Source organism: Chryseobacterium balustinum (assembly GCF_900168205.1).
Classification (GTDB): Bacteria; Bacteroidota; Bacteroidia; order Flavobacteriales; family Weeksellaceae; genus Chryseobacterium; species Chryseobacterium balustinum.
This window is the reverse complement of record NZ_FUZE01000008.1, coordinates 115,343-173,013: the sequence shown is the minus strand read 5'-3', so window position 1 is coordinate 173,013 and position 57,671 is coordinate 115,343. Positions and strand designations below refer to the sequence as shown.

48 protein-coding genes and 1 pseudogene (2 of these 49 running past the window's edge) are annotated in these 57,671 nt (G+C 33.3%); 23 read left to right on the top strand and 26 right to left on the bottom strand.

What is annotated here, in order from left to right:
• The 11 genes from B5X64_RS11825 to B5X64_RS11800 all read left to right on the top strand — a co-directional run.
• Positions 1-1,434, top strand: the end of a protein-coding gene (locus B5X64_RS11825) for a DUF7379 domain-containing protein (RefSeq protein WP_079465442.1). 3,831 nt of this gene lie to the left of the window's left edge; 1,434 of the gene's 5,265 nt are visible here — the last part of the coding sequence; its start codon lies off the left edge, out of view; its stop codon occupies positions 1,432-1,434.
• Between the two features lie 423 nt (positions 1,435-1,857).
• Complete coding sequence (locus B5X64_RS11820; RefSeq protein ID WP_079465441.1) at positions 1,858-3,381, top strand: vitamin K epoxide reductase family protein; 1,524 nt, start codon at positions 1,858-1,860, stop codon at positions 3,379-3,381.
• 81 nt (positions 3,382-3,462) lie between these two features.
• Complete coding sequence (locus B5X64_RS22810) at positions 3,463-3,606, top strand: bacteriocin-like protein (RefSeq protein ID WP_164463403.1); 144 nt, start codon at positions 3,463-3,465, stop codon at positions 3,604-3,606.
• Positions 3,578-3,784 carry a bacteriocin-like protein gene (locus B5X64_RS23325; protein WP_079465440.1) on the top strand — a complete coding sequence of 69 codons (207 nt, stop codon included), beginning with the start codon at positions 3,578-3,580 and terminating at the stop codon, positions 3,782-3,784. The genes B5X64_RS22810 and B5X64_RS23325 overlap by 29 nt, the downstream gene beginning before the upstream one ends.
• Positions 3,785-3,794: 10 nt before the next feature.
• Entirely contained in the window at positions 3,795-3,953 is a 159-nt protein-coding gene (locus B5X64_RS22805) for a bacteriocin-like protein (RefSeq protein WP_164463402.1), read from the top strand.
• Between the two features lie 476 nt (positions 3,954-4,429).
• The gene (locus B5X64_RS22580; RefSeq protein WP_123920737.1) at positions 4,430-4,627 is read left to right on the top strand and encodes a bacteriocin-like protein; all 198 of its coding nucleotides are present in this window, start codon (positions 4,430-4,432) and stop codon (positions 4,625-4,627) included.
• A gap of 197 nt (positions 4,628-4,824) precedes the next feature.
• Positions 4,825-5,016 (top strand): hypothetical protein, encoded by a 192-nt coding sequence (locus B5X64_RS22575; RefSeq protein WP_123920736.1) that lies wholly within the window; start codon positions 4,825-4,827, stop codon positions 5,014-5,016.
• Positions 5,017-5,078: 62 nt separating this feature from the next.
• Complete coding sequence (locus B5X64_RS11810; RefSeq protein ID WP_079465439.1) at positions 5,079-7,274, top strand: peptidase domain-containing ABC transporter; 2,196 nt, start codon at positions 5,079-5,081, stop codon at positions 7,272-7,274.
• A gap of 113 nt (positions 7,275-7,387) precedes the next feature.
• Complete coding sequence (locus tag B5X64_RS11805; protein WP_079465438.1) at positions 7,388-7,600, top strand: bacteriocin-like protein; 213 nt, start codon at positions 7,388-7,390, stop codon at positions 7,598-7,600.
• A 77-nt stretch (positions 7,601-7,677) separates the two neighbouring features.
• On the top strand, positions 7,678-7,881 hold the full coding sequence (locus tag B5X64_RS22570; RefSeq protein WP_123920735.1) for a bacteriocin-like protein: 204 nt from the start codon (positions 7,678-7,680) through the stop codon (positions 7,879-7,881).
• A 424-nt stretch (positions 7,882-8,305) separates the two neighbouring features.
• On the top strand, positions 8,306-9,601 hold the full coding sequence (locus tag B5X64_RS11800; protein ID WP_079465437.1) for an HlyD family secretion protein: 1,296 nt from the start codon (positions 8,306-8,308) through the stop codon (positions 9,599-9,601).
• A gap of 353 nt (positions 9,602-9,954) precedes the next feature.
• On the opposite strand, the gene B5X64_RS11795 is transcribed toward B5X64_RS11800, so the two are convergent.
• The 4 genes from B5X64_RS11795 to B5X64_RS11780 form a co-directional block, all read right to left on the bottom strand.
• Positions 9,955-10,155, bottom strand: a complete 201-nt coding sequence (locus tag B5X64_RS11795) for a hypothetical protein (RefSeq protein ID WP_164463401.1) — start codon at positions 10,153-10,155, stop codon at positions 9,955-9,957.
• 290 nt (positions 10,156-10,445) lie between these two features.
• Positions 10,446-12,419, bottom strand: a complete 1,974-nt coding sequence (locus tag B5X64_RS11790) for an LTA synthase family protein (RefSeq protein WP_079465436.1) — start codon at positions 12,417-12,419, stop codon at positions 10,446-10,448.
• 265 nt (positions 12,420-12,684) lie between these two features.
• Entirely contained in the window at positions 12,685-13,968 is a 1,284-nt protein-coding gene (locus B5X64_RS11785) for a sensor histidine kinase (protein WP_079465435.1), read from the bottom strand.
• A 3-nt stretch (positions 13,969-13,971) separates the two neighbouring features.
• Positions 13,972-14,646, bottom strand: a complete 675-nt coding sequence (locus B5X64_RS11780) for a response regulator transcription factor (RefSeq protein ID WP_079465434.1) — start codon at positions 14,644-14,646, stop codon at positions 13,972-13,974.
• A gap of 273 nt (positions 14,647-14,919) precedes the next feature.
• Between B5X64_RS11780 and B5X64_RS11775 the strand changes: the two genes are divergently transcribed.
• From B5X64_RS11775 to B5X64_RS11765, 3 genes and pseudogenes are all read left to right on the top strand, one after another.
• Positions 14,920-15,252 carry a hypothetical protein gene (locus B5X64_RS11775; RefSeq protein ID WP_123920734.1) on the top strand — a complete coding sequence of 111 codons (333 nt, stop codon included), beginning with the start codon at positions 14,920-14,922 and terminating at the stop codon, positions 15,250-15,252.
• 82 nt (positions 15,253-15,334) lie between these two features.
• Positions 15,335-19,709 (top strand): annotated as a pseudogene (locus tag B5X64_RS11770) (CusA/CzcA family heavy metal efflux RND transporter).
• 7 nt (positions 19,710-19,716) lie between these two features.
• Positions 19,717-20,868, top strand: coding sequence for an efflux RND transporter periplasmic adaptor subunit (locus B5X64_RS11765; protein ID WP_123920733.1), 1,152 nt, complete (start codon positions 19,717-19,719; stop codon positions 20,866-20,868).
• Positions 20,869-21,006: 138 nt separating this feature from the next.
• Here B5X64_RS11765 and B5X64_RS11760 read toward each other — a convergent pair whose 3' ends face one another.
• The 15 genes from B5X64_RS11760 to B5X64_RS11690 form a co-directional block, all read right to left on the bottom strand.
• A complete protein-coding gene (locus tag B5X64_RS11760; RefSeq protein ID WP_079465451.1) occupies positions 21,007-22,455 on the bottom strand; it encodes a TolC family protein in 1,449 nt (482 codons plus the stop codon).
• Positions 22,442-25,558, bottom strand: a complete 3,117-nt coding sequence (locus B5X64_RS11755) for an efflux RND transporter permease subunit (RefSeq protein WP_079465431.1) — start codon at positions 25,556-25,558, stop codon at positions 22,442-22,444. The genes B5X64_RS11760 and B5X64_RS11755 overlap by 14 nt, the downstream gene beginning before the upstream one ends.
• Before the next feature lie 17 nt (positions 25,559-25,575).
• A complete protein-coding gene (locus B5X64_RS11750) occupies positions 25,576-26,664 on the bottom strand; it encodes an efflux RND transporter periplasmic adaptor subunit (protein ID WP_079465430.1) in 1,089 nt (362 codons plus the stop codon).
• Between the two features lie 56 nt (positions 26,665-26,720).
• Positions 26,721-27,056, bottom strand: a complete 336-nt coding sequence (locus B5X64_RS11745) for a hypothetical protein (protein WP_079465429.1) — start codon at positions 27,054-27,056, stop codon at positions 26,721-26,723.
• A gap of 277 nt (positions 27,057-27,333) precedes the next feature.
• Entirely contained in the window at positions 27,334-28,659 is a 1,326-nt protein-coding gene (locus B5X64_RS11740) for a metal-dependent hydrolase family protein (protein ID WP_079465428.1), read from the bottom strand.
• A gap of 270 nt (positions 28,660-28,929) precedes the next feature.
• Entirely contained in the window at positions 28,930-29,520 is a 591-nt protein-coding gene (locus B5X64_RS11735) for a hypothetical protein (protein WP_079465427.1), read from the bottom strand.
• Positions 29,521-29,575: 55 nt separating this feature from the next.
• Entirely contained in the window at positions 29,576-31,552 is a 1,977-nt protein-coding gene (locus tag B5X64_RS11730) for an RCC1 domain-containing protein (RefSeq protein ID WP_079465426.1), read from the bottom strand.
• Positions 31,553-31,558: 6 nt separating this feature from the next.
• A complete protein-coding gene (locus B5X64_RS11725) occupies positions 31,559-32,197 on the bottom strand; it encodes a hypothetical protein (protein ID WP_123920731.1) in 639 nt (212 codons plus the stop codon).
• A 157-nt stretch (positions 32,198-32,354) separates the two neighbouring features.
• Positions 32,355-32,900 (bottom strand): hypothetical protein, encoded by a 546-nt coding sequence (locus B5X64_RS11720; protein ID WP_123920730.1) that lies wholly within the window; start codon positions 32,898-32,900, stop codon positions 32,355-32,357.
• 385 nt (positions 32,901-33,285) lie between these two features.
• On the bottom strand, positions 33,286-33,546 hold the full coding sequence (locus B5X64_RS11715; RefSeq protein ID WP_079465423.1) for a hypothetical protein: 261 nt from the start codon (positions 33,544-33,546) through the stop codon (positions 33,286-33,288).
• Positions 33,547-34,204: 658 nt separating this feature from the next.
• On the bottom strand, positions 34,205-35,470 hold the full coding sequence (gene bioA / locus B5X64_RS11710) for an adenosylmethionine--8-amino-7-oxononanoate transaminase (RefSeq protein ID WP_079465422.1): 1,266 nt from the start codon (positions 35,468-35,470) through the stop codon (positions 34,205-34,207).
• A 26-nt stretch (positions 35,471-35,496) separates the two neighbouring features.
• Positions 35,497-36,513, bottom strand: a complete 1,017-nt coding sequence (gene bioB, locus B5X64_RS11705) for a biotin synthase BioB (RefSeq protein WP_079465421.1) — start codon at positions 36,511-36,513, stop codon at positions 35,497-35,499.
• A complete protein-coding gene (gene bioD / locus B5X64_RS11700) occupies positions 36,510-37,118 on the bottom strand; it encodes a dethiobiotin synthase (RefSeq protein WP_079465420.1) in 609 nt (202 codons plus the stop codon). Before bioD ends, bioB begins: the two co-directional genes overlap by 4 nt.
• Positions 37,119-38,228, bottom strand: a complete 1,110-nt coding sequence (locus tag B5X64_RS11695) for an aminotransferase class I/II-fold pyridoxal phosphate-dependent enzyme (RefSeq protein WP_079465419.1) — start codon at positions 38,226-38,228, stop codon at positions 37,119-37,121.
• On the bottom strand, positions 38,221-38,844 hold the full coding sequence (locus B5X64_RS11690) for a hypothetical protein (protein WP_079465418.1): 624 nt from the start codon (positions 38,842-38,844) through the stop codon (positions 38,221-38,223). The genes B5X64_RS11695 and B5X64_RS11690 overlap by 8 nt, the downstream gene beginning before the upstream one ends.
• A 65-nt stretch (positions 38,845-38,909) precedes the next feature.
• On the opposite strand from B5X64_RS11690, the gene B5X64_RS11685 reads away from it, so the two are divergent.
• The gene (locus tag B5X64_RS11685; protein ID WP_079465417.1) at positions 38,910-40,391 is read left to right on the top strand and encodes an aminotransferase-like domain-containing protein; all 1,482 of its coding nucleotides are present in this window, start codon (positions 38,910-38,912) and stop codon (positions 40,389-40,391) included.
• A gap of 7 nt (positions 40,392-40,398) precedes the next feature.
• On the opposite strand, the gene B5X64_RS11680 is transcribed toward B5X64_RS11685, so the two are convergent.
• From B5X64_RS11680 to B5X64_RS11660, 5 genes are all read right to left on the bottom strand, one after another.
• Complete coding sequence (locus B5X64_RS11680) at positions 40,399-41,697, bottom strand: TolC family protein (RefSeq protein WP_079465416.1); 1,299 nt, start codon at positions 41,695-41,697, stop codon at positions 40,399-40,401.
• 85 nt (positions 41,698-41,782) lie between these two features.
• The gene (locus tag B5X64_RS11675) at positions 41,783-44,197 is read right to left on the bottom strand and encodes an ABC transporter permease (RefSeq protein ID WP_079465450.1); all 2,415 of its coding nucleotides are present in this window, start codon (positions 44,195-44,197) and stop codon (positions 41,783-41,785) included.
• Positions 44,198-44,290: 93 nt separating this feature from the next.
• Complete coding sequence (locus B5X64_RS11670; RefSeq protein ID WP_079465415.1) at positions 44,291-45,013, bottom strand: ABC transporter ATP-binding protein; 723 nt, start codon at positions 45,011-45,013, stop codon at positions 44,291-44,293.
• Between the two features lie 22 nt (positions 45,014-45,035).
• Positions 45,036-46,427 carry a DUF4932 domain-containing protein gene (locus B5X64_RS11665; RefSeq protein ID WP_228418893.1) on the bottom strand — a complete coding sequence of 464 codons (1,392 nt, stop codon included), beginning with the start codon at positions 46,425-46,427 and terminating at the stop codon, positions 45,036-45,038.
• Between the two features lie 31 nt (positions 46,428-46,458).
• Positions 46,459-47,700, bottom strand: a complete 1,242-nt coding sequence (locus tag B5X64_RS11660; protein WP_079465413.1) for an efflux RND transporter periplasmic adaptor subunit — start codon at positions 47,698-47,700, stop codon at positions 46,459-46,461.
• Between the two features lie 176 nt (positions 47,701-47,876).
• On the opposite strand from B5X64_RS11660, the gene B5X64_RS11655 reads away from it, so the two are divergent.
• The 8 genes from B5X64_RS11655 (at position 47,877) to ade (ending at position 56,542) form a co-directional block, all read left to right on the top strand.
• Positions 47,877-48,917, top strand: coding sequence for a PDDEXK nuclease domain-containing protein (locus B5X64_RS11655; RefSeq protein WP_079465412.1), 1,041 nt, complete (start codon positions 47,877-47,879; stop codon positions 48,915-48,917).
• A gap of 16 nt (positions 48,918-48,933) precedes the next feature.
• Positions 48,934-50,277, top strand: coding sequence for a sigma-54-dependent transcriptional regulator (locus tag B5X64_RS11650; RefSeq protein ID WP_079465411.1), 1,344 nt, complete (start codon positions 48,934-48,936; stop codon positions 50,275-50,277).
• Positions 50,278-50,427: 150 nt separating this feature from the next.
• A complete protein-coding gene (locus B5X64_RS11645; protein ID WP_079465410.1) occupies positions 50,428-51,744 on the top strand; it encodes a sensor histidine kinase in 1,317 nt (438 codons plus the stop codon).
• A gap of 693 nt (positions 51,745-52,437) precedes the next feature.
• Positions 52,438-53,022: a hypothetical protein gene (locus tag B5X64_RS11640; protein ID WP_228418891.1), complete on the top strand. Its 585-nt coding sequence runs from the start codon at positions 52,438-52,440 to the stop codon at positions 53,020-53,022.
• Positions 53,023-53,106: 84 nt separating this feature from the next.
• Complete coding sequence (locus B5X64_RS11635) at positions 53,107-53,814, top strand: ABC transporter ATP-binding protein (RefSeq protein WP_079465409.1); 708 nt, start codon at positions 53,107-53,109, stop codon at positions 53,812-53,814.
• Positions 53,815-53,840: 26 nt separating this feature from the next.
• A complete protein-coding gene (locus B5X64_RS11630) occupies positions 53,841-54,347 on the top strand; it encodes a hypothetical protein (RefSeq protein WP_079465408.1) in 507 nt (168 codons plus the stop codon).
• A gap of 69 nt (positions 54,348-54,416) precedes the next feature.
• Positions 54,417-54,851, top strand: coding sequence for a hypothetical protein (locus tag B5X64_RS11625; RefSeq protein ID WP_079465407.1), 435 nt, complete (start codon positions 54,417-54,419; stop codon positions 54,849-54,851).
• Positions 54,852-54,916: 65 nt separating this feature from the next.
• Entirely contained in the window at positions 54,917-56,542 is a 1,626-nt protein-coding gene (gene ade / locus B5X64_RS11620) for an adenine deaminase (RefSeq protein WP_079465406.1), read from the top strand.
• 97 nt (positions 56,543-56,639) lie between these two features.
• Here ade and B5X64_RS11615 read toward each other — a convergent pair whose 3' ends face one another.
• A complete protein-coding gene (locus B5X64_RS11615) occupies positions 56,640-57,431 on the bottom strand; it encodes a patatin-like phospholipase family protein (RefSeq protein ID WP_079465448.1) in 792 nt (263 codons plus the stop codon).
• Between the two features lie 123 nt (positions 57,432-57,554).
• A protein-coding gene (locus B5X64_RS11610) for a PH domain-containing protein (protein WP_079465405.1) crosses the window boundary here: on the bottom strand, positions 57,555-57,671 show its final stretch. Its footprint extends 498 nt past the window's final position; only the last 117 of its 615 coding nucleotides appear in the window; its start codon lies beyond the right edge, outside the window; its stop codon occupies positions 57,555-57,557.

Below are 57,671 nucleotides of genomic sequence, written 5' to 3'. Positions count from 1 at the left end.
GTAATGCACCTTTGCGGACACGGACTTTACGATCCCGATAATCCTCAAAACTCCGGAATGGTAATCGGCAACAACATCTTCTTCACCCCGTTTCACATCAAACAAATGTCTACAGTTCCGGAACTTGTTTTCGTAAATTGCTGTCACCTGGGAAACATTGACGGAGTTGATGAGCGTTTTTATCAAAATAGATTCAAATTAGCTGCTAATATTGGAACGCAACTTATAGACAATGGTGTAAAAGCAGTTGTAGTTGCTGGATGGCAAGTAAACGATGATGATGCTGAAACTTTTTCAACAGAATTTTACAAAAAAATGCTGGAAGGAGAAAGTTTTGGTAAAGCCGTGAAATACGCTCGTGAAAAAATTTATACAAACAGCAAAGATAGCAACAATACTTGGGGTGCTTATCAATGTTATGGCGATCCATTTTATAAACTGACCAATCGCAGCAAATCAAAAATTGAAAAGAAAAATTACATTCTTGAGGAAGAAGTTTTAATAGATTTAAAAAACCTATTGAATAAATTGGATGTAAAAGAAATTAAAAGTGAAGATATTTTGCCACAGATAAACCTTATCAAAACAGGGTGTGAGAAAGCTGGAATTTCTAGCCCGAATATTTCAGAAGTTGAGGCCTATATTTATTATGAACTCGGTATGTATAAAGAAGCTCTCAAAATATTAGACGACCTGAGAACAAACCAAAGTACAGTCTTCACAGTTAGTGCTCTTGAAAAATACTGTAATACAACCTGTTACCTCTGCTATGAAGATTTTACAGCAAATCGAATTGATAAAAATGAAGCAATTGTTACAATTAATGAAGTAATAAGCTTTTTGAAACAACTTATCAGCATAAAACTAACCGCAGGCCGATTGGGGCTTTTGGCAAGTTCGTATAAAAGATTGGCTTTTGTAAATACGGGGGCTCAAAAGAGAAAAAAATTGGAGCTTACCTGTGAAAGTTATCTTGCAGCCTATGATATAAGCAAAAAAATGTATCCGCTGAATAACTATCTTACCTATCAAAGCATTTTAGATTTCGAACAGCCTAAAAAAGTAATTACCTCAAAAAAGAAAAACATATATCTGGATTTGTTGGAAAATCATAAAAAAACGCTTAAAAACACAAGTTTAAATATGGATTATTGGGACAGTTCAGATTATGCATTTAGTGATTTGTCTATTTTATTTTTAAATCACGAATTGGCTAAAAAAGATAGTAATTGGCAAAATCTATACCTCAATTACAAACAAACCAGAGAAAGATACGGCTCGATAGGAAAGAAAAAAGCAGAACTCTTCAATTTAGAACTCATTATTGATGCTTTTGATGTGCTTACAAAAGATGAATCAGGAAAAATAAAAAATTCAGATGCAGCTTTGTTGAAAACCAAAACTGAAGAATTGCTACGTAAGCTAAGACGATAAATTTTAATCATCAACTCATTGAGCCATGACATGATAATGAAATTTCCATAATTAGGAGAATTAAACATAATTCCGTCTTGGCCACACACAGCCAAATGGCTCCACTTTAATCTGAATGGAGCCATTTTTATTTATTTTGATCGCTGTATTTACCAAATTAACATTTTCAAATCAACATAATGTGATAAAACATGATATTTGGAAGTGCTTTTTTCTTTTAAAAAAGACTTTTTTAAAGGATTTCAATATTGTTGTTAGATTTGTTTTGTGAGTATAAAAGTGAATTGTACGCATTTAAAAGAATGTTTTAGTATTTTATTTCTAAACAAAAACAGAAAAATTTAAATTTTTAAAGGATTGAATTTGCTAGTGAAATAATTTTTATTATCTTGATCGCCTATTAACTATACACCAAATTACTCAATGAATTTCGACAAACTAATCGACCAATTCAAACTTGACAAACAAGAGTTTTATTTTCAATTTAACTCTCATCCCAACTATCCTTCCGCTTTAGCTTTTAGTGATACACTTAATTTTTTAGGGTTAAAAAATGATGCCTATGAGCTGGATAAAGAGTATTGGGAAGAACTGCCCGATGAGTTTATAGCTTTGGTCAATAATTCTTTTTCTTTAGTAAAAAAGAAAGATAATGTATTCACCATTTATTCTGATAAAGTAAGGAATATAGATAAAGAAGAACTCTACAAAAACTCAGATGATTTTGTCTTATTATTTGAGAAAACCGAAACGATAAAAAGCACTTCACTTTTCGATTTTAAACCTTTTATCTATGCTATTTTCGGGATTATCATTTTGTATTCTGTTTTCCGATTAGAATGGTCTCAGGCTGTTTTTAATATTTTGTCGTTGATAGGAGTTTATATTTCGCTGGAACTTTTCAATCAAAAATTCGGAAATGAGTCTGTTGTGGTTAATAATATTTGTGGAGGGATGGCCAATTCTCAATCCCAAGGCTCATGTTCGAAGATTTTTTCTTCTGATAAAACCAATATTTTAGGATTAAAATTATCAGATTTCAGCTTGATTTATTTTCTTGGAATCACTGTTTTAGGATTATTATTTCCGGAAGCTCAATTTATTCTTAAAGCTATTTCGTGGATTTCTGTTGGTGTTATTTTATACTCAATTTACGTGCAGGCTTTTGTTGAAAAATCTCTTTGCAGAGTTTGCCTTTTAATTATCACGGTTTTATTATCACAAATAGCGCTAAGCTCAGTATTTTTTTCGTGGAACTTATCAATAAATATTATTTTAATTTCTGCTGTTTTATTTACTGCCCTATTCCTATTGCTTGTTTTCATTAATAATTTAACCAATCAGAAGGAAGAACTTAAAAAATCGAATGCAAAAAACTTAAGGTTTAAAAGAAACTATGACCTTTTCAAAAGAGAACTTACGGATAAAGAAAAAATTGAGTTTACAGATAATCAAACATTTTTATTAGGTAATGAAGATGCAAAACTTCATATTGCTGTAGTTTCTAATCCATATTGTGGGTTTTGTAAAGATGCACATAAAATTCTTGAAGACTTATTAGCAAAATATCCAGACGAAATTTCTGTACAAATGAGATTTAATTATTCTGGTGAAACGGCTGGTGAAAAGTATACTCAGTTGATTTCAGATTTTTCTAATATTTATAAAAACCAGTCCCAGAAAGAATTTTTAAATATTGTAGATACATGGTTTAAAAACAGAGATGAAAGTGAAATTAGAAGAAAATCGGAATCAGAAAATCAGGAAAATCTTACAGATATCATTCAGATGACTTCGGAAAACGGTTCTGCAGGACTTAATTTCACGCCAGTTTTTATTATTAATGGTTATCAGTTTCCGGATAAATATGACCGCGATGATATTCATTATTTCATAGGTGAACTAATTGAAGATGAAGATTTTGTATCCGAAGTTGTTTCTGTTTAATGTAAAATGATTAATTTTAAATGACATAAAGCGTGATCCGAAAAGCTTAAAAAGAGTAGGAAATTACCAAATTCAATTTTTATGAAAAATTTAAAAAAAATCAACCGACAGGAAATGAAAACAATTCAGGGTGGTCTTGTCTGCACAGGCGGACAACTTTGCCTGATCGACGGAAAATGGAAATGCATGCCATACGATGGATGTGGTGGCGGAAACCAACCTTAATCAATCATCAAATCAACCAAACTATTGTATTATGAAAAATTTAAAAAAAGTCTCAAGAAGTCAGATGAAAGGCATTAATGGTGGAGCTTCGAGCTGTTCTCAAGAATGCTGTCCTCCTCCAGGAATAAAAAGATGCCCGAATATTTATTGTTTTGCACCATGTCCTGTAGAATCTTAAAAATAATCATATGAAAAATCTAAAAAAATTAGCAAGAAACGAAATGAAAGACATTTTTGGAGCAGGACCAATCATTATTGGTTGTTCTACAAGCTGCTGCCCTACAGATGGCAAGCCAAGATGTCCCAGAATTTACTGTCCGGCTGTGGTTTGTCCGCAGTATGTTTAGAATTTATTAGATAATAATTATTATCTAATAAACATAATATTTATTTAAAGAAAGAGGCTGTCTTATCTGCCTCTTTTATTATGTAATTATCTAAACTTTTGCTCTGAAATTTTACTTCTTCTTAAGTCAATTACATTTTTTCTGTGGAAAAGACACGTATTATATTGTTGGCAATAGATTAAAATAAGATGAGAAAAAATCCGTTTATTATTCGGATTACCTAAAGCAATTTCGCGGGATTTACTTTACTAGGATACTTAACGGTTCTATGTTGCAGATAAATTTATTTGTGAAGATATTCATTATTTTATTAGTGAATTGATTACAGATAGAAATATTGTTATCATATAATTATTGATTTTAACTTTTTTTAACAAAAACGATTGTGAAGATTAAAATATTTCATTTATATTTGAAATAAGTAAGCGGTATCCGAAAAGCTTCAACAGAGTAGGAAAAAACTAAAAAAATATATTATGAAAAATTTAAAAAAGTTATCAAGAGAAAATCTTAAAAATTTAAAAGGTAAAGGCGGAATAGGGTCATCATGGGATCTCTGTGATGACATTCGTGATGTGAGTAATTGTTATTCTTCTTACGATCATTGTAGGCTTTATTCAGGCAGTGGTTGTGCAACTACACAATTTTGTGGACAAACATTATATTGTGTATGATAGTTATTAAAAAAAATAAAAATACTTGATTATCTAACAGCTAAATATATATCATAATCACAGACAAATATTCAGAAAAAATCAAATATTTCTTTAATTAAATATAATATTTGATTTTAAAAAATTCCTAAATTGGGATAAAAATAAAGCGATATCCGAAAAGCTTCAATAGAGTAGGAAAACCAAACATTATATTTATGAAAAACTTAATAAGACTTTCAAGAGAAAATCTTAAAAATTTAAAAGGAGGAGGAAAACCGCATTTATGTCTAGATATACGTGATGTAAGCAGTTGTTTTTCTTCTTATGATGAATGTAGACTTCATTCTGGTAGCGGTTGCTTAAATACTATAGAATTTTGTGAGCAAACATTATATTGTATGTGGTAATTACATTTAAAAAATATCTTAAATTGAGGCTGTATTTTATACAGTCTTTTTAATATAAAGCATTGAAAAAAAAATTCCCAAATTACATACAGCCCGATTCCAAAGATTGTGGCCCTACTTGTCTCAGAATTGTCAGCAAACATTACGGAAAAAGTATTTCCCTGCAACAGATTCGTAACCTTTCAGAAACTACCCGTGAAGGAAGCAGCTTGCTTGGTTTAAGCGATGCTGCCGAAGATTTAGGTTTCCGTTCTCTGGGGGTTCAGGTCGATTTTAATACATTGGCTGAAGAAGTTCCTTTCCCATGTATTGTACACTGGAACAAAAATCACTTTGTAGTTGTCTACAAAATTGATAAAAATAATACAGTTTATATTTCCGATCCGAGTTATGGTTTGATTACTTACACAAGGGAAGAATTTATCAAACGATGGATCGGCGAAAATGCCAACGAAAATACAGAAGAAGGTATTGTTTTAATTCTTGAAACGACACCTGCATTTTTCCAGACCGAATTTGATGATCACGAAAGTAAAGCCAGCTTTTCTTTTTTATCTAAATATCTTCTAAAATATAAATCGTTAATCATCCAATTGGCGGTCGGTTTACTAGCAGGAAGTTTACTTTCGCTCATTATGCCTTTCCTTACACAAAGTATTGTGGATGTGGGGATTCAGAATCAAGATTTGAATTTTATTTATTTGGTTCTTCTCGCTCAGGTGATGCTTTTTCTTGGACGAATGGGAATTGAGGTCATCCGAAGCTGGATTTTACTTCACCTTTCAACCAGAATCAACATTTCGATTATCTCTGATTTCTTTATTAAATTAATGAAACTTCCGATCAGTTTCTTTGACACAAGAATGACGGGAGATATCATGCAAAGGATCAATGACCATCACAGAATCGAACAGCTTCTGACCAATTCATCTCTGAATACACTATTTTCATTGGTTAATTTAATCATTTTCAGTATTGTTTTATTGCTTTATGATTACAGATTGTTTGTTGTTTATCTGGTGGGAGCAGTTTTATATATCGGATGGATTACTTTTTTTCTAAAAAAAAGGAAAGAACTTGATTATAAAAGATTTTCGCAGGTTTCTCAGGAGCAAAGCAAAGTCATTGAGCTCATTAACGGAATGCAGGAAATCAAAATGCATAATGCAGAGAAGCAAAAACGCTGGGACTGGGAATTTTTGCAGGTAAAACTTTTTAAACTAAAAATAAAATCTCTCTCACTCGAACAATGGCAGTCTGTCGGGGGAAATTTCATTAATCAAATGAAAGATATTTTAGTAAGTTTCCTTTCTGCTAAATTGGTTTTGGAAGGAAACCTTACGCTGGGTATGATGCTTTCTGTTCAATATATTATCGGGCAATTAAATAGTCCTCTATTGCAATTGATTGATTTTATCAAGCAAACTCAGGATGCCAAAATTTCATTGGAAAGATTGGGCGAAATTCATGATAAAGAAGATGAAGAAAGTAAAGATGAACAATATGCTACTGAAGTTCCGGAAAAAGATATAGAAATCAGTAATATGGCTTTCAGATATATAGGTTCGGATGTTCCTGTTTTTGAAAATTTAAGTTTAAATATCCCTCACCAGAAAACTACGGCAATTGTGGGAGCGAGCGGAAGCGGTAAAACGACATTGTTGAAATTATTAATGAAGTTTTACGAACCCAATGAGGGCGAAATAAAAATAGGCAATACTCAAATGAAAAACATTTCGCCAAGATTCTGGAGAGACCAGTGTGGAGTTGTGATGCAGGAAGGGTATGTTTTTAATGATACGATTGCCAATAATATTGCAGTCGGTGAAGATTATGTGGATAAATTAAAGCTTAGAAAAGCGGTCGAAATTGCAAACATTAAAGATTTCATTGAAGGATTACCATTAAGTTACAACACAAAAATCGGAAACGAAGGATTGGGCGTAAGTGGTGGACAAAAACAAAGACTTTTTATTGCAAGAGCAGTTTACAAATCTCCCGAATATATCTTTTTCGATGAAGCAACGAGTGCTTTAGATGCAAATAATGAGAAAGTAATTATGGAAAATCTGGAACAGTTTTTCAAAGGAAAGACAGCTATTGTCATTGCTCACAGATTGTCGACCGTAAAGCATGCCGATAAAATTATTGTTTTAGATAAAGGCAAAGTTGTGGAAGAAGGAAATCATGCGGAATTGGTAGCTTTAAAAGGAGAATATTACAGACTCGTTAAAAATCAACTGGAATTAGGTAATTAAACACAAAAATAATTCATCTATGTCAGAATTATTTTATATATTTAAATCTCATTAAAAGCGTTATCCGAAAAGCTATAAGAGAGTAGGAAAAATCAAAAAACAAATTATTTATAATGAAAAATCTTAGAAAAATTTCAAGAAAAGATCTTAAAGACATCACAGGAGGAGGACGTGCTGATGATTGCTTTGCTCACTTTGTTCCTGGCGATCAAATACCTGAAGATGGAGGGTATGCTTGTCCTTGCAAATTAGTATGGTGCCCTCAAAGAGGATCATGCATACATCAAAATATGTATGACCCACAAGAGTGTCAGACTGGTCTTTAATGAGATGGAAATTAATTAAAGGCATTATCCGAAAAGCTATAAAAGAGAAGAAAATCAAAAAAAACTAAACTATTATTATGAAAAATTTAAAAAAGCTGAAAAGAGATGAATTAAGCAAAATTCTTGGTGCTGATCGAGGAGAACCAATTCTAGTTGATGATTGTGGCGGCCAACCAAATGGAATTCCAAGTAGCGGAACATGTCCTGCAGGATATATTTACTGCGCATTACCTAGTTGTTGTTTTAAATCTAATAGACTGTACGTTTGTTTAGATTATTAATTCCAATTAACTATTAACTTGTTTAAATCTTAACAGTTGTTAATCGCAAAGGCGTAATTTATATTATAAACTGTTTCAGGGCTCAAAGATTTTATCTACGATAAAATTTTAATTATTTTATTTTTAGATTTTTTTCGAAATTTTTTAGTCACACTGAGCGAAGCCGAAGTGTTTTGCGCCTTAAAAATTAAAAAAGATAAAAACTTGCGCCTTTGCGTTTTCTAACAAAATAGTATTTTATAAATCTTAAAAGCTGTAGAAGAGTAAGAAAGCGAAAATAACTGTATTTATTATGAAAAATTTTAAAAAAATTAACAGAAATAATTTAAATAAAATTTTAGGTTGTGATAAAGGATAAGCTTATAAATTAATTAGACACTAAATATAATTACTAAATCCTCGGTTGAGGATTTAGTTTTTAATTATGAAAGACATTTTAGATAACATAGAACTTCGCTCAGAAAGCGTTCAGGATATTCTTACGAATCCTCCACATTGGATGTTCCGATGGGGAAATACAATTATATTACTCATCTTATTGCTTATTCTTGCGATGAGTTACATTATCAAATACCCGGAATTTGTTCCGGCTCCTATTGTGGTGACATCGCAAAATCCGCCGGAAAAAATTGAAGCCAGAAGCAGCTCAAAAATTGAAAAAATATTTATCAAAGATCATCAAAAAGTAAAAAAAGGTGATGTAATGATGGTTTTGCAGTCTACAGCAAATTATCAGGATGTTTTAAAACTTAAAAAACTAGTAGATTCTATCGCCTCAGATCAGTTGCTTACTTTTCCTGTAAAAGAAGCTTCTCATTTTAAATTGGGAGAGCTCCAGAGTGATTATAATAGTTTTGCAAAAGCTTTTCAGGATGAGAATTTATTTACAAGATTACAACCTTATGCTCCTGAAAATATTGCTACCAATCTGAGTATCTCAGAATCTAAAAGCAGGATTGCTACTTTAAAACAACAAAAAAATCTTGAAGTCGCAAAAGCTGAACTTTCCCGTAAAAGTTATCAAAGATCACAGGAATTATTTAATCAGGGTGTAATTGCAGCGGTAGAACTGGAAAGTGAAAAAATAAAATATCTTCAGGCTCAGCAAAACTTAGAAAATTTAAACATTTCTCTCTCCCAATTACAGGAAAGTATTTCAAATTTCAATAAAACAAAAAGCGGAACAGCAATCAATATAGAAAAAGATAAAATTACCTATTCATCACAAACTCTTCAGCTATTTGAACAGCTACGTAAATCTTTAAAGCAGTGGGAACAGAGCTATCTTATTATTTCTTCTACGGACGGAATGGCAAGTTTTCAGCAGTTTTATGGTGAGAACCAGTTTGTAAAAGCAGGTGATCCTATATTATCTATTTTGCCAGACCGTACAGAGCAAATAGTTGGAAGGATGTCAGTTCCTACAGCCAATTCAGGGAAGATTATTCCGGGTGAAAAAGTATTGATTAAACTAGACAATTACCGCTTTCAGGAATACGGAATTATTGAAGGAAAAGTACAGAATATCTCACTTATTCCCGACGATAAAGGAAATTACTACGTAGATGTTGTACTTCCTAAAGGTTTAAAAACATCTTACAATAAAACTTTAAAATTCGATAAAGAACTTCGAGGAAATGCAGAAATCGTTACTCAGGATTTAAGGTTGATTGAAAGATTTTTCTATCAGATTAGAAAATTATTGGGATATCAATCCTAAAATAATGTCATTCTGTTGTAAGGCACTTTTAGATAGCTGAACTATATAAAAGTTTAGCTATCTAACAATTTTTTAAATAATTTATATCTCCCACTAAATATTTTGAATACTAGTGTGGCAGTTCAAGAGACAGAAAATCTATTTTAAATTAGAAAAATTCTTTATAGGTTTTCTATCAAATTTTGAATATAAACCTATCTTGGTCACAAAAAGAATTCGTCTCACAAATGAGGAGGATTCTTTTTGCTTTACGATAAAAAGACATTTTAAGTTTTTTTACCATGTACTAAAAAACTTCACTCAAAAACTCTTAACAAAGCCTATTCCCACACTTTTATTCTGATAAAAAGGCATTACCATTGCTGATGAATTCTTATTTTTCCCTCCCAGAAGATTATTAATTTTTGGAAATAACCAATACGACAATTCAGTTGAAAGAATTCCAAAACCTGCTCCGGCAACCACATCCCCAAACCAATGTTTGTCATTGAAAACCGTCCTTCTTCATTGGTAATTGTTCCGGCAACAGATGTTTTGTCGCTTGCTTTTTTCAATGCAATATTGGTATAATAAAACTACCCGAGACAAGAATCAGTAAAAGGAAAACAATCTTCTTTAGCATTTTTAATATCATTTAAGTTATTTTGATACAAATTTGCAATCTGAATTAGAAGAAATTTAAAATTTAGAGGTTTTAAAATTTAAAATTTCTGTTTTAATAAAGAATAATTTAATACTTATCAAAAATAATCCTCCCGCAAATTTTGCTGATAACGCTGACTTAAGCCTGCTGTATCTGCAAAACCTGCGGGAGGATTTTAATTATTTAAAAAATTAAAAAACCTTATTTCATTTTCATCTTTCCATTTTTGAATCTTTCGCTTGCAGTTTGATAATAAGAAATCGTTTCGGCAACCTGTTCATTATTTTTTGTTTTCACTTCAGATAAAGATTTATCAGCTCCCGAAACTATAAATTGTTTTACTCTTTTTCTATCATCAATCTGAGTGAAAATATTCCCTTTCAGCATTCCCAATGTTCTGTAATTTCCTATAAATGCTCGCTCATCACCGATTTTTGTTTGGTTAATGTCTTTCCCATACAAACTGGTGTTATAGTTCCATCCCAAATATCCGAATAGGGTCGGCATCACATCAATTTGAGAAGTTAATCTTTCAATTTTTTCAGGTTTTTGATTGAGATTGTAAATAATTGCCGGAATATGATGTTTTGCGATATTAATTTCCCATTTTCCTGCACTGCTTGCACAATGGTCTGCAACAATCACAAACACAGTATTTTTAAACCAAGGTTTTGATTTTGCATCGTTGATAAACTTTCCTAAAGCATAATCGGTATATTTCACTGCACCATTTCTTTCACCTTGCGGAAGGTTTATTTTACCTGCAGGAAAAGTGTAAGGCTTGTGATTGGAAGTCGTCATTACAAACTGAAAAAAAGGCTTGTTTGCTTTGGCGCTTTTATCGGCATATTTTATCGATTGTTTATACAAATCTTCATCACAGATTCCCCAAGCATTTTCAAAACTCACTTCATTATCTTCTATCTTGAATCTTTGAGTTTTAATGTTGTCAGATAATGGGTTTCCTCGGTCTCTGTCAACAATATCAAATCCCTGTCCGCCAAAGAAATTATTCATATTATCAAAATAGCCGTCTCCACCGTAAATGAAATAGGGTTGATAATTTTTAGATTTTACAATAGTTGAAACAGAGAATAAATTATCATTATTTGGTCTTCTCACAATACTGTTTCCGGGAGTTGGAGGAACCGATAAAGTTAATGCTTCCATACCACGAACAGTTCTGGTTCCGGTTGCATACAAATTGATAAAAAACATGCTTTCGTTGGCTAGTTTTTCATAATTCGGAGTCAGATTATCTTTATTTCCAAATGTACTTAAAAAGTCGGCACTAAAACTTTCGATGGCAATTAAGATAATATTCGGATTCTCCATTTGATTTCCTTTTGTTGCTCTCGAGATATCATCAAATTGAGACGAAACATAATTTTGATTTTCCTGTAAAATACTTTTTTTCAACACAGAATAAGCTTCCTTATCTGAAAGTTTAGGATAAAATGTTTCATAATCCAATTCATTTGATTTGAATGCTGACACAAATGAAAACGCTCCATTTTTCCCCAATTCATTTACCACCAAATTATTGCTAAAATCGGCTTGTTTGTTTTTCATTATCAATCCTAAAGCAACAGCGATGATTACAAAAGGAAGTATATATTGAATACGATTTGAAATCGGACTTTTATCTGAAAAAGTATTTTTAAAAATGTTACGCTTCTTAAAAAGAAAAATAGTTGAGACAATCAACCCTACTAAAATTAAAGCAATAACCGGCAAAGGATAAGATTGATTAATATTCTCAACAACCTCGTACGTGTAAATTAAATAATCTACCGCAATGAAATTAAATCTTACCCCAAACTCGTCCCAAAAAGGAATTTCCGCCAAAAGACTGAAATAAATAATAATGAAAATCAGGGTCAAATAAAAGTAAGTAAAACATCGGTCGAACACAGAACCGATCCATCTTTTTGGAAAGAACAAAAGATAAATTCCATATAAAAAAAGAAATAGAGAGCCTATCGCCAGATCGTACAAAAATCCCGTAAAAAATGCTCTAATGATATAAAACAGGCTAAAATCTACATCTTTTGAAGACCAAATTAGAAGAACTACTCTTATCAGAAATGAGAGTAAAAGATATAAACTCAATGTACTGAAAAGCGCTGAAAACCTTCCTATAAAAGGTTTATTTAGTGAATTCGATATTTTCATAGTTATTTAAGTTAAAAATACAATTCACAATGATAGTATTCAATTTTGAAGAAATTTTGAATTTTTTCTATTGGATCGTTTTTTTTAAATATAGGAATTTATTTTAATCTAAAAATTTAGTTGAATACCGAAGAAAAACTCCCGATTGATCCTAAATAATTCCTACATCCGTTCCCTAAGAATATTTAATATTTTAGCAATTTAAATCCCTTTAAAAAACATTGCGTTTACAAACAAACTTTAGAAGTTGAAAAAAAATAAAAGTTTAAAATTTCACAGAAAAACAATGAAAATTATTTTTAAACTCGTAGCTGATTTCCCAATTCTGAAATCGGCAAATTTCCTTTATAATGGCAAGGCCAAGTCCACTTCCACTATTATCGTTTGAAAACCTTTTAAATCTTGTGAATATTAATTCCGGATCAAGACTTTCCGTTCCGGAATTAGCTATAGTAAAACATCCAGTTGCTAATTCAATATCAATATTTCCACCTTGATTTGTATGTCTTATTGCATTGAGTAAAAGATTATTAATCAATATTTCCGTAAGAGAGATATTTCCTTTAGATTTAATATGTTTATCCATATCAGAAGAAAAAACAATGCTTTTTTGATTGATATGCTCTTCCAGATTTCCGAGAGAATGATTGATGAGTTCGTAAATATCCATTTCGTCGATATCAAATTGGCTGTTTTCAATTTTTGCCAGCAATAGAAGGTTTTTATTAATTCTTGAGCTTCTGCTTAATGCAATATTGATCTCTTCGATAATGGCATAATGCTCATCAGTTAAGTCTTTGCTTTGCAGCAAAATATCTAATTTATTTTTTATAATAGCAAGTGGAGTCTGTAACTCGTGGGAAGCATTTTCTGTAAATTCTTTTTGTCCTTTAAAAACAGAAACACTGTGGTCAATCAATTTACGCAATGATTCGTTCAACTCCTCAAATTCTATGGTATCTGTCTTATTAAAGTTGATTTGATTATTGGTATTCAGATTGAATTTTTTTAATTTTCCCAAAGTATCCCGGAAAGGCTCCCAAATGGTCTTAGATAATCTTCTGTTTAAAATAAAAAGACCGACAACGATCATAATAAAGAAAAAACCAGTGACAAGACCAATAATCATTACGGTATCTTCGGTTTCTTCAATATTGGTCTCTATCGTAAATAGATAGGGTACGTTTTTGATATAAATTACCTTTTTCAGACACCTGTACCGTTCTATCTTTTTATCCGCAGAAAAAGGTTTAAATTTTTCTTCCGTGAAAATCGTATCCGGCTTGATCTGGTTTGAATTTATTCTTTCAATATTGGTCCCCGGCTGAATTTTGTTCCATAAAGTAATATTTTGCTGGATCTCTTCTTGACTAATGTCTGACCTATTAAATTCATAAGAAGTTTTCTCAGCAACAATGGTATTGTGCTCGTCTAATTCTTCCTGCCAAATAAAATCAACCACAAAATAATAAACAGGGATGCTTATCGTCAATACAATTAATACATATATAATAAACGGTTTTGTGGTTTTACTTAATAGTGGTTTCATTTCTTAATTTATCCATTTATATCCGGTTCCGTAAACCGTTTTCAAGTAGTGGTCACAACCTGCATCATAAAGTTTTTTCTTTAAATTTTTCACATGGGCATAAACAAAATCATGATTATCAAGCATATCTGCAAAGTCTCCTGATAAATGCTCAGCCAAAGTACTTTTAGAAATCACCTTGTTTTTGTTTCCGACAAAATAAATTAATAAATCAAATTCTTTTTTGGTTAACACCACAACTTCCCGATTGACTGTAATTGTCTTTGATAAAAGGTCGATTTGTAATTCATTCTGCTGGATGATATTATAGTTTTCAAACTGCTTTCTTCGGATTATAGAAAACACCCTCGCCATGAGTTCAGATAAATGAAAAGGTTTGGTTAAATAATCGTCGGCACCCAGCTGCAAACCATTTACCCTATCATCTACCGCATTTTTCGCGGAAACAATAATCACTCCATCCTGTTTATTTTGCTTTTTCAGTTCCTTCAATATTTCGAGCCCATTTCCATCAGGGAGCATAATATCTAAAATAATACAGTCATATTCATGATTTTCAATTTTATCAATTGCCTCATGAAAATTAGTAGCAAAAGAGCACAAATAATTCTCTTCAGATAAATATTCTGCAATACTTTGAGCAAGCTCTTTTTCGTCTTCTATGATTAGTATTTTCATTTTGCTAATTTATATATTGAATTTAGAAGAAATTTAGAATAATAATTATTAAAAATAAATTTAACAAACAGGTGATTAATTAAAAATTTAGTAACGAAATTAATGATACTATTTTAATTAAATGAATAGTTAAGTTATCTCTTTCATTTAAAACAAAATAAGTTGATTCCCTTCTAAAAAAATTAAAAGCAATTTAATAATGGAATCATTTGATTAAAATTAAAAACATTTATCTTTGCACCCATGTTGAAATGGTTATCCATAATGTTTTCGATGATTTATGTACTTGCAACGACCAATGTAGCGGAAGTGTTGAAAGTACCTTTATTTATAGAACATTTAATGGAATATCCTGGAAGTGTTACTGAGTTTCTCGTTGAACATTATGATAATCATCAACCGGATGCAGACTGGGAAACAGACCAAGAGCTTCCCTTCTTTAATCCTCCTGTTGTGTTGACCGTTTACGCAAAACTTCCTGACACTACTTTTCATATCGAAAAATTCAAAGAAATTATTATTTCTCAAAAACCAACTGTTTATAAGGAAAAAGATTTTTCCAGCAGTTATCTTTCCCGTATTTTCCAGCCACCACGCTTTTGTTAATTGATCTTTAATTTAAATATCAATGTTTTAAGATTTTCCTTAAAGCAGTTGATTTCTTGTTAATTCAATTATTAATTTTTTCATGTTAAATAAAATTATTGAGTTTTCTGTAAAGAATAAACTCATTATCGCTCTTTTTACCATTGGGCTCATCCTTTTTGGGGTCTATGAAACCACAAAACTTCCCATCGATGCACAACCGGATATTACGAATAATCAGGTTCAGATAATCACAGTGGCATCGTCTTACGGCGCAGCAGATATTGAACGACTTGTAACTTTCCCTATAGAACAGGCAACGAGCAATATTAGCGGAATCACTGAGATCCGTAGTTTTTCTCGTTTCGGATTATCACTGGTTACGGTAGTTTTTGATGATGATACCGATGTTTACTGGGCTCGTCAACAGGTTCAGGAACGATTGCAATTGGTTCAACAAAATATACCTGAAGGTATTGGAAAACCTGAGCTAGGTCCTATTTCATCAGGTTTGGGAGAGATTTTCCAATATGTGGTGAGGGCAAAAAAAGGGTATGAACACATTTATGACGAAACAGAACTCAGAACAATTCAGGATTGGGTTATCCGCAGGCAATTATTAGGTACAAAAGGCGTTGCCGATGTCAGTAGTTTTGGAGGCAAATTAAAACAATATGAAATTGCCATTAATCCTAATCAGCTTCAGGCTTTTAATATCAATATCAATGATGTTTTTGATGCGCTTGAACAGAACAATCAAAACACAGGAGGTGCCTATATCGAAAAAAAGGAAACTGTTCTCTTCATCAGAAGTGAAGGACTTTTAGGAAGTTCGGAAGATATAGGAAACATTCAGGTTTCCACTACAAAAGAAGGAATTCCTGTTCATATTAAAGATGTTGCCGATGTGAAAATTGGCTTTGCAACACGTTACGGTGCAATGACCTTCAACGATACAGGCGAAGTTTCAGGAGCAATTGTTTTGATGCTGAAAGGCGAAAATGCCAATGAAGTTATCGGAAATATTAAACAAAGATTAGATAAAATTCAGGAATCTTTACCCGAAGGTGTTGTAGTTGAACCTTTTCTTGACCGGGCTAAGATGGTGAATAATACCATCAGTACCGTAAAAACCAATTTGATGGAAGGAGCATTGATCGTTGTATTCATTTTAGTTTTATTTCTTGGGAATTTCAGAGCAGGATTATTGGTCGCATCAGTAATTCCTTTGGCAATGCTTTTTGCCATTATTATGATGAATATTTTCGGAGTCGGAGGAAACTTAATGAGCCTTGGAGCTTTAGATTTTGGATTGATTGTCGACGGGGCCGTCATTATTGTAGAAGCTGTTCTGCATCAATTAGCCCACAAAAAGCATTTCGGAAAAGACAATATGCTTTCGAAAGAGGAAATGGATAATCAGGTTTCCAGTTCAGCCACGAAAATGGTGAACAGTGCCGTTTTCGGACAGGTCATTATCTTAATTGTTTACTTACCCATTTTTACACTTCAGGGAATTGAAGGAAAAATGTTTAAACCGATGGCTCAAACCGTCGCTTTTGCCTTGATCGGAGCGTTTATTCTGTCGTTAACTTATATTCCGATGATGAGTTCATTGGTTTTAAGTCGAAGAAAAAAAACAAAAGACAATGTTTCTGATAAAGTAATGACAAAACTCGAAATAGCTCATCAGAAATTATTGATAAAAGCTTTAAAATTTAGAAAAACGATCATACTTACCGTTGTGGTTCTATTTGCGGGAGCCGTTTTTGTACTTTCAAGAATGGGTGGAGAATTTATTCCTTCCTTGGAAGAAGGTGACTTTGCCGTTGAGATGAGAATTCTCCAGGGAAGCAATATTGAAGAAACTAAAAAAGCCACCACACAAGCTGCCAAGATCTTATTAAAACAGTTTCCGGAAGTTCAAAAGGTTGTGACCAAAATAGGAAGTGCTGAGATCCCAACTGAGCCAATGCCGATGGATGCAGGAGATATGATTATTGTTTTAAAACCTAAAAAAGAATGGACCTCCGCGCATTCATTTCCAGAACTTTCTGAGAAAATGAGCGAGGCACTGAAAGTAATTCCTGGTTTAACAACGGGTTTCCAGTTTCCTGTACAGATGCGTTTTAATGAATTAATGACGGGTGCAAGACAGGATGTTGTCTGCAAAATCTATGGTGAAGATTTAGACAGTTTAGCCACTTACGCCGAAAAGCTAGGTGGAATTATAACGACTGTAAGCGGTGCTCAGGATTTGTACTTAGAACCAGTTGTCGGTGCTCCGCAAGTAGTAATCGATTATGATCGGGCTGAATTGTCTCGCTATAAAATTTCGGTTGCCGAAATCAACAGGGTTATCAATATGGCGTTTGCAGGTCAAACTGCAGGCTCTTTATATGAAGGGGAAAGAAAATTTGATATCGTTGTAAGAATGGATCAGGAGCATAAAAAAGATATCACAAGCATTCAAAATCTATTGGTTCCGGCTCCAAATGGTGGACAAATCCCGTTATCTCAATTGGCAAAAGTAGAATTAAAAGAAAGCCCGAATCAGATTCAGCGAGAAGATACAAAACGTAGAATTGTAGTTGGCTTCAACGTTCGTGGAAGAGATGTTCAGACTATTGTAGAAGAGCTTCAGCAAAAGGTTAATAAAGACTTAAAGTTATCTGCAGGATATACGATTTCTTATGGCGGGGCTTTTGAAAATTTAAATGAAGCCAAATCAAGATTGGGAATTGCCGTTCCTATTTCTTTGGTCATGATTTTCTTATTGTTATTCTTCGCATTTGGTTCTGTAAAACATAGTTTATTGATTTACACCGCAATTCCGTTATCGGCAATTGGGGGAATCTACTTTTTAGCTTTGAGAGGAATGCCTTTCAGCATCAGCGCGGGAGTTGGCTTTATAGCCCTTTTCGGAGTCGCTGTTTTGAACGGAATTGTACTGATCTCAGAATTCAACAGACTTAAAAAAGATGGCGTCAATAATTTAAGCAGAATCGTTTTAATGGGAACTAGGATTCGTCTTCGTCCGGTTTTAATGACAGCTTTTGTAGCTTCATTAGGTTTTTTACCCATGGCAATCAGCAACGGTGCCGGAGCAGAAGTTCAACGGCCTTTAGCAACTGTTGTTATCGGAGGTTTGATGCTTGCAACACTTCTAACTTTATTCGTTTTGCCTATTCTTTATGTTTTATTTGAAAGAGCCAGCAAAAAGAAAAAGTATCAAAAACATCAATAATTCTATATTAAATTTAATCAAAATGAAATTTTCAAATAATTATAAAAAACTTACCGTATTATTATTTTTGATGTCCTTCGGAGTGGCCAATGCGCAGGAAAATATTACTTACGAACAGGCTTTAGAAAAAGCCTTTCAGCAGAATGGAACTTTAAAAAATTCAAAATTAATTTCTGAATATCAGGAAAAGCTAAAATCAACTTATCTCGATATTCCGCAAACAGACATTAGTGCACAAATTGGGCAGATAAACGGTGTGGAAACCGATAATTCTTTCTCAATTTCCCAGCGTTTCAGCTTTCCTACTGTTTATACCAAAAGAAAACAAATGCTTGATGCCGAATGGAATGCAAGTATCATCAATCAAAATCTTACGAAAGCGCAACTTACAAAGGAGATTACGGATATTTTTCACAGAATTCTCACACTTCAGGAAAAGAAAAAAGTAATTGAATATATCAGTCAGTTATACAATAGTTTTGCGGATAAAGCCAGCCTTAGATTAAAAAAAGGCGAAGCTAATATTTTGGAAGAAGCCACGGCAGAAATTCAACGTGAACAAGCAAAAACGCAATTGACCATACTGGAAAACGATTTGAATATCGCTCAACTCCAGCTTCAGTTATTGCTTCAGTCTGATTCTCCCTATCAACCGATTTCAGATAAACCAACGGTGAATATTGACCTTCAGGTTTCGGAAGAAGTGATCAAACAACATCCTGAGTTACAATATTTAGATCAACAAATAAAAGTCAATGAAGCAGAAGCTCAGCTTGAAAAGTCTAAACTGTTGCCTGATTTATTGGTAGGTTATACTAATCAAAGTATGAAAAATGTAAATCATAATCGTTTTAATACGGTTCAGGTAGGTGTTGGGATTCCTTTGTTTACGAAAGGGCAACGTGCATTGGCAAAAGCAACGAAAGCAAAAGTATTGATTTCTGAAAACGAATATCAGCGCAAACAAATTGAATTAAAAAACAGATTCGGCCAGCAGGTAAATAATTACACCAATCAATTGAAAATTGTTGAAAATTATGAACAAAAACAGCTTCCAAAGTCTGAAACCATTTTAAAAACTGCTCAAAAACAAATGGAAGTTGGTGAGATTGATTATCTAAACTGGGTAATTCTTACCAACCAGGCGGTGAAAACAAGAGTAGATTACATTGACAATCTCGAAAGACTCAACCAAATCGGAGCCGAAATTAATTTCTTATTATCAAAATAACAGCAAAATGTATCTTAAAAATATATCAATATTCAGTTTAAGTATAATCTTACTATTATCTTCCTGCTCAGGAAATAAGGAGGAAGAGAAAACAGTTTATGAAAACACAAAATTTAAAGAAAAAGACCAAAATACAGTTCAATTATCAGCTCAGCAAATGCAATCGGTTGGGTTAACAACGACAACGGTTCAGGAAAAAACAATGCAAAAATTGGTTCGTCTGAACGGTAAAGTAGAAATTTCGCCATCTCATATCAGTTCCATTTCCAGTATTATGGGTGGGCATATCAAATCGATTAATGTAATTAGCGGAAGTCATTTTAGCAAAGGACAGGTTTTGGCTGTAGTAGAAGACCCTCAGTTTATCCAGCTACAACAGGATTATTTAGTCACAAAAGCTCAGTTGGAATCAGCAAGGCTGAATCTAAGTCGTCAAAAAGATTTAAATACCAGCAAAGCAAGCAGTGATAAAACCTTGCAAACGGCTCAGGCAGATTATTCAACTTTAATTGCAACGTTGAAAGGTCTGGAAGAAAAATTGAGAATCATAGGAATCAATGCAAAAGGATTAAACTCTGGAAATATCAGAAGCCGAATTAATGTTTATGCACCTTTCAATGGTTTTGTGAGCAAAATATTGGTGAATAACGGGCAGTATATCAATCCTTCAGACAGCTTGTTTGAACTCATTAATCCTGCAGGTTTATTGCTTGAATTAAAAGTATTTGAAAAAGATGTTAACGACATCAAAATCGGACAGGAAATTTTAGTGTACAACAACCAAAGCCCCGAAAAAAAGTCAAATGCAAAAATTATAAGTGCTGTTCCAAGTATTGAAAATGGCGGTTCATCAATTGCAGTTGCAAAACTTTCAACTCCTAATCCTGATCTTATCAAAGGAATGTACATCAATGCAGAAGTTACCGTGAATAGTCGCTATACGATTGGTTTACCCAACGAGTCAGTGGTTTCTTTTGAAAATAAAAACTATATTTTTGAAGAACTGGGAAATAAAAAATTCAAGATGGTCCCTGTTAATACTGGAATTTCTGACGCCCAATTCACAGAAATTTTAAAAGTAGAAAATTTAAGGGATAAAAAGATCGTTCAGAAAGGTGCATATAGTCTTTTAATGTTGCTTAAAAATAAAGTGGAATAAATATAAAAAGTAAGAGTCCGCTTCACGATCAGTGAAACGGACTCTTCTTTTTGAAGAAATAAATTGGCATTTACTTGTAAACTTATCGCCAATTATCTCGTTCTTCTGTTGATGTAAAAATACTTATTTAAGACTTCATTAGTTCAATTTACCACCTAACGCTTTAAATAGCAACACATTATTCTTAGTATTTTCATGCTGAAATTTAAGTAGATCCAACTCGGCCTCAAGCTTACTTTTCTGAGCATTAATTAATTCAAAATAATTGGCATATCCCGTTATGTACAGATCATTGGACACTTCAATTCCTTTATCTAAAAAGCTCACCTCTTCTTCTTTCAAATCTAAAACACGATGAAATATTTTGGTCTGTTTTAAAACCGACTGTAGCTCATTGAAAGCTCCGGTAACACTTTTCTGATAGTTTAAGAAAGCGATCTCTTGCTCACCGTTAGCAATATTAAACTCATACTTCAACTGACCTTTATTGAAAACTGGCACCATCAAACCACCCAAAAGCTGTCCGGCCAACGAAGCAGGTTTAAACAATGTTTCAGCAGAAAAAGAATTTAACCCGAATGTAGCTCCTAAGTCGATCTTAGGATAAAATGCTGCTCTTGCCGCTTTGGCGTCTGCGTGTGAAGCCTGCAGCGAATAGTAATTTGAAACCACATCCGGTCGGGAATGAATCACGGCATCAACATCAATATTTTTGTTGAGCATTTCAAAATTTGTCTGAAGAAGCATTGGGCTTCTTTCAATTTCACCTCCATAAACACCTGTCAATGTAGAAATAGCCTGTTTTACGGTAACAATTTCAACTTTGATATGTTCAATTTCAGCTAGCCAATTGTTGTTCTGAGCTTTAAACTGCTGCACGGCAAGTTCAGTCACCTTCCCTACTTCACGTTGTGCCTTTATAATTTCAAAAGCTCTTTTCTGCAAATTGTAATTGTCCTGATAGATTTTCAACCGCTTATCTAAAGCTATTAGATCATAATACAAATTTGCAATATCAGTAAATAGGTCTGTTTGTAGAAGCTTTAAACCTTCTTCGGATGCTAAAAATTTGTTTTGGGCAGAAAGCTTTTTATTTTTCAGTTTTCCCCAGGCATCAATTTCCCAGCTGCTTCTTGCGCCCATCCAATAATTTGGCGTAAACGTCGTATTGATCTTCTGCTGCTCGGCGATGTTATTGGAAAAATTAGTATCGTAATTTCCTACACCATCCATCGTGTATTTTCCGTAACGGTCACCCGAAACGATGGCACCTATTTCCAATGAAGGAAGCATTTCAGATTTTGAACGTTTCAAAAAACTGTTGGCCATTTCAATTCTCTGCTGGGCAATTTTAAAATCAGGATTTGCTTCTTTTACCTGATCAAATAGCGTCAGTAGATTTTCATCTGTAAAATAGGTTTTTAAATCAATTCCTGTAAGATCAGTAGAATCTTTTTTTATTTCAGGAGTTTTGAGCTCAGGGGTTTCTTTTAATTGTTTTATGTCGGTTACCTTTGGAATTGCACATGACACTAATGATAATGCCGCTGCGCTCCAAATGATAAGTTTGAATTTATTTCGTTTCATTTTTCTTTCTATTTTCAAGGGTTGCGAAAAAAATGTATAGTCCGGGAATAATAATCAGTCCGAAAACGGTTCCAATTAACATTCCTCCTGCTGCTGCGGTTCCGATAGAACGGTTTCCGATAGCACCTGCTCCAGAAGCAATACACAACGGAATCAGTCCGGCAATAAATGCAAATGAGGTCATCAGGATCGGTCGGAGACGCTGTTTCGCTCCTTCAATCGCTGCCGGAATAATATCATTTCCTTCTTTATGACTTGCGACAGCAAATTCTACAATCAGAATGGCATTTTTAGCCAATAATCCAATCAACATGACTAAGGCAACCTGTGCGTAAATATTATTATCTAATCCACAAACCAGCAAAGCGATGTATGACCCGAAAATACCGGTTGGTAAACTCAGTAAAACCGGCATTGGTAAAAGGAAACTCTCATATTGAGCAGCTAATAAAAGATACACAAAAACCAAACATACAATGAAAATATAAACCGTCTGATTTCCAGATAGAATTTCTTCCCTTGTCATTCCCGACCATTCGATTTCAAAGCCTTTTGGGAGACTTTCTTTCGCAATTTTTTCAACCGCTGCAATGGCATCTCCAGAGCTATAACCTTCGGAAGGTTCACCGTTAATCATTGCCGACATATACATATTGTAACGGGTTAAAACTTCCGGTCCGTAAACTCTTTCAATAGTAATGAATGTAGAAAAAGGAACCATTTCTCCCTTGTCATTTTTTAAATATAGATTTAAAATACTTTCAGGTGTTTCACGGTATTCCGGGCTTGCCTGAACCATCACTTTATACATTTGTCTGAATCTAATGAAATTGGTTGCATAATAAGAGCCCAACATCGTCTGCAAAGTAGACATTGCATTATCAACGGAAACTCCTTTTTTTGCAGCCATATCATAATCCATATGAATGATATACTGCGGGAAAGTAGCATCAAAACTTGTAAAACTATTTTTCAGTTCGGGTGTTTCATTCAGTTTTTTAACAAAACCTTTGGTAACTTCATCCATGTTTTCGATACTTCCACCGGTTCTGTCGAGCAAACGAAGTTCGAAACCACTGGTGTTACCAAACCCCGGAACCGTAGGTGGTGCAAAAACTTCAATCTGTGCATCAGAAATACCTTTTGTTTTTTCGGTTAATTCTTTAATGAAGTCGTCTATGGATTTATCTCTCTCGCTCCAATCTTTTAGGTTGATCATTGCCATTCCGTAAGTGGATCCGGCGATTTCTGTCACCACGCTATAACCTGCCAATGTGGTTACGTTTTCTACTCCATCGATCTTTTTAGCAATCGTTGTAATTTCATCTAAAACTTTTTCAGTTCGCTCAACGGTTGCTCCTTGAGGTGTAGTTACACTCACATAAGCCATTCCCTGATCTTCCACAGGAATAAATCCTGATGCGAGAAATTTTGAAGTTCCCCAGGTGAGTACGATAAATAAAGTCAGTAATCCAAACGTTACAACGGTTCGAGTTGCAAATTTTGATAAAATATTGACATAACCATTGGTTACTTTTTCAAGAAAAACATTGAATTTATTAAAGAAACGGTCAATAACTCCTTTCTTTTTACCGTGATTGTGAGGCTTTAAAATCAAAGCGCATAAAGCCGGAGTCAGCGTTAATGCATTAATTCCCGAAATCACAATGCTTATCGCTAAAGTTAATGAAAACTGTCGGTAAAAGACACCCACCGGACCATCCAAAAACGCTACAGGAAGAAACACAGCAGACATTACCAAGGTAATTGCAATAACTGCTCCTGCAATTTCTTTTGTGGCAATAACAGTGGCTTCATAAGGTGCATAACCTTCTTCCATTTTTACGTGAACAGCCTCTACGACGACAATCGCGTTATCGACGACAATACCGATTGCAAGAACCAATGCAAAAAGCGTCAGCAAATTCACAGAGAAATCAAGCATATCCATAAAGGCAAAAGTTCCGATTAAGGCAACTGGAACTGCTAAAACAGGAATCAATGTAGAACGCCAATCTTGCAGGAAGAGGAAAACGACGATCGCCACCAAGATAAATGCTTCCACTAAAGTTATTAAAACCGAACTAATAGATGCATCCAAAAATCTTGATACATCATACGCCATATTATATTCCATCCCCGGAGGAAAAGAATTGACTTTCAGTTCAGCCATTTTATCTTTAACATTTTGGATAACCTCAGAAGCATTTGACCCTGGTCTTTGCTTCATCATTATCGATGCTGAAGGCCTGCCGTCGGTTTTAGAAACCATCCCGTACGTCATTGCACCAAATTCTACTTTAGCAATATCTTTCAGCTTTAAAATAGTTCCTTCCTCATCAGCACGGATTGGGATTTCTTCATATTGTTTAGGTTCAAAAAATTTACCTTTATACTTTACTACATACTGCAGCTCCCCTGCTTTTTTACCGGAAGATTCTCCCACTTTTCCAGGGGCGGCAGAAACATTCTGTTTTTGAAGTGATGTAACGACTTCATCCGCTGAAATATTATACACCGCCATCTTCTGAGGATCTAGCCAAATACGCATCGAATATTCTTTTTGCCCCATAATTTCGGCACGGCCTACTCCATCCAGACGTTTCAGCTCCTGAAGAACATTAATGTCTGTAAAGTTGTAAATAAACTGCTCATCCTGACTCGGATCTGTACTGGTGATGTTGAGGTACATCAACATACTGTTTACTTCCTTTTCTGTGGTAACTCCGGCTCTTATTACCTCTTCGGGCAATTCATCCAAAATCGTTGTCACTCTGTTCTGAACATTCACTGCTGCCAAATCGGGATCTGTCCCTACTTCAAAAAACACCTGGATTAAAGTTAAACCATCGTTCGAAGTTACCGTAGACATATAAGTCATTCCCGGAACCCCATTAATTGCACGCTCCAAAGGTAAGGCTACTGCATCTGCTGAAACTTCGGCATTTGCCCCCGTATATTTTGCCGTTACCGTCACTGAAGGCGGAACAATATCGGGAAATTGGGTGATCGGCATTTTCATCAACGCCATAATTCCTACTAGCACAAAGACAATGGAAATCACCAACGAAAGAACCTTTCGTTTTATAAACATCTCTACCATAACTAATTACCTAAGAATTAAAGTCTGTTTTTGATTTTGATTTGATCTCCATCTTTTAACGACTGAGTGCCTTCATAAATAATCAAATCTCCTTTTTTGAGACCTCTTTCTACGAGATAAGAATCTTTAAGAGCAGTCCCGATCTCAATATTGGTCATTTTTACTTTATTATTCTTGTCTACTAAGAAAATATAGGTTTTATCCTGAATGGAAAATGTAGCCTTCTGAGGAATCATCAACGCATCATTCTGAACTTCAGAAATAGTTAATTTTCCGGATGTTCCGTGTTTGATTAAACGATTAGGATTTGGAAATAACGCTTTGTAGCGGATTGAACCTGTCGCTCTGTCGATTTCACTTTCAGCAGACTTTAAAGCACCATTAAATTGGTAAGCCATTCCGTTGGGCAGTGTTAATTCTATTTTCTGATGCTTCCCTAGCTTATCATTTGAAAGAAGCTCAAAATATACATTTTCAGGGAGTGAAAAATAGGCATACACCTCATCGAGCTGAGACAACGTAGTTAAAAAAGTTCCATTGGTTATCAAACTTCCACCTTTATGAGGAATAACGTCGATTACTCCATCAAATGGAGCTGAAACAGTCGTAAAACTTATTTTTTGCAATACCGTTTTTTTCTCAGCATCAGCAAAGGCATACTTTGCTTTGGCAGAAGATAATTTGGCTTTCACCAATTCCAGTTCATTATTGGCAACAAATTTTTTAGCGTGAAGACTTTCAATCTGTTTTAATTCAACTTCTGCAATGCGTACATCGGCTAGAGTCTGTTTAATGGTCGCATTGGCTTTAAGAAGTTCCATTTTTAATTCAGCATCATTAATTTTGAATAATGGCTGACCTTTTTTCACAAACTGACCTTCATTTACATAAATATGATCTAGAAGTCCATCAATTCTCGAGCGTATTTCGACATTTCTTTTTGCCTGAATATCTGTTACAAACTGATTACTGACCAAAGTGTCTTTTTGCTTAACTACAAACACCGGAACTTCTTTGTTTTCTTTATTTTTATTTTGAGCGTTTTTACCGCAAGAGATTACGCATAATAATGCAACGTTGCATACTATGATACTTTTTATATTCATTGTAGAATTTTTATTACTAAAATTTGACGAAAAAATTACTGGGTTAATCGTCTGATTTAGAATAACTGGAGAAGATGGAGGTAAGATTTTACGGCACAGAAAATCGCTGTGGCAACAACCTGAGTACTAACTTTGGTAATTTCTGATACCAAAATTTCATTCTTTTTAAAATAAGAATTACATGAAACTTCAGCAACGTATTTACCAATACTTTTAACGCCTACTGCAACCGCTTTTACATTAAGAAAAGATTCACTTATAAAATTAATTCCCTGGTCTCCCGGACAAGTCACCATTGGAATATTGTGCAGAGAATTATCTGCCCATTGCGAATTGAAATGGGTAAATAGAATTGCGAAATATAGAAAGATGAATGACCTTAAAGCTAACATGTCTTTAGAACATTGGAATATTGACAAATGAGAATGTTGCAAATATAAGCCCTTTAGATAAAAATTTTATCTGTCAGAATGTTAAAAATCATTAAAATATTAAGACAAACGCGTACAATTGAAATAGAAATTTCAACATAAAAACAACTTTTTTTGTCCTTTAAATTGAGTTTTTAAGTTGATCTATTTAAGATACTATCAATAGCATCCCTCTTTAGGTGAGATTACTTTAATTAAAACAATTAATGCTCAAAAGAAATATGTGCTAAAAAGAAAGTTATTTTTTAATTATATTTTTATAAATCTGCCCATTTTTTATGATCATCAAAAAGTTCTTTTCAGGATTGGAAATTAATGATAAATCCTTTAATGGATTACCATCAACCAGTAATAAATCTGCAAAAGCCTGCTCTTCAACCACTCCTAATTTCCCTGGATAAGGGCTGCGTAAGCCAGAAAGTTGCAATAGTTCCCCATTATCCTGCGTGATCATTTTTAAAATCTCAGCATTCGAAAACCATTTTTGAAGGCGTAAAATATATTTGTTTTGGTCTTTGTTGAGTTCCGGCTCAAAAAGGAAATCTGTGCCCCATGCCAATTTTACACCCAATCTTTTAGCTAGCGGCCACACTTTTTCTTGACCATCTAATACAGGCTTGCGTTTCTCTTTCCGCTGATCATCCATATTATCATTATTGTCCATTAAGTTTTGAAGGCTTAGCCATACTTTCTTCTTCGCAAGCAGCTTCAATGTTTCTTCATCAAGCATCTGCCCGTGTTCTATAGATTTCACTCCTGCTTCAACGGCTCTTTGTACGGCTCTGGGTGTATAAGCATGCACCATAACATAAGTTCCCCAGTCTTCTGCCGCTTCAACAGCTGCTTTCATCTCGTCAAAAGTATATTGGGTTACATCAATCGGGTCATAAGCAGAAGAAGTTCCACCGCCTGCCATCAGCTTGATCTGGCTCGCTCCAAAACGCAGGTTTTCTCTTGTTGCTGTTAATACATCGTCTCGCCCATCAGCAATAAAAGTTGCCCCCAATAATTCTGCACGGGAAGGTTTTCCAAAAAAACGACGAGAACGTTCATCCGGTGTTCTGAAATCACCATGACCTGCTGTTTGACTTATTGTGGCACCTGAAGGCCAAATACGTGGCCCTATAACTTGACCTTTATCTATCGCTGCCTTTAACGGAAAGATTGGTCCACCTGCATCGCGAACGCTTGTAAACCCACGCATCAGCATTTTTTGGGAAGAAAGAGCCACATTCTTCATCATTAGTTCTTGCGACATATCCGGAGAGGTCATTTCTGCCATTGTTAAAGCACCAAATACCATATGTACATGAACGTCAATCAATCCTGGCATTAAGGTTTTTCCATTACCTTTAATTTTTATTACATCATTTCCTTTAACGGAAATAATATCAGAGCTGATTTTCTGAATTTTATTTCCGGAAATCAAGACATTCATTGAAGTAGTAAGATTGGAGGTTTTATGGTCTAATATTCTGACATTTTCTATCAAAATATCATTAGTCTGCGCTATAGCCGTCGATGTTGTAATAAAAAAAAGAGCAATTAATGATTTAAATTTCATAAACAATTAATTATAAGATTATTATATACTATCATGCAATTGCTAATATACTATAAAACCCAATCAATTCCTATACATGGGATACATTTAATTTAACATCTAACTTTGCTTTAAAATTACAGTTTCGTAAAAATAGCCTAAATTGATTGACAAAAATTAAAATCCGCCTCATGAATATTTTCAGAGACGGATTTACATTAAAATATTAAAATAATCACTAATTCAAATAGCTGCCTTACATGTGGCATCTGATTCTGTTTATGAATTATCTTATGGCACCCAATACGTCCATTTAGAACCATTATAGACTGCCAATCTTTTATTGATGCCATTTAAATAGACCATCATTCCCGGAGCCGGGTCTTTCACATCATTTGTACTTTCAACGTGTGGGAGTACCATCACCTTAGTCGTTGATTCTAAGACTAAAACTCCGTTTGCACTTGAACTACTGGCTCCTATGATTGTTTTTGCTCCTACTTCTTCAATCACGGCATCAGCACCGGTTAATGGAGGTTGAGCTGTCATTAGGCTACTGATATCTGCCCTATTGCCACTACTTAAATCTACCCAGCCACTTGCATCAGCATTGATGTTGCCTGGTGCATAATATTTTACTTTAGACTGCGTGGCATTATTAGCACTTGCATCCAATAGCATTGTTCCCGGTGTCACCTCTGCCGGGGCAGGCATTGTTCTTACATACGGCAAAATAATACCTTTGTTTTGCCCAGCTTCAAATTCTAATAAAACAGCAGTTTTATTATTTGCTGGTGCAGTTCCATTCACCCCTCCTACAATAATTTGTGAGTATCCAAAAATAGATAGGCTCAGAAATATACTGGTTATAATTGTTTTCATTTTTTTATTCTAAATCATTAATAAATGAGTATTCTAGGAAATACTCTGAGAAAATTTAAGGACAACTTGGTGTGTTGAAACATTTCCAATCACCCTCTGAGTAAATCTTCATACAGTTTACGGTTGTATCATAAGACATCATTCCCTCAACTGCATTTCCTGCATTTTTAATGACATCTAATTGGGCAGTCGTTAATCTAGTCACTACAAACCCTTTTGTATTAGATTCCAAAGCAATATGGCCAGATTTTCTAGCCATTGGCCAATTAGAATCTGTTTTTCCTGCTCGTTTAAGAAGTGTAATTCCTAATTTCGTATCATTATTTGTTCCTCCTGTTGCCGCATCATTAAAACAAACACAAGGATCTACCGCCTGACTGCCAGGCACATAATAAGATACCGTTACCATAGATCCTGCCTCTCTACATTTTCCAGAAGCTACAGAGAAGAAAGCGTAATATGTACCCGAAGCGACTGTCGAAATATCGGTTAAAATAGGGCTGTTTGGGTCATTTGTAGCGTGCCACTCTACCTCACCAGGAAGTGCTTCCTGAATAGAAGTATTCAAATCACCTTGCTGATAGGTGCAAATTTTTAAATTTTGAATTTTAGGTCCCAAATCTGTTCCGCATACATTAAGCTCATCTGTTAAATAACTGTACCTAACATAGATTTCATCAATATCTTGACCATTTCCCATACTACCATTCGTAAGATGTCCTACATAACCAAAACTTTTAGAACATTTTTTGATATTAACTGTTGCGTGCCCTCCAGTTTCCACTGCGATTACTTGATCTGTTATCTCCAAGTCTGAAAGTAAATCAGGAATAGCAAGGTCATCAGGATTATATCGACCTGGCATATAGATAGGATCATAGTTGGTATCAGACGATGCACCAAGCATATATCCTTTATTGCTTCCCCAACCCCACTGCTTATTGTCATGAGTTAACACATTGATAACAGCAGTACCTCCATAATTTGAATGTTCGTTAGGAGAAATCCAAACAATATTTTCTAAAATCCCAACACTCTCACTACCTTGAACCTCCATATTTTTAGGTTGTACCCATACCGTTTTAGATAAAGTTGTTCCATCGCCCAATTGTTTATTACTATTGTCACCCATACTGTATAATTTACCATTGGTAGCCAATAAATAATAGCTCTGCCCTGTTACATTTTGAGTCATTCCTATCATTTTAGGAACTGCTCCGTTTGGTACAGAAACTTCTGTAGCATACGCACGGCTCGTCGCGCCACCACTATTATTATAAGTAAGCGTTCCCCAAGTATAAAGCTTTCCGGTAGATGTTAAAGCAAATAGGGCATTTGGTGTTCCTCTCATTGCCACTACATTCTCAAGGTTAGGATTACCTGCATCGTCAGTTTTAACACGGTGCCAAATTACATTATTGGCATTATTCTGCGCTGTACCATCGCCATTTTTGGCACCATTGAAAGATAAAACCCACGCTTCACCACTACAAGTAACAATAGCCAATGTGCGGTAAGAACCAAACATCATCTTTACATCTGCAGGGGCAACACCTGCCGGCAAACCGTCTGTTTTACCATTGATAGAAATTTTAGCGAAAGCCGCATTTAAGTTTGTTATTGCACTATTAACCAAAATATCATTAACCCCCCAAACATAAAGACCATCAGTAGTTAACAAAGCAAATTGATGAGAAGTACTACTACTTCCTGCGGCAACTCTTAATGGCGTTCCCGTATAATTAAAATTAGCATATCCAGAACCAGGACCTATTATTGTTGGGCTTAATAAATCTCCACTTCCTGTACTGGAAGTATTTTGTCCCCAAATTTTGAAATTTCCATCTTTTTCCTTTGCAATAGTAGCATGGAAAACAGAAATCAAATTATCATATTCAATAGTATTAGGATCTGTACTGTCAATATATGTATTGTCATTACACCCCGAAGTACAAAATCCCTGAGCCCTATAAGCTGTAGATGATAGAGTAAATAAGAGGATAAGAGTAAAAGTTTTTATATAATTATTCATTATTATTTAGTTTTTTTCGATTAAAGTATAATGTTGTACTTGGTCGTTAATATCTTTGAATTCTATCATAATATTATTTCCCTTTGTTGTAAACCCTTCAAGCGAAAATTCTAATTTATTTACCCCATTTTTAAGGAGAACTTTATCTTTATTAAGTCTTCCTGATAGTGACGTGCCAACCCCTGCAGTAGTAAAACCATGATGGTAATCTGCGGATGCATTGTCATAAGAGCTGTAAACTGCATTTACCGTTACAGTGATGCCCTCCGTAGATTGCCCTTCTTTAATTTTCTTTGAGAATTGAATGGAAGAAAAATCGAATACCATCTTTAACGGGCTTACTTTAATCGTAACTTTTGAAGGATATTGATCATGATCACATGATGATTTAGAATCGTCATTATGCTTTTCGTGAATATATATACTATAGTTTCCAGGCTTGCTAAATACTTCATTAATATTCCCCAAACCGGAGCTCAAAACATCCCCAGCATCGTTTTTTATATCCCAACCTGTATAGGTATCTAATGAATAAGAAAATGGTAAACCGTAACTTAGAGTAACACTTTCTTCTCTTTTATTATTTGTATTTTCATTATGCTGAGCAAATACTGAACTTACACTCAAAAAGAGCATTAGTATCATTGATTTGCAAAAAGCTAAAGATGAAATTTGTTTGATCATTTTTTAATTTTTATTTATACTTTTTAATCTCGATTATAAATCATAACTAAGTAGAACACAGAAATATATTATGTAATATTTCTGTACTTTTTAATCTTATCAAATTAGAATCATTGTTTTAAGAATATCTAGCCCATACTTGTGGTGGAGGCCTTATTCGAAAAGATTTAAATAAATAATCGCAAAAACGAGCATTATAACTATATTGACTTAAAATAAAAGTGCAAAATAAAGTACTAAGCCCCAATAGAAACATGAATAAAACGAGAGCCTTTCCAGAAAAACTATAATTTACTAACGTAAAAACCTCATTCTCTTCAATTTTTCCAGTATGAAAAGATTCATTAGAGTTTTTATAAAAAAAGTCTACATTGATTTTCTTTACATAATTTACTTTTTTATACGACTTAGTATTTTTCTGATTGACAATCTGTGTTTTAGTTGTTTTTACTTTAGGTAGTTCCCCTTCTTTAATAATTGTGGCATTCAAAACGGCATTATTATCAACTAATACAGCTCCTTTTGATACATAAATTAAAGGTATAACCTCTCTCTTCTCAGCGAGTTCTTCATATATTATCGAATCACCCTGCACAACTATTCCACCCTCATGAATAGGAGCGGGAAACGCCCATGAACTTAAAAACAACAGAAGGAAAAACATATTCTTATTTGTGTAAAAAAACATACGTTTATCAAATAAAAATACGGGTCTCTTTCTCTTCAAAATCCTATTAAGATTAAGTTCAAGCGACGTTTGTAAGAAATACAAAAGTTTAGAAAAAAACATTAATATATTACAAATAAATGATTAAAAAACTCAACTAATTTACTTTGTAAAAGTTTTTAACATATTGTATATTAACTAATTTGGCGTTTTTATAAAATATAAATAGATATAGCCTTCTTTGTGAAAAATATTTAATCTATAGTGATGAAATATTATTTTATTGCTTTTGAAAAATTAACTTTTGAGATTGCTTATGAATTAGGCTTTAAACACATGCAATATTTTCTCAAATCTATTTTTGAATTTTTTTTTTATTCGTCTAACCTACACTCAGTGCAGTAGAATTTTCTGAAACTCCGATTTCAAATTCAGTTATTTCATAATGAAGCTTCAAAGTATCGTAATCAATCGGTCTATTAAGTAGTTTGTCATTCTTACAAAGAATATGCTTGTAATAAATCTCAGCTAAACCGGCAGATTGCAATTCGTTCGTAGAAAATCTGGTGAGAGATTCTAAAATCGTCATGAACATACCGTAATAGCAATCTTCGACATTGAGAATTTTGTTGTTGATAATCATTTCGAAAATTGTTGTTACAAACCTGTTTTCTTAATCCGTAAGAAACTTTTTATACCATTGAAAAGTAAAAGAGTAATGTACCGTAGTTTTATCCGGCAACTTTATAAGTTTGCAGTTTTTTTTATAGTTATACACAGTTATTTAGTTTGGTACCCCAAAAATATCAAATTAAATTAGAAGGTCACTCAGTATTTTCACCTAATGGTGTATAAGATACTTTATTTATACTAATTACAAATAACAATTAACATGAGTGTAAATTTGACAATGCTATTTATTTAATTTAGAAGTATTTTTAATAATTAAAATAATAAGACTCACAATATGTATTTTTATCAAACTTATCAACATGCCTATTTAAAGCTAAGCTTAAACAATTAACTCGATTTTGAGACTCGCTTTTTTCAATTAAATTTTGAGCTCTATTTTAGATCTCTTGTTCAAAATTTACAAATTACAATAAAATCCTACTCCATTTTATATCTGAAAACTTTCATGAGTTTCATAAATTGATACTAAAAATCGATATCCATCTTTTGATATTTATTCCAAAAAACATCCTTTCATATTCAGAAAAAAACAAAAAAACCGACATCTGAAAATCTTTCATTCAGATGTCGGTTTATAATTTAATAAATACTAATGATTAAAACATATTTTAAAAACTGCTTAGTGCTTCTAAAATATTTTCATAAATGAAATTTAATTCTTCTGAACTGATACAGTAAGGCGGAACCAGATACATCACATTTCCCAATGGACGCATGACAATTCCACGTGACAGAAACTCATCATATAACTTTTTTCCTATCTCGTTAAAATAAGAAGTTTTATGATCATTTTTAATTTCCCAGGCTAAAATAGTCCCGGTTTGTCGTACGTTTTCAACTTTCGGATGTTCTCTTAAAACTTTTGAAAAACGAAAATGTTGTTCCGAAATTCGCTGAATACTTTGTTGAGTTTCGTCATTTAATAAAAGCTCAATACTTGCCAAAGCTGCAGTACAAGCTAACGGATTTGCTGTAAAAGAATGCCCATGAAATAATGTTTTATATTTATCATCCGACAAAAAAGCATTGTAAATCTCGTTTGAACAAGTTGTAATTCCCATAGGCATCGTTCCACCTGTCAAACCTTTAGAAAAACACATAATGTCTGGCTTTTCTAAGAGATAATTAGCTGCAAATAGCTTTCCTGTTCTTCCAAAACCAGTAAAAACCTCATCCTGAATCATCAAAATTCCATTTGCTCTGCAGAATTTCATTAAGTTATCCAAATCTTCAGCATGGTACATCAGCATTCCTGCAGCTCCCTGAATGAGCGGTTCGTAAATGAAGCAAACGACTTCATCCTGATACGTTGAAATTTGGGCTTTGAGATCTTCAATATTTTCAGAAGTAGGAGTATCAATAAAAATGACTTCAAACAGCATTTCTCCGAAAGGTTTCGTCCAAACACTTCTTCCGCTCACCGACATCGCTCCGAAAGTATCACCATGATAAGCGTTTTTAAATGCTAAAATTTTTGTCTTTTCTTTTCCCTGATTGTAAGCATGTTGAATGCACATTTTCAAAGCAACTTCTACTGCCGTCGATCCGTTATCAGAATAGAAAACTTTCTGCTGGTTTTGAGGAAGAAGTTTTAGTAAATTTTCAGAAAGCTGTATCGCTGGCTCATGGGTAAAACCTGCAAAAATAACCTGCTCTAAAGTATTCAACTGTTCAGAAACCCGTTGTGCAATGTAAGGATGCGCATGACCGTGAAGCGTAACCCACCATGAAGAAACCGCATCGATATACTTATTTCCTTTATCATCAAAAAGGTAAACTCCTTTTCCTTTAACGATCGGGATAGCATCATCTGCAGTTTTCATTTGAGTGTAAGGATGCCAATTGACGGCTCTGTCTCGCTCTTGTAAATTCATAAATTATAGAAGTTAGAGATTAGAAACTAGAAGTTAGCCTTCCAGGTTTCAAATTGATCAATTACTTTTTCAGCTTGCCTTTTCATCGGTTTCAATCCTAAAGTCTGCAGCATTTGCATATCTTCAGAAACTCCCGGATTTGGAGTCACCAATAAAGTTTCTCTTTCACCTGTAAAAATTGAGTTTGCTCCTGCTATAAAGCACCATCCTTGTTCAAATTCTGTCATTTCAATTCTTCCTGCGCTCAAACGAACCATTGATGAAGGCATTACAATTCTTGCGGTAGCAATCATTCTTACCATTTCCCAAGTATCAGTTTTTTCGTTATTTTCAAGAGGAGTTCCTGCAACTCTTGCAAGGGCATTAATCGGAACAGATTCAGGATGTTTCGGCATCGTTGCCAATGTCAACAGCATTGAAATTCTGTCTGCATGAGTTTCGCCCAAACCGATAATTCCGCCTGAACAAACTGTAATTCCAGCTTTTCTGACGTTGTTGATGGTATTTATTCTATTATCAAAAGTTCTTGTGGAAATAATTTCTTCATAATACTGTTCCGAAGTATCCAAATTGTGATTATAAGCATACAAACCAGCCTGTTCAAGACGAACAGCCTGTTCTTCTGTCAACATTCCGAGCGTACAGCACACTTCAAGTCCGAGTTCATTCACTCCTTTCACCATGTCGATAACGCGGTCAAAATCACGGTTGTTTCGCACTTCTCGCCACGCTGCAGCCATACAGAAACGGGAAGAACCGTTGTCTTTTGCTTTTTGGGCATGTTCGATTACTTTTTCAGTTGGTAATAAAGCCTGAACTTTAATATTGGTGTGATAACGTGCAGCCTGTCCGCAATATGAACAATCTTCTACGCAACCGCCTGTTTTTATTGATAAAAGAGTTGACATCTGCACCTCTTCCGGATTGTGCCATTCTCTGTGAACAGTTGCTGCTTTATAAATCAATTCAAGGAGGGGAAGATTGTAGATTTCTTCAATTTCTTCTTTTGTCCAATTATTTCTCAATTTTACTTTATCTTTCATATTTTTTCTAATTGTTTTGTAATACGTTCTATGTTTTCTTTTGTTATGTTTTCTATTTCCGGAATTCTTATAATTTTGGTTTCCTCCTGAATATTTTCACAGATTATTCTTTCTGTATCTGCTGGGAAACTTCCATTTAAAATCAGATATTCCAACTTGATGTTTTTTTGCTCTAAAGCCATCAGCGACAACAAAGTATGATTGATGCATCCTAAATAATTTCTGACCACCAAAGCAACGGAAAGGTTTAGTTTTTCAATTAAATCGATAATAAATTCATCATAAGAAATTGGAACCATTAATCCTCCTGCTCCTTCTACAATTAAATTATTTTGAGTTTCAGGAAGTGTAAAATCATTACTGTTAATTAAAACTCCTTCTTCCAAAGCCGACTGATGAGGTGATGCTGCGAGTTTTAATCTATATCTTTCAGGATGAATGATTACATTTTCACCTACCCTTTCTTTAATTTTCATACTGTCTGAAAAATGTAAATCTCCAGACTGAATGGGTTTCCAGTAATCGGCTTTAAAGTATTTTGTGAGGATTGATGAACAAACAGTTTTTCCGACTTCGGTTCCGATGCCGGTTACAAATAATTTCATTTAAATAAATCTTTTAATAATTTCACTAAGTGTTACAATTTCTTCTTCTGTATTGAAGCTATGAAGGCAAATTCTCAGTCTTTCTGTTCCTTGTTTTACAGTCGGACTAAAAACAGCATAGGTTAAAAATCCCTCACTCAATAAAGTATCCTGCAAATCTTTCAACCGATGATTATCCGAAACTAAAACTGCCTGAATCGGACTGTTTTCAGAAGACGGCGTTTTTATATTTTGCTGATGAAAAACTTTGATGTTTTGCTGTAAACTGGAAGATGTATTTTTGTTTGCTTTTAAAAACTCATATCCAGTTCTTATACTTCTCCACTGAACATCCTGAGCGGCGGTTGTGTAAATAAAAGGAGATGCAAAATTCACAAGATAAGATTTGATAATCTCATCACATAAAATCGCTGCACCATGTGAACCGAGCGCTTTTCCGTAAGTAATTACCGTTGCCAAAACCGACGTTTGTAATTGATATTTTCCAACTAATCCATATCCGAAAACGCCAAAAGAATGTGCTTCGTCTACAATTAGAAAAGCATTGTATTTTTTAGCAATTTCTGCAATTTCACGAATTGGCGCAAAATCTCCATCCATTGAGTACAGACTCTCTATTGCAACGTAACAATTTCCTTTTTGTCTTTTTAAAATCTGTTCTAAATCAACAATATCATTATGCTTAAATTTTAATTTTCTTGCATGCGACATTTTACAGGCATCATGTACCGAACGGTGAATTTTTTCATCAACAATAATCGTATCATGACGGTTCGGAAGCGTAGAAAACAGAGCTAAATTGGCATTATACCCAGAAGAAAAAAGTAATGCAGATTCATTTTGATGTTCTTTAGAAATAAATTTTTCTGTTTCGATGACTTCCTTACTGTTTCCGCTAATCAATCTAGAACCGGTACTTCCTGAAAGCAAATGAGGATGATCATTAATCTGTTTTAACAATAAATTTTGTAATTCTTTATTTCTTGCCAATCCCAAATAATCATTAGAATAAAAATCGACACCTGCAGATTTGGGTTTTAATATTCTTAAAGTCTGATTTGCTTTTCTTTTATCCAGAGCTTCCTGAAAATAATGAAAATGATTAAGCATAATCAGGTTTCATCACTTCCTCAGTTATCGCATTAACCCAATCGATGTGCAAATCTTTTTCAATTTCTATAATTTTTTCTGCGTGTGGTTTCCAGTTTTCAGAAAACTCATCCAGCTGATTAATCATTTCTTCCAAATGTCCCTCTTCTTCCAATATAATAGATTTCACCATCACTTTTGAATTAGTTTTGGTAAGAACTTCCTGATATACAGGATATAATTCATCAGCACGAACTTCAATTGCATACGTCACGAAAAGATAAGCCGCATATTTTAATTCTTCTTTTGTTAAATCGAAATGTGCATGAAGATATTTACAAGCTTTCACATCCAAAGCATGAAGATATTGTCGCGTTGCAATCGGTGCTAAAAGCTCGTTACTTTCATAAGTTCTACACCATTCAGCATTGATTTTCCCAATCTGCTTTTTGAGATAATATGCGTGTCGATGTTCTTCACAAGCATGTTTAAGCTGAATTAAATTTACTTTTGTAGGATGTTCGCAAGCAGAAATTTTTCTCGCTCCTGCATTCTCCATAAAAGAGAGTGTATTGAGCCATTTTGAATGAGCTTTATTATTGTTTACGATCTTATCAATAAGGTTATAAAATTCCATTTGTTTTTATTTTGTTTCAAAAGTAGTATATTACCGGATGGTTAGATAGTGCCAGTTTTAACATTATGAATAGTCCGGTTGAGTTTCCTTATGAAAGTTTTATTTTAATCAATAGAAGTTCAGAGATTTCTATTTACATGCAGATCTCCAATCAATTGATCAATGCAATACAAAGAGGATTTTTACCATTTGGCATAAAACTTCCGGGAACAAGGGCTTTAAGCATTATTTTGAATGTTCATAGAAATACAATTGTTGCTGCTTATGAAGAATTGTTTGCACAAGGCTGGGTTGAAAGCCTTCCCAATAAAGGAACTTTTGTCATCGGGAAAAATCAGGAAAAACCATTTCAAATTAAAGATTTTGAGAAAAACAACCTTGAACACTATCCAAAATCCACCGGTTTTTCATTTAAAACTTCAAATATTTTAGATAATCCGTTTGAATATTCTAATTGTGAATATATTTTCAATGACGGCGTTCCTGATATTCGATTAACTCAAATTGACCAGCATTCCCGAATTTACAGTTCTATTTTAAAAAGAAAAGCCCATAAAATAGGACAATACAATCAGGATGGAAGTGAATTTTTCAAAAAAAACCTTTCGCAGTTTTTAAATCTATCACGAGGTTTACCTATTTCAAAAAATAACCTTTTGATCACGCGAAGTACAGAAATGAGTATTTATATTGTTTCTGAAATTTTACTTTCGGCAGGAGATGTTGTTTTGGTGGGAGAACTAAGTTATTTCTCAGTCAATATGATTTTTCAAAAAGCCGGAGTAAAAATTCAGCCTATTTCGATTGATGAGGAAGGAATTAATGTAGAAGAAGTGAGAGAAGCATGTAAAAAACAGAAAATAAGAATGCTTTACCTTACGCCGCATCACCACTATCCTACTACCGTCACTTTGAGCGCTAAAAGAAGGTTGGAGTTACTCAATCTTGCGAATGAATTTGGTTTTATCATTTTGGAGGATGATTACGATTATGATTTTCATTATGATAAAAGTCCTATTCTCCCTTTAGCAAGTGCAGACACCAACGGAATGGTTATTTATATCGGATCTTTTGGGAAATCTTTGGTTCCCGGTTTCCGAACAGGATTCATTGTTGCACCGGAAAATCTGATGATTGAAATGCGAAAATATTTAGGAATTATAGACCGGCAAGGCGACGTTCTGATGGAACACGTTTTGGGAGAAATGATCGCTGAAGGAGAAATCAACCGGTATTTAAAAAAATCATTAAAAACCTATCAGGAAAGAAGAGATTATTTCGTCTCTCTTTTAGAACAAAACTTAGGAGAATACATCGATTTTCAAAAACCTTCAGGAGGTTTGGCGGTGTGGATGAAGTGGAAAATCCCCGTAAATCTAATGCAACTCAGTAGAAACTGTGCCCAAAACAATCTTTTCATTCCCAAAACCCTGCTTTATCAGAACAAAAATCTTACAGCAATGCGGTTGGGTTTTGGAAATTTAAATCTGACAGAAATGGACAAAAGCATTGAAATTTTATCTGAAAACATCAAATTATTATCCTGATTTTTTTTTAAAATTCAGACTTCAGAATTTTCAATAATTCTACTTGTTGATTGACATCATTTTTGCTGCTTATTAAATTATAATTCGCCTGAAGCCAATTATTTCTTACCACAAAAAACGTATAAGCATCCATTAAACCTTCTTTATATTTTTCTTCAGATTTTTGAAAAGACAATTTTTGGTTTTCAAAATTCAATTCCAAAAGGCTGTATTTTTCCTGCGCATTCAGAAACTGAGCTTTTATGGAATTAATCGACTTTGTTAAATCATTAATGATTAAATCTTTGCTGTAGTTGGAATTAATCACATTTAATTTTGCTATTTCTACGTTATTTTTGATTTGAAATTTATTAAAAATCGGAATATTCAAACCAAAAGAAATTGACTGATTTTTATTCTGGCTAAACTGATTAGAAAAACTGGTGTTGGAAAGAGCATTGCTGCCTAAAGATTTATTGTAAAAAGTAGACCAACTGTAGTTTCCATTAAGTGTTGGCAAATAGGCAGATTTTTCAATATCTATATTTTTTTCCTGTGCGCTGATCTCTGCAATCACAGTTTTATAAGCAGGATTATTTTCTATCAATTTATTGGTAAAATCAGCGGTATTAAAATCTTCCTGAGCTAAAGATCCATTGTCATCCATCACAAAATCTATAGAATCTTGTGTTATATTCAGTGCATTCAGAAGGTTTATTTTTGCCAGATCACGTTGGTTTTTTGCCGAAACCCATTGTTCCTGCAAAGTTCCCAAGTTGGCTTTGATATCATAAACATCACTTTTTGAACGGCTTCCTATTTCCACTTCTTTTTCGGTACGCTTGATCTGCTCTTCAATCCCTGCAATCTGCGTTTCTAAAACCTCCAACCAGCTTTTACTGTTTTGATACGTGAAAAAATTCTGAATTACATTAAACTTCACTTCATTCTGAGCTTGTTTAAGCCTATAGGTACTCGCATTTTTATTGAGTTTTGACAATGAAATATTCAAATAATTCCTCCAATTAAACAATTCAATATTTGCCTGAGCAATCACCTGATCATATTGCATATTAAGCGTCTCTCTCTGATTACTCGACTGATTGATTGATGAGCCTAAACTATAGCTGTGATTTACACCCGCATTCACAGATGGAAGCAATATCCCTTTTGAAGCAGCAATTTGTCGGTCATTTTTCTGAATATTGACAGTTGCCTGTTTTACCAGCGGATGATTTATCGAAGCGTAATCTAGACATTCTTTAAGCGTCCAACTCTGTTGGGCCGGGAAAACATTTATTATAAAAATGAAGAATAGTTTTTTCATAATTGGTTCTTAGTTATTAGGTGATAGGTGATGGTCTTATTGATAAAATTTCTATCAACTAAAAACCAACAACTATCAACCAATTTTATTCGTATTTCAGATATTTTACAAGATTCACTTTTGTGGCTTGATACGCCTTAATACTCACCACTGCGAAAGTTAAAATCAATAATAAAATCATACTCAGAATGAATGGTAAAACCGGCATATCAATTCGGTAGGCAAAATCTTTCAGCCACTCATTCATCAGATAATAACTGATCGGAATGCTTACAAGAACCGCTATAAAAGTAATCCAGAGAAATTGTTTCGTTAACCCTACGATCAAAGTTCCGTCTGATGCACCTAACGTTTTTTTGATCGCTACATCTTTTAATTTTTGCTCGATCATTAATGAAGACAAGGCGAATAATCCTAATAATGCTACCATCAAAACCATTGCATTCAGAATCGTGAAAAGGGTTTGCTGTTTCTGATACGTTTCAAAGGTTTTTGCAAATTGCTTATCAATAAAATAAGAGTTGAATGGGTAACCCTGTTCTACATTATTTTGCCAATAAGTTTTCAATCTTTTTACAGTTCCATCGATATCGTCTGCTTTTAATTTTAATTGAATATTACCTACATTATATCGTTTCCAAGTAGTTTCTCGGTAATGGAAAAATATCATAGGCTCTACTTCGCTCTTCAAGCTTCTGATGTTGAAATCTTTTGTAATTCCTACAATATGATAAGGTTTATTATCAAATCCCGGTCTGACTTCTCTTTTCATTGCCTGCTCATCTGTCCAGCCGAACTTTCTTAAAAAAGCTTCATTTACCAAGGCATTATTAATAGTATCTGAGGACAATTTTGGATCAAGCCAACGTCCTTTAAGCAATTTAACCCCCATAAACTGAGGATAATTATAATCCATCGAACCGTGACGAGCCTGAATACTTGTATTCAGATAATCCATATTAGAACTGCTCTGACTATTGGTTCCGGGAGGCGCTTCTGCAAAAGAGATACTTTCTACACCAGGAATTTTTGCCATTTCCGTTCTCAGTCTTTCATATTTCAGCCACGGCTTTCCGTTGTTATCTTCATTAAAATTGATTTGAAAAATTTGCTTTCCATTGAAACCTAAATCTTTGTTCATCATATGTTTTACCTGCTGATTGACAATCAATCCGCCGATAATGAAAAAGGATGAAATAATCAATTGTAAAGTCAAAATTCCGTTTCTTAACCAAACGCCGTTTTTACTTCTTGCAAAGTTTCCTTTCAACGTTTCTATCGCTTTGAAATTGGATAAATATAAAGCCGGTATAAGCCCGGAAACCACAGTAACCAAAGCTACCATCAAGAATGAATAGAAGTAAACGCGCCAATCGCTCATCACAATTTCTTTGTTGTAAAACTTGTTGAGACTTGGCAAAAGAAGCTCTGTTAAAGCCAAAGACAAAAGATACGAAGCAAAACAGATCAAAAAAGTTTCCATTAAAAATTGAAGCACAAGACTAGATTTTGTACTTCCAATCGCTTTTCTCACTCCGATTTCTTTTGCTCTTTGAGAAGCTTGAGCTGTTTTTAGATTGATAAAATTGATGGCTGATAAAATCACAATTAAAACTGACAGTGTAAACAAAATCATTAGTGATTTGAAATCGGGTTTCCCGAACCAAGTAGATTCTGAATGCAGTTTTATTTTATCAAGTGGCGTAAGCAATGAGTCAGTCGGTCCATAAGTATCAATAAATTGCTGAGGTGTTATTCCTGCACCTTTAGAGTTTATTTTTGCACGCAGCATAATGATATCAAGAAATTTTTTCTCAAAACTTCTCGGGTCTGCATTTTTTTTCAACAAGAAAAAGCACCCGTAATTGAAATTTCCCCAAGATTCTTTATCGTTTTTCAGCTGTTCTGCTGGTTTGAAAATAAAATCCGGTTTTATCTGGCTGTTTCCTTTTGGTAACTCATAAACCGCTGTAACGATGTAATCTGTTTTATTAATTTTAATCGTTTCGCCCGCAACTTCAGTTTTACCAAAAAGATTTTTTGCCACAACATTAGAAATAGCAATATTGTTATCATTTTTAAAAACATCATTATAGCTTCCAGCCACCAATTTGAATGGAAACAGGTTGAAAAAATTCTCCGACGCAGCAAGCCCACCTTCCTGATAAGCTGTCTTGTTTTTTGTGGTCATCTTATAAGCGATATCAGAACCGCTCATCAAAACATAATCCTGAACTTCAGAGATTCGCTTCAATGCATTTTCAGCTAAAGGTATCGAAATAGCACCACCATAAATATTATCTTTTTTGTAATACGTCTGAAAATAATAAATATTATCTTTCTTTGGGTTCCATTTTTCGAAAGATTCTTCGTCATTCCAATGCATCAGAATGAGCATAAATCCGGTAAGTCCAACAGTCAATCCAAACAAGTTGATTATTGTGGAAAGCCAATTTTTTTTATAATTGATGAAGGCAATTTTGAGCCAGTTTTGTAGCATAATTGTTGATTTTGGGTTGATTGTTGTTAGTTGATTGTTGTTAGTTTTGAGAATTCCCATCAGCTAACAACCGACAACTATCAGCTAAACTTTTTACGCGAAGTTTTTTGCATCTGCTTTTTCAAAAACATCTTTTCTTTGGGAAGAATGTTCTTCAGAGAAAATCTCACCGTCTTTCATATTCACGATTCTAGATGCATAACCTGCGTCGTAAGAAGAGTGCGTTACCATCGCAATTGTAGAGCCTTCTCTGTGAAGTTCTGCTAAAAGATTCATCACTTCATTTCCGTTGGAGCTGTCTAGATTTCCTGTTGGTTCATCGGCAAGAATCAGTTTTGGTTTTGTAACCAAGGCTCTTGCAACGGCAGCTCTTTGTTGCTGACCTCCTGAAAGTTGTTGTGGATAATGTTTTGCTCTGTGCGCAATATTGATTTTCTCCATAATTTCCTCTACACGCTTTTTTCTTTCCGAGGAAGAAACTCCATTGTAAATTAAAGGCAATTCGATATTTTCATAAACCGTTAATTCATCGATCAGATTAAAATTTTGGAAGATAAAACCAATATTTTTCTTTCTGATCTCTGATTTTTTCTTTTCAGAAGTTCCGATTGTCTCAGTAGATTCAAATTGATAAGAACCGGCAGAAGCGCTGTCTAAAAGTCCAAGAATATTTAGAAAGGTCGATTTTCCACAACCTGAAGGTCCCATTATCGCTACAAATTCTCCTTCTTTGATGTTTAAACTTACATTATTAAGCGCATTGGTTTGTACATCTTCTGTTTTATATGTTTTAGAAAGGTTTTGAATATTTATCATTTTAAATTAGTTTTATTTTTAATTATTTCGTTTTAAATTTTATCACGGTTTCCTTTAGAGGATAACCTTCTTTAGATTTAAACTTATTCCCGCTCAATACAAATTCATATTCTGTATTAGGTTTCATATCTGTCAAGAGTTTTACTCCTTTATGGTCATTTACAAAACCTTCCATTTTTTTAAGCGGAAAATGCTCTTTTCCAGAATCTCCAATGCTTATAGAAACACTTTCTGCCATTTCTCTGTCAAAATTAATTGTGATTTCCTTAATCGAAGGATCTACATCATTTTTGTTCCATATATCGGGCGAAAGAGACAATACTTTAGGTTGTTTTAGTTTGTAATCGTTGATAATATTTTTCATTTTTGGAGCCAGCTGATTATAGAAAGAAATAATCTCAGGATAAAAACTTTCTAGTGTCGGATATTGTTTCCTGTTGCTATCATATTTCCCTAACAATTCCACCAAATCTTTTATCCATAAAAATTTTCTTTTTTCCTGAATGGAAATTTCTTCATTGATCTCTTTTTGCGAATATTTATTATCCATCATATAACGAACGACAGAAGCCCTTACCAAACTTTCATTAATCATGATTTCCCAATTGGTATATGCTTGAGATTCCATGTCTTCTTTCACCAATTCATAAATAATCTTGGCCGAATTTTCTAATTTGGACTTGTTATCGCCCATCTCTAAAATATAATTGATAAATGAATGGTTGAACTCGTGAATCAGTAAAGGCTGAAACTCATTTTTATCAAATATTGCGTTTCCATCCTTATCAAAAGATGACATTCCAACTACTGCATTTACAGTTTCTTTTTGTTTTTCGGGATGAGTTTTAATTCCATAATTTCCACCACCGTTTCCGTCACCTAAAATAATGTTGTAGTCTTCACTGGCTTTTTTACCATAAAATTTAGAATACCAATCTTGATTAAAATCAGACAAAATAGTTGCTTGATATACGTTTTCTCCTTTTTTATAATCTGCTGAATGATTGTTAAAAAACTGCTGAAAATTTGTGGTTTTATAAAATTGATTTAACAAAGAAACAAACTGATTTTTATCTACTTTTTCCCATCTTTTATCTAAAGAATTTTCTTTTTCTTTAATCAAACTGAATTTTTTATTTTTAAAAGATAAATGAAGTGCCATCGACATTACAGCATCATATCCCAACCCGTTTTTGTTTCTATTTTCCTTAATAAATTCAATAATTTCTGAATTTTTATAAGGCTCAAAATAAGTATTAATATCTGCCACATATTTTTTATTGTCATCCTGACTATACTCTTCAGCTCCTGCCAATCGAAAAACAATGCTTACAATTTCTACTCTTTCATCTACTTTAGGAGTTAATTTTTCCTGCGAAAAGTTTAAAATTGAAACTAAAAGAATACTTAACATCCAAAGTTTTTTAATCCAAATCATGCTTATTTTATTTTTTTATATCTAATATTTCATATTTCTTCAATTCAGAATAGTCTGAAGTGATCACGGTTTCTCCTGTTTTCAATCCTGAAACCACTTCGTAATACATCGGATTTTCTCTTCCAAGACTGATGTTTCTTTTTACAGCTTTGTTGCCTTTCACTACAAAGATCCATTTTCCGTTGGTATCTTTATAGAAATTTCCTTTTGGAATCATTAGACTTTGGGTATCTCCAGATAATTTCAGTTTTACTCCGAAGGTCATTCCTATTTTTAAATTTTCAGGTTTCACATCAGTGAAGTTAAGTTCTACAGAAAACTGTCCGTCTTTTACTTCCGGCAGAATTTTAGCGATGATAACTTCATATTCTTTTCCATTATTGTCCAGGCTTCCTTTAATCCCGACTTGAAGCTTGTTGATGTAATATTCATCTACTTTCGCAATCAATTTGTAACCGCCCATCAAGTCTATTTTCCCGATGCTTTCTCCACTTGTCAAATTTTGTCCGAGAGAAATATTGAATGAAGATAACCTTCCGGAAACCGGCGCCATAATTAGGAAATTATTTTTATTAGAACGCAGAATATTTAAGCTTTTATCCATTTGATTGATTGAATTATTGATCGCTGCAAACTGAGAGTTTCTCGATGTTTTTTCATTGGCACTTCCTTTTTCAACGATTTGTTTTCTTAGTTTCTGATAGTTCAGATTTTGTGAAGCCATATCATAATCGGTTTTTTTTCCGATTTCCGCATCATATAATCTTTTCTGAAGATTATAAGTCTGCAAAGCCGTATTATAATCGTTCTGAGATTGCAATAATTCTTTATCCTGATTGAATTCCTGGTTTTTCAGCTCTAAAAGTGAACTTCTCATTTGGCTGATTTGCTGCATAATTCCGGTTTCCTGATTCAAATAATTAAATTCTGTATTCGGATTATAAACTCTTGCAATCGGCTGACCTTTCATCAGCATTTGCCCGTCTTCGGCAAAAATTTCTTTTACAGCACCACCTTCCAAAACATTCACCATAGAAGAATTAAGAGACTGCGTTTGCGCTGTTACCATCAACATATCTTCGAATTTTCCGTTGGTCACCTCATCAATTGTAATATCTTCTGATTTTACATTATATGTTTTTTTCTGATTAAGAAAGTACCATCCAAAAACAGAAACTGCCAAAGCAGAAGCAATGATGATTAATATTAATTTTAGTTTAGATTTCTTTTTTACTATTTTCGTATCCATATTTAGATAACTGTTTTACTTATAGCTAATTACACAATACAAAGACCAGAGATTTACAATCTTATAACTTCCTGTAAATGTGATTAAATATATTTTAATTAATTTTAAGACTGTTCATTATCGGACACTTTTTGTGCGAAAATGAACAGTTTATCATGAACGGTTGATAAAAAACTATGGCAAAAAAAATTAAAAACACAGAATCTCTTGATAATCAAATAGTATTTCCCAATGAAAAATTATTTATAGATTTATCAAAATTGATAGAACAAAGCCGCCATCAGGTGGCAATGCAGGCTAACAGCACGCTTACCATTTTGTTTTGGCAGGTTGGAAAACGAATTAATGATGACATATTGCAAAACCAACGTGCAGAATATGGAAAACAAATTTTACCGACATTGTCGGCACAATTGGAAAAACTCTATGGACGCAACTTTTCTGAAAGAAACGTAAGGCGTATGATGCAGTTTGCCGAACAATTTAAAGATTTACAAATTGTGTCGCCACTGGCTACACAATTAAGTTGGTCACATTTTATAGAATTATTGCCTCTAAAAAATTACCAAGCTAAATTATTTTATGCCCAATTGTCTATTGAAGGTAAATTTGGAAAACGTGAACTCAGAAAACAAATCGCTCACAAAGCATTCGAAAGAACCGAAATTGCCAATATTCAGGTAACACAAAACGACAATTTTCCTATCAATACATTTAAGGATCCTTATTTACTGGATTTCCTTGGACTGCAAAACGGCTATCTTGAAAAAGACATTGAAACAGCAATTCTCCACGAATTAGAAAAATTCATTTTAGAATTGGGAAAAGGGTTTGCATTTGTAGAACGTCAAAAAAGAATGATTATAGATGGAGAAGATTTTTATCTGGACTTATTATTTTATCATCGTTCGTTAAAAAGATTGGTTGCTATAGAACTAAAACTTGGAAAATTTCACGCAAAATATAAAGGGCAAATGGAATTATACCTTAAATGGCTTGATAAAAACGAAAGGCACGAAGGCGAAGAAACGCCAATCGGACTCATATTATGTGCCGAAACCAGCAAAGAACAGGTAGAACTTTTAGAAATGCATAAAGACGGAATTATGGTCGCCGAATATTGGACAGAATTGCCATCAAAAAAAGAACTGGAAAGAAAACTACATACTGCTCTAATAGAAGCAAAAGAACGTTTTGAACGCAAGAAATTGCTTTAATTTTATAACTTAAAAAATGCGAAAAAAAGAAGCTCATATTTTAATTGTGGATGATGACGAGGATATTTTATTTTCAGCAAGAGTCTGGCTCAAGAAATTTTTTACGGAAGTAAGCTGTCTCAGTCAACCAAAAAACATTTTAAAATTTTTGTCTGAACATCAGGTTGATGCCGTTCTTCTCGATATGAATTTCAGAAAAGGTTTTGAAAGCGGAAAAGACGGATTATATTGGATGCAGGAAATTAAGACCTTAGAACCGCAGCTTCCAATCATTCTGATGACCGCTTATGGTGAAGTAGAATTAGCTGTAGAAGCTTTGAAAAACGGCGCTTCCGATTTTATTCTTAAACCTTGGAATAATGAAAAATTGTACGCCTCCGTTAATTTGGCAGTTGATATTTCCCGAAAGAATAAAAAACTGAACCAATGGGAAAATGTCAGCATCAAGACCAATCAATATCAGCTGGGTACGCAATCTTTTGCAATGCAGGAAGTGATGGATCAAATCACTAGAGTTGCACCAACCGATGCTAATATTTTACTTTTAGGAGAAAATGGAACCGGAAAATACGTCCTCGCAGAATACATCCACGAACTATCCGAAAGAAAAAATCAGCCATTTGTGCACATTGATTTGGGAAGTCTTTCAGAAAGTTTGTTTGAAGCTGAATTGTTTGGTTACAAAAAAGGAGCCTTTACAGATGCCAATCAGGATTATTCCGGGAAGATTGAAAATGCTCAAAACGGAACGGTTTTTCTAGACGAAATTGGAAATCTTCCACTTCATCTTCAAACTAAATTATTAAGTTTGATTCAGAACCGAAAATTGTCAAGACTTGGTGAAAGTAAAGAAAGATTATTAGATGTAAGATTTATTTTTGCAACCAACGAAAATCTTAAAAAAGCAGTTTCAGAAAACAGATTCAGAAAAGATTTGTATTACAGGATCAATACCGTTGAATTACAAATTCCGAGTCTGAGAGAAAGATTAGAAGACATTCCGACTTTAGCTAATTATTTTTTGGAAAAATACAAACAGAAATATCATAAATCTGATTTAGCTTTGAATGAAATTTTAATTTCAGAATTAATAAATTATTCCTGGCCGGGAAATATCCGGGAACTCGATCATTGTATTGAGCGAAGCGTGATCCTTTCCAACGAGAAAAATCTAAAACTGCTGATGCCACAAGATGAAGACTCGGAAAACTCTATCGTTAATCTCAACATCGAAGAAATGGAAGGAATTCTCATTAAAAAAGCATTAAAAAAACACCGTGGAAATATTTCTCTTGCTGCAGAAGATTTGGGATTATCAAGAGCTGCGCTGTACAGAAGAATGGAAAAATTTGAGTTGTAAATTGGCAATTAAGTTGCTAGTTTTTGGTTGATAGAATTTAAACACTTCGACTTTGCTCAGTGCAACAACTTTAATGTTATTCTGAGAATTCCGAAGGAACGATTTAACAAAGGATAGGATAAAATCTTATCAGTGAACATTGAAAAAACAATGAAAAAACAACAGTTTTTTTTGTTACTATTTATTCTGCTCGCAATTGTCAGCGGAATTTTTGCCTTTGATTTTTATTTACAAAACAGGTGGATTAATTGCTTTCTGTTTTCTTCAATCAGTTTAGTTTGTATTTTTTTGGCGCAGACTTCAGCTTTGTCTTATATTCAGAAAACAGAAAAAATGCTTTTGGCAATTCAGAAAAAAGATTTCTCACTATTTCCTGAAACCGATGAAAATAGCCTGGTTGAAAATGCTGTAAAACTATATTATCAAAGCAAAGAAGAGCATCTTTCTCATTCTTCTTACAAGCTTTTGTATGAAGAAATATTAAATCAGCTGGAAATTGGTTTAATGATTCTTTCCAAAAAAAATAATGAATGGGAAGTTTTTTATGTAAACCCTGTTTTTCTGGAAATTCTGGAAATTCCAAAGTATAATTATTGGAATCTTTACGAAAATAAAACGCAAAATTTTTATAACATTATTGAACAAACACAATATGAAAACTCGCAAGAGTTTTTTGATATTTCTATTAATGAAAATACAAAACAGTCATTTTCTCTTAGAACCAAGAAAGTTCAAAATGTAAAAAATCGCTTCTGCATCATCAGCTTAGAATCTGTTCAGAAAATTATTGAGCAAAAGGAAAAACTGGCCTGGAACAATCTGATGAAAGTCATTTCTCACGAATTACTTAACACTTTAACACCAGTCAACAGCCTGATTCAAAATCTGGAATATATTGCTAATCAAGACGTCATTGAAAAAGAAGATCAACAGGATATGCAAGAAAGCCTGATGATCATCAACAACAAATCGAAGCAACTTCTGAATTTTGTAGACGATTACAGACAAGTTGCAGAGTTGCCGAAGCCGGTTTTCAAAACTATTTCGTTAACTCATATTGTAGAATCTGCACTTAATTTTCTGAAACCAGAATTTGAAAAAAATAATATTACCATCATCAATTCATTAGAGAACCAAACCATCTTTGCAGACCAAAAAATGATTGAAAGATGCCTCATCAATCTTTACCTCAATGCTATCTACGCAGTTGCTGATAATTCAGAAAAAATTATAAAAACAGAAATAAAAACTCTAAATAAACGTATTCTTTTGAGTGTAGAAGACAATGGAATCGGAATCCCAAACGAAATTAAAGATAAAATTTTCCTTCCGTTTTTCACTACAAGAATCAGCGGTTCAGGAATTGGCTTGACGCTGAGCAAAAGTATTATCGAAGCTCATAAAGGTTACTTAAATTATAAACCGATGGAAAAAGGAAGCCGGTTTGAAATTTGGTTTTTAAACTAAAAATCTTGTTAAATCGGTTAAAAAATACGATTATTTTTATGAATAAATCAGATTTTAATTTTATTAAAAATTTATTGAAAATGGTATTTTTTTTGCTTTTCTTTATTTAAAAGGATAATTAGCAAGAAATTTTCAAGAATTAAATGGATTAAAAAAACTTGTTAAATACACATATTCATCCTCTTATTATTTGTATAATTTATTATTTCCATTTAAAATAGTTTGCTGCTTGATGAGTAATTTTTTTACAAACATTTATGATTAAATAGTTTATTTTTTATTTAATATTAAATTTTAATTAATTTTTTACACAGAAACAAAAACACATAAAACACTGTAATTAAATATATTAAAACTAAAAACCGATAAATAAACCTTATTTACACTTGAAAAACTAAAATTAAAAAACATCAGTCTATTTTTTAGAAAACTTAAATAAAACTCTTGTATAATGAACTAAAAAACTAATTTATCAACTACAATACGTCATTGACGAAAAATAAAAAACTACTAATAACCAAAAACAAACTTAAATTTCAAACTCATTTTCTTTTGTGATACATTACGATTTGCATAATAACTCGTTATAAGCAAATTAAAAAAAAACATTATTTTTGCTTTATAAAAAAAATAGTGTTTATAATTCTATCTGTAAAGTAGCATTACTAACCAAAATATTAAACTTACAATAGCATGAAAAAAATAATTTTACTCCTCACTTTGTTCTCTGGAATATCCGTATTTTCACAAATAAAGGTTCTTAAAAATGAAACATTAATAGAAGTCGGAAAAGATAATTCTGTTGGCTTATATAAAAAGGATAACAAATTCACTTTTAATTATCAGGATATCAATACCAGTAATCTTAATACTTTCAGATCATTTTCATTTAATGATATGAATGGTGACGTACAAGAGCTTTACAAAATGATTACTGATGGTTTTATTGATCAGCCGACTGGAAACATTTCTTTAGAACTTCCCAACGACATTATTGAGCTGCAGTATGAGAAAAACTACGGTCAACCCACCGTTCAGATTATTCAGTACATCAATAAGAATAAAAAATATGTAGGAAAATCTCAGTTTTTAAACAAAAAACAGATTGATAAAATCTTTGGTATCGGAACTCCCAAAGCAGCACTTTATAAAAGAGTCGTAAAACAGACTCCGGTAAATCCTGTAAATAATACCGTACAAAACTCGGTAAATAGCACACAAAATTATACAGCGCCGGTAACAAAAACGCCGGTAAAACCTACGAAAAAAAGAAAATAAATTTCGTTTTTCACAATATATATTAACTCATTCTTCCCGAATGAGTTTTTTATTTCTATTTTTGTGAAAATATCTCATTGTATTATGTCGCTTCAGGTAATTAATCTAACAAAGAAATTTGGTGAGCAGACTGCTCTCAATAACATCAACATCAACATTGATAAAAGTGAAATCATCGGTCTTTTGGGTCCTAACGGAGCCGGAAAATCTACTTTGATGAAATCTATTGTCGGCGCATTGAAAATTGATGAAGGTGAAATTATCTTTAACGGGAAAAATATTACAGAACACGAAATTGAAAGCAAAAAAAATATAGGATTTCTTCCCGAAAACAATCCGCTTTACCTGGAAATGTATGTAAAAGAATATCTGCAGTTTGTAGCGAATATTCATAAAATTTCTGAAGCAAGAGTAGATGAGGTAATAGAATTGGTTGGAATTACACCCGAAAAATCTAAAAAAATTGGTCAGCTTTCTAAAGGTTACAAACAGAGAGTTGGTTTGGCACAGGCAATTATTCATCAACCTGATTTATTGATTTTAGATGAACCTACAAACGGTTTAGATCCCAATCAGATTCTTGAGATTAGAAATGTTGTAAAAGAAATTGGTAAAGAAAAAACTGTTTTACTTTCTACACACATTATGCAGGAAGTTGAAGCACTTTGTACAAGAGTGATTCTTATTCATCAGGGAAATATTATTCAAGATTGTAATATTAATGAGTTTAAAGGGAAATTTGAGAGTTTAGAAGATGCTTTTGCGAGTTATACACAGGTAGAAAAAATTTAATTTTTACTTAAATTCATTAGACTGTTTTGAAAAAAAACTCTATTATTTTAAATAGTATTTTATTTGGTTCATTACTCTTAAATCTTGCTAATTTAAAATTCTTTGAGCAAACTCTTATCAGAATTGAATACCTTGTAGTGTTTTATTTGATTGGATTTCTAATCTATTTTCTTAGTAAAAAGAAGCTTTCAACGATCAGTAATTGGAATAATTTTAATAATATATTTTTTTGTGTAGTTGTTGTCGGTACCAATCTAACAGCACTTTGCTTGGGACTCAATCTACTTTTTACCAGCCAAAAAACAAAGGTAGAATCATTTCCAATTGTAAGAAAAACCAGTATTCCTGGAGGAAAATATAATAGAAGTAAAAGGACTCCGGTAATTATTTTCGAAACCAAATTTAACGATACAAAAAGACTTACGTTTACTATTGATTATAAGAAGCAGATTGAGAAATCAAATATGATAGAATTGCAATTATCAGAAGGGCTATTCGGATTTGAAATAATTAGAAGTACCAAACTCAAATAATTTAAAATATAAAGCTTTTCTTTATTGGCTTTAAATTTGATTCCCATCTTATAATTAAAACAAATCAACATGATTAAAAAATTATTATTGGGAACTTTATGCATTGCTCAGTATTCTCTGATTTCTGCACATGATTTAAATCCCACTCCAAAAAAAGATAATGGAACCGCTTATTTTCAAAATGTTCCGAAAACGGTTATTATTAAGACCAAAAAATTTAAGGTAAGAATCGACAAACAACCGAATGGCAATTACCTGTATCAATCTTGGGGCGCCAATACAAAAATTACCGCTAAACCGAGTATGATCATCAGTAATGGCGAGCTAATTCCTGATGGATCGGGTGGAAATTATTATTTTGAATTTAACAATAACGGAACACTGTATCAGGTTTGGAGAAACTACCTAACCGCTTCAGCAAAAAAAGCTCCTTATACATTAGTTGTCATCGATGGAAACGGCGAAACTTTGGTAAGACAGGATGCGCAAATAGTTAAAAATTAATTTTAAATACAATCTAAAAATAATTCCTAATTTCACAATTAGGAATTGTTTATTTAAATCAACCCATGGAATTTACGGTAAAAGCAAATTTAATCGATGTAGTCTCTAAAGATATTTATCCGGCAGAAGTTATTATTTCAAACAAAAAAATAGCTTCGATAAAAAGAATTGAAGAATCTTTAGACACCTACATTCTACCCGGCTTTATCGATGCTCACGTACATATTGAAAGCAGTATGCTCGTACCGTCAGAATTTGCACGAATTGCTGTAAAACACGGTACTGTAGGTACAATTTCAGATCCGCATGAGATTGCCAACGTTTTGGGAATTGCAGGTGTAGATTATATGATCGACAATGCTCGACAGGTTCCCTTTCATTTTTATTTTGGAGCTCCTTCGTGTGTTCCTGCTACAAATTTTGAAACGGCGGGAGCAGTAATAAATTCTAATGATATTGACGAATTATTGAGCAGAAAAGAAATTGTTTATTTGGCTGAAATGATGAATTTTCCCGGCGTCATTTACAAAGATGAAGAAGTTTTAAAGAAAATTGCTTTCGCTAAAAAACACAACAGACCTATCGATGGGCACGCTCCCGGATTGATAGGCGAAACCATGAAAAATTATTTCGATGCCGGAATATCTACAGATCATGAGTGTTTTGGTTATGAGGAAGCCCTTGAAAAATTAAAACATTGGGTGAAAATTATGATAAGAGAAGGAAGTGCTGCAAAAAATTTCGACACATTAATTCCTTTGTTGGAAGATTTCCCGGAGCAGATCATGTTTTGCTGTGATGACAAACATCCTGATAATTTGATTGAGTCTCATCTCAATGATCATGTAAAACGGGCATTGAAAGAAGGTCATGATCTATACAACGTTCTTCGTGCAGCTTCTTACAATGTAATTCATCATTACAATTTACCCATCGGTTTATTGCAAATTGGGGATAACGCAGATTTTATTGAAATTGATAATACTGAAGATTTTAATATTTTAAAAACTTATATCAGCGGAGATTTGGTTGCAGAAAACAACACCTCATTCATTCAACCTATTAAATCTGAAATTATTAATAATTTTCATTGTAACGTAAAACAAGCTTCTGATTTTAAGATTAAAAGTGAAGGTGAAAAAATCCGCATCATAGAAACTTTAGACGGGCAACTCATCACTCATGAAATCCATGCAAACACATTAAATATCAATGGATATGCTGAATCAAATACAGGTGAAGATATTCTGAAAATTGCTGTAGTGAATCGCTACAACGACGCTCCGGTAGCCGTTGCATTTATTAAAAATTTCGGATTAAAAGATGGAGCTATCGCATCATGTGTCGCTCATGACTGCCATAATATCGTTGTTGTCGGAACGAATGATAATGATATCTGTAAAGCCGTAAATGCTATTATTAAAGCTAAAGGAGGTATTTCTCTGGCAACGAAAACTGAAGAAATGGTTTTGGAGCTGCCCATTGCTGGAATCATGACCAATCTTCCTGCTGAACAGGTTGCTGAATCTTATATAAAATTAGACAGACGTGCGAAAGAATTAGGAAGCAAACTGAGGGCTCCCTACATGAGCTTATCTTTCATGGCCCTTTTAGTAATCCCAGAATTGAAACTCAGTGATAAAGGATTATTTAATGGTAAGAGTTTCGAGTTTACAGATGTTTTTATTTAAAATAGTTGATAGTTGATAGTTGATAGTTGATAGTTGATAGTTGATAGTGTAAAATTAAATCTTTTAGTAGGTAATCAGTTATTCTTAAAACATATATTTAATTTTTGATTCTGAGAAAATAATTGCTTTTCGCAAAGCTTTCTTGGGCTGCACGATAACCAATATTGAATATTTGCTCTAAACGGTCTTTTCTTCGTTCAAAAGTTCCGTAGCTTGATAAATCCTGAGAAGAAATCAGCCAGTCGCAATGCTCAAATTTCACTTTTTCAATGCGATATGAAAGCAAGTCATACGATCTGGAAACAATTGCTTTTATGGTCTTTAAATCACTGATTTTAATATCGTGAGGCGGCGAAACAAACACACCAATCAGCTTATCACACTCATCACGGATAATATCTGCCGGAAAATTATTCAAAACACCTCCATCACAGTACATTTCATCTCCTAAAATATAAGGGGTTGTAATTCCGGGAATTGAGCATGAGGCAATGATGGCATCAGTTATTAAAAAGTCATTATCAAAAATTTTCTCAGTTCCGCCAACCAATTCAGTCGCAACAATTTTCACTTCTTTATTAAGATCACCAATCTTCATATCATTGAAAATTGGTTTCAGATACGTATTAAAAATCACTGAAGAAACTAAACCCGGCTGATTAAAGGTAAAATGTTTCCAATTAAAAAAATATATCGATTGAAAGAAATCTAAAATCTCTTCAGGCTTTTTACCGATTGCATACAGACATCCAACAATAGAGCCTGCGCTGCAACAAGCCAGAATATCCACATCAATATTTTGTTCATTCAAAAATTTCAATACTCCAGCATGAGCGATTCCTTTGGTACCGCCGCCTGATAAAACCAATCCTGTTTTTTCAAAATTCATTAAATAAATGTAAGAAAACATTTAAACATAATATTTAAAGAGGCTAAATATTTTGTTAATTATTTAAAAGAAAAAACCACAGACAAAATCTGTGGTTTTAATATTATAAGCAGAATTGAAATGCTAATTATTAATATACTTTTCAAAAATTCTTGAGAAATCTTTTTGATTATATTTATCGAAACTATTGGTGTTCCAGGCAAAAATATATTCGTTAATCGCTCTTAATTCCTGACTTTT

Coding starts and splice junctions, on each gene's coding strand:
- B5X64_RS11820 (WP_079465441.1), top strand. CDS start 1,858: ATGAATTTCGACAAACTAATCGACCAATTCAAACTTGACAAACAAGAG.
- B5X64_RS22810 (WP_164463403.1), top strand. CDS start 3,463: ATGAAAAATTTAAAAAAAATCAACCGACAGGAAATGAAAACAATTCAG.
- B5X64_RS23325 (WP_079465440.1), top strand. CDS start 3,578: ATGGATGTGGTGGCGGAAACCAACCTTAATCAATCATCAAATCAACCA.
- B5X64_RS22805 (WP_164463402.1), top strand. CDS start 3,795: ATGAAAAATCTAAAAAAATTAGCAAGAAACGAAATGAAAGACATTTTT.
- B5X64_RS22580 (WP_123920737.1), top strand. CDS start 4,430: ATGAAAAATTTAAAAAAGTTATCAAGAGAAAATCTTAAAAATTTAAAA.
- B5X64_RS22575 (WP_123920736.1), top strand. CDS start 4,825: ATGAAAAACTTAATAAGACTTTCAAGAGAAAATCTTAAAAATTTAAAA.
- B5X64_RS11805 (WP_079465438.1), top strand. CDS start 7,388: ATGAAAAATCTTAGAAAAATTTCAAGAAAAGATCTTAAAGACATCACA.
- B5X64_RS22570 (WP_123920735.1), top strand. CDS start 7,678: ATGAAAAATTTAAAAAAGCTGAAAAGAGATGAATTAAGCAAAATTCTT.
- B5X64_RS11800 (WP_079465437.1), top strand. CDS start 8,306: ATGAAAGACATTTTAGATAACATAGAACTTCGCTCAGAAAGCGTTCAG.
- B5X64_RS11790 (WP_079465436.1), bottom strand. CDS start 12,419: ATGAAAATATCGAATTCACTAAATAAACCTTTTATAGGAAGGTTTTCA.
- B5X64_RS11785 (WP_079465435.1), bottom strand. CDS start 13,968: ATGAAACCACTATTAAGTAAAACCACAAAACCGTTTATTATATATGTA.
- B5X64_RS11780 (WP_079465434.1), bottom strand. CDS start 14,646: ATGAAAATACTAATCATAGAAGACGAAAAAGAGCTTGCTCAAAGTATT.
- B5X64_RS11775 (WP_123920734.1), top strand. CDS start 14,920: ATGATTTATGTACTTGCAACGACCAATGTAGCGGAAGTGTTGAAAGTA.
- B5X64_RS11765 (WP_123920733.1), top strand. CDS start 19,717: ATGTATCTTAAAAATATATCAATATTCAGTTTAAGTATAATCTTACTA.
- B5X64_RS11760 (WP_079465451.1), bottom strand. CDS start 22,455: ATGAAACGAAATAAATTCAAACTTATCATTTGGAGCGCAGCGGCATTA.
- B5X64_RS11755 (WP_079465431.1), bottom strand. CDS start 25,558: ATGGTAGAGATGTTTATAAAACGAAAGGTTCTTTCGTTGGTGATTTCC.
- B5X64_RS11750 (WP_079465430.1), bottom strand. CDS start 26,664: ATGAATATAAAAAGTATCATAGTATGCAACGTTGCATTATTATGCGTA.
- B5X64_RS11745 (WP_079465429.1), bottom strand. CDS start 27,056: ATGTTAGCTTTAAGGTCATTCATCTTTCTATATTTCGCAATTCTATTT.
- B5X64_RS11740 (WP_079465428.1), bottom strand. CDS start 28,659: ATGAAATTTAAATCATTAATTGCTCTTTTTTTTATTACAACATCGACG.
- B5X64_RS11735 (WP_079465427.1), bottom strand. CDS start 29,520: ATGAAAACAATTATAACCAGTATATTTCTGAGCCTATCTATTTTTGGA.
- B5X64_RS11730 (WP_079465426.1), bottom strand. CDS start 31,552: ATGAATAATTATATAAAAACTTTTACTCTTATCCTCTTATTTACTCTA.
- B5X64_RS11725 (WP_123920731.1), bottom strand. CDS start 32,197: ATGATACTAATGCTCTTTTTGAGTGTAAGTTCAGTATTTGCTCAGCAT.
- B5X64_RS11720 (WP_123920730.1), bottom strand. CDS start 32,900: ATGTTTTTCCTTCTGTTGTTTTTAAGTTCATGGGCGTTTCCCGCTCCT.
- B5X64_RS11715 (WP_079465423.1), bottom strand. CDS start 33,546: ATGATTATCAACAACAAAATTCTCAATGTCGAAGATTGCTATTACGGT.
- bioA (WP_079465422.1), bottom strand. CDS start 35,470: ATGAATTTACAAGAGCGAGACAGAGCCGTCAATTGGCATCCTTACACT.
- bioB (WP_079465421.1), bottom strand. CDS start 36,513: ATGAAAGATAAAGTAAAATTGAGAAATAATTGGACAAAAGAAGAAATT.
- bioD (WP_079465420.1), bottom strand. CDS start 37,118: ATGAAATTATTTGTAACCGGCATCGGAACCGAAGTCGGAAAAACTGTT.
- B5X64_RS11695 (WP_079465419.1), bottom strand. CDS start 38,228: ATGCTTAATCATTTTCATTATTTTCAGGAAGCTCTGGATAAAAGAAAA.
- B5X64_RS11690 (WP_079465418.1), bottom strand. CDS start 38,844: ATGGAATTTTATAACCTTATTGATAAGATCGTAAACAATAATAAAGCT.
- B5X64_RS11685 (WP_079465417.1), top strand. CDS start 38,910: ATGAATAGTCCGGTTGAGTTTCCTTATGAAAGTTTTATTTTAATCAAT.
- B5X64_RS11680 (WP_079465416.1), bottom strand. CDS start 41,697: ATGAAAAAACTATTCTTCATTTTTATAATAAATGTTTTCCCGGCCCAA.
- B5X64_RS11675 (WP_079465450.1), bottom strand. CDS start 44,197: ATGCTACAAAACTGGCTCAAAATTGCCTTCATCAATTATAAAAAAAAT.
- B5X64_RS11670 (WP_079465415.1), bottom strand. CDS start 45,013: ATGATAAATATTCAAAACCTTTCTAAAACATATAAAACAGAAGATGTA.
- B5X64_RS11665 (WP_228418893.1), bottom strand. CDS start 46,427: ATGTTAAGTATTCTTTTAGTTTCAATTTTAAACTTTTCGCAGGAAAAA.
- B5X64_RS11660 (WP_079465413.1), bottom strand. CDS start 47,700: ATGGATACGAAAATAGTAAAAAAGAAATCTAAACTAAAATTAATATTA.
- B5X64_RS11655 (WP_079465412.1), top strand. CDS start 47,877: ATGGCAAAAAAAATTAAAAACACAGAATCTCTTGATAATCAAATAGTA.
- B5X64_RS11650 (WP_079465411.1), top strand. CDS start 48,934: ATGCGAAAAAAAGAAGCTCATATTTTAATTGTGGATGATGACGAGGAT.
- B5X64_RS11645 (WP_079465410.1), top strand. CDS start 50,428: ATGAAAAAACAACAGTTTTTTTTGTTACTATTTATTCTGCTCGCAATT.
- B5X64_RS11640 (WP_228418891.1), top strand. CDS start 52,438: ATGAAAAAAATAATTTTACTCCTCACTTTGTTCTCTGGAATATCCGTA.
- B5X64_RS11635 (WP_079465409.1), top strand. CDS start 53,107: ATGTCGCTTCAGGTAATTAATCTAACAAAGAAATTTGGTGAGCAGACT.
- B5X64_RS11625 (WP_079465407.1), top strand. CDS start 54,417: ATGATTAAAAAATTATTATTGGGAACTTTATGCATTGCTCAGTATTCT.
- ade (WP_079465406.1), top strand. CDS start 54,917: ATGGAATTTACGGTAAAAGCAAATTTAATCGATGTAGTCTCTAAAGAT.
- B5X64_RS11615 (WP_079465448.1), bottom strand. CDS start 57,431: ATGAATTTTGAAAAAACAGGATTGGTTTTATCAGGCGGCGGTACCAAA.